This window comes from Micrococcus lacusdianchii, assembly GCF_023155805.1.
In the GTDB taxonomy this organism is placed as follows: domain Bacteria; phylum Actinomycetota; class Actinomycetes; order Actinomycetales; family Micrococcaceae; genus Micrococcus; species Micrococcus lacusdianchii.
Map to the genome: position 1 here is coordinate 112,854 of NZ_JAKNUW010000004.1, position 57,671 is coordinate 170,524.

Consider the following 57,671-nt stretch of genomic DNA (forward strand, 5'->3'; position numbering starts at 1 on the left):
AGGACAGGTACTCGGCCAGGTAGGACGGGGAGAGGGCCACGGCGTCACGGCGCCCGCCCGCCAGTGCCAGAGCGACGAGCAGCGGCCGGTTCGACAGGTAGACGTGTCCGCCGTCCTTACCCCAGTGGACGGCCTCGAAGGCCGGCACCGTGTTCCAGGCGGTGACCCGGCCGGTCCAGCGCTCCACCAGCACGGCGGCGTAGTGACCCCACACCGGCCGCTCGTAGACCAGGCGCCCCGCCCGCAGCCGCACCGCGTCCGCCAGGTCGGCCGCATCCTCGGCCCCGGCCATCACGGCCCACCGGTCGCCGCGCGCCGGGAGCACGGGCTCGGTGCCCCGCCGGGCGAACACCAGGGCCGACGTCGAGGCGGCCGGGTGCACGAGCGCCGGCTCGGCCTCGTAGTCCATGCCTACGAAGGGCGCGTAGCCCCGTGCCACGGACTCGAGCAGGCGGGCCGTGGCCGCCCTGTCCTGCTCCTCCACCCGGGACGTGCGCACGGCCACCAGGAAGTCGGTCACGGTCTGCTCCTCAATCTCGGACCACACCCGGCACTGGGGGCGGGGCGGCGTCAGTCTCGCCCGGGAGGGACCTCCACGCCGAGCCGTTCATAGAGGTCACGATACCGCCGTGCATTCGCCGCCCAGGTGCGGGTGCCCACGGCCCAGGCGCGTCCGGCGGATCCGAGCGCCTCCCGCCGTCCGGGCTCCGCGATGAGGTCCCCGAGGCGGCGCGCCCACGCCGCCGGGTCCTCCGCCGGCACGAGCGCTCCGGTGACGCCGTCCTGCACGAGCTCGGCGAGCGCGGGGAGGTCCGAGGCCACCACGGGCGTGCCCACGGCGGACGCCTCCACCGACTTCATGGGCGTCACCGCGCGGGTGACCGGGAGGTCGCGGCGGGGCACGGTGAATACGTCCAGGCTGACCTGCTCCCAGAGCGCCTCGGACTGGGCGACGCGGCCGGGGAAGCGCACGCGGTCCGCGATTCCGAGGTCGGAGGCGAGGCTGCGGAGGGCCGGAAGGCTGGCCCCGTCACCGGCGATGGACACCCGCAGGTCGGGATGGCCCGGCATCAGGAGGGCCGCGGCGCGCAGGAGGGTGTCGAGGCCCTCGTATCCCACCAGGGAGGACACGGTGCCGATGTACACGTGGTCCTCGGCCAGCCCCAGACGGCGGCGGGCCTCGGCACGGGTGGGCGGCTCGGCCAGGAACGCCTCGCCGATCGCGTTGGGGCACACCGTGATGTCCTCCGCGGCCACGCCCTGGGCGCGCAGGCGGGCGGCCATGGTCTCCCCCAGGGTCACGACGGCGTCCGCGGACCGTGCCGCCTCCTCCTCCCGCGCCACGAACTCGCGGTAGCGCTGGGAGGTGAGGGCGGCGTCGTCGCGCTGGGACGCCCACGTGTCCGCGAGCTGGCCCCGGACCTCGTAGACCCACGGGATGCCGTAGGCCTCGGCCACGGCCCGCACCGCCACGGCGTTCACGAAGTGGGTGGTGGTGTGCAGCGCCTGCGGCCGGAAGCGCTCGACCTCCGCCGCGAGGAGGCGCGCGTGCTGGTCGATCCGGGCCGCGGTGCCCTGGGCCAGGCGCCACGGGGTGAGGCGGCGGTAGCGGACACCGTCCACCACGTCCTCGCGTGCCGCCCACGGGACGCCCACCTGGGCCGGCCAGCCCGGCCTGGTGACGGCCTCCACATGGATCCCGGCGTCCGCGAGCGCGCGCAGCGTCGAGTGGCTGCGCTGCGCGTAGCCGGACCCGGTGTGGGGCAGCGAGTTGGTGAGCACGTGGAGGACGCGCCCCGGCAGGGGGGTGTAGGACGCGTGGCGGGGCACGCGCGGGCGGTGTCCCGCGAACGCGGTTGCCTCCCCCGCCATGCGCCGGTGCAGGTCGCCGAGTCCGCGCCGGTCCGAGGCGGTGACCGCGGCGTCGAGGTCTCCGCGGTGCAGCGCCAGACGGGCGGCGGCGGCGTGCCACGCGGTGCCGCGGCCATCCTCCGGGACGGCCTCCAGCATTCCGGCGGCGAGGGCGGCGTCGCCCAGCAGCAGGGCGGCGTCCGCGCGGGCGACGGCGGCGGGCCGGGCATCGCCGGCCGCTCCGGCGCGCTCATCATCGGCGACCCGGGCGCGGGCCTCGGCGGTGCGGCCCTGCATCTCCAGTCCCACGGCGGCGGCCACGGAGCCGAGCCCCGGACCTCGACCGGCGGTGGCGACGAGCGTGCCGAGGGGGCCCCGCCACGCGGCGGGCAGCCGACGGGAGCCCTGCAGGAGCAGCCGCAGCGGATCGTCCACCACGTGCTCGGCGACGATCTGGGCGGTCAGCGCGGCGTGGCGCGCCCACGGGACTTCCCGCACTCGTCCCAGGAGACCGGAGATGCTCCGCTGATCCACTGACCCTCCCGTGTGCCTGGTCTGGACGCCGGTGCACACGGAACGCGTCCGGTGCGCCGCCCACTCTAGCCACGTCGGGCGCGCCGGACGGGTTGCTAGGGTGAGCCCCGGTGCCGCCGCGTGACGCGCGGCACGTCCGGGCGCCGCAGCCGGCGCACCGGCCTGCCGTCCTCCGAAAGGCGAACCTCCCGTGCGACTGCTCCCCCTCAGCGGGCGCCTGGCCCTGGTCGGCCTGGGCCTGCTCCTCCTGGCCGGCGTGTGCGCCGCCCTCCGGTGGGGAGTGGCCGCCGGCGTCGCGGCCGGTCTCGGCGCGGCCCTCGTCGGCGGGTACCTCGTGCTCAGCGCCCGCGCCCTCACCCGCACGCTCGCCACCGCGTCCACCGCCCAGGCGCGCACGGCGCGTCGGCACCAGGACTCCGCCCGGGACCAGGCGAGCCGGCTGGAGTCGCTGGGCGACGACGTCGCCGCCCTGCGCGGCGACCTCTCGGCACTGAGGGACGAGGTCGCGACCTTGCGCACCGGGGTGCGCACCGTCGGCACGGAGGTCGCGGCCGTTGACGCACGGGGCGCGCGCCAGGCCGAGGCCCTCCTGTCCGAGGTCGCCGGCCTGCGGGCACGCGCCGAGACCGCCTCCGCCTCCCTGGACGCCGCGGCCACGGACCTCGCAGACCTCCGCCGGCGGGTCGGCGCCCCGGCGCCGGCGCGCCAGGGGTGGGACGAGCTCGCCCGACTGCGCCGCCCCGGTCCCTGCCTCGTGCTGCTGCGCAGAGAGGAGCTCGCCGCGGCCCTCGCGGGGGCGGACGAGACGACGCCGGTCCTCGTCGGCGCCGAGGCGGAGGCCGTGCTCGCCCACGGCACCCCCCACACCGTCGGCGGGGTCCTGTTCTCCCTGGAGGACGCGGCGGGCCTGCCCGACGCGCGGCTCGCGGCCCTGACCGCGGCTCTGGCCTGGCTGCGGCCCGGGGTGCCGGTCCTGGGCGTGGGCCGGCACGCGGTGCTGCTGGACGGCCAGGCGGGCGCCCTCGCCGAGCGGGTCGGCCACGACGTGGCGCCGCAGCGTCTCGGGCCCCACGTCGTGCGGCTGGCGCCGGTCGGGCCGCCGACGTTCACCTCCGCCCCCGGCGGGAAGGGCTGACATGCGGGTCGTCCTCTTCGACGCGATCCTCGAGTCGCACGTCACGGAGTCGCTGGCGCGCGCGTTCCGCGCGGCCGGCCACGAGGTCCTCTCCACGGGCCGACTCCACCACGGACACCGCTTCCGCACGGACGACGCCCTGGCCCGCACCCTGGAGCCCCACCTGGCCGCCGTCCGGGACTTCCGGCCCGACTGGGTGATCGTCTTCCGACCCGCCACCGCGCCCTGGCCGGTGCTGCGCCTGCTGCGCGGGACCGGGGCCCAGCTGGCCGTGTGGCTGTCCGACGATCCGGTGCTGTTCGAGCACTCCTACGGCCCGGTCATCGACCTCTACGACCTGGTGATGCACTGCGGCGACGCCCGCGTACTGCGCTTCCACGAGGAGCGTGCGGGCCGCCCCACGGGCGTCAACATCCCGTTCTGGACGGACCACACGGCGTTCCCGCGCGTCCACGGCGCGCTCCCGGCCGAGGCGGACGTCCTGTTCCTCGGCAACGTCACCGGCCCGGTCCGCCGCCGTCGCTACGAGCAGCTCGCCGCCATGGAGAGCCGGGTGCGCATCCACGGCGCCGTCGGCGACGATCCCGCGGGGCTGGGCGGAGGCTACCTCGACACCGACGCCGAGGTGGCGGCCGCCGCCGCCCGGGTGCGCACGGCGCTGAACATCCCCCAGGTCTTCGCCGACCACCGAGGCACGGACACCTGGTTCCCCGGCCTTGACCGGCTCGGCTCCTTCGAGGTGCCCAGCCGCGTGGTCCAGTACGCGGCGCTGGGCCTGCCCACGGTGACCGTGGACCCCACTCGCACCGCGTGCGCCTCCCTCCCCGAGCAGCACGTGGTGCCGGACGTGGCCGCCGCCGACGCCTGGGTGCAGTCCCTCATCCGAGACGACGGCCTCGCCGAGGCCGGGGAGCGCATGGCCGCCCGGTTCGACCGCTCCTTCTGCGCGGCCGCCCGCGTGCTCGCCTTCGAGTCGCTCGTGGCGGACGACTCCTGGCGCCGGCTCGACGCCCAGGAGCGGGCCACCTGGTTCCTGCAGTTCGACGGACGCACGCGCCCCTCGTCGGCCGACGGCGAGGGGTCGACATCGGTTCCAGCGCCGACGTCGACCCCGGCACCGACCCCCGTGCCGCCCACGGTCGGAGGCGGGGTCGTGGGCCGCCCGACCTCCCTCGTCCTCGTCGCCGCGCAGGCCCCGCCGCGCTTCAGCGCCCTCGACGTACTGGCACGCGAGCTGCGGGATCGGCGGCCCGAGGCCTCCGTCCGCGTCGGGGCGGAGGCCGCGGACCTGCTCACCGCCCTCCCTCCTCGCCCCGGACGGGCCGACACACACGGGATCGACGTGGACGCCCTCCTGGCCGGGATCGACGGCGGGACCGCTCCCGTACTGGTCTGCGGCGAGGGCGCCTGGCCCGATCCGGACGGGGCCGCCCGACTGCGCGCCGCCGGCGGGGCGAGCATCCTGGTGCTGCGGAGCGAGGCGGTGAACCTGGCGGACCTGGAGCGCTTCGACCTGGTCGTGGGCGTCGGCCCGGCCGCCATCGCCCAGGAGGTGCTGGTGCGGGCCCTCCCCCGCGGGGTCATGGGCCAGGGGCTCGTCGAGTCCGCCTTCCTGGACGCCCTCCGCACGATGCCGGTGCGGCCCGGGGCGGTCGTGGTCGGATCCGCCGGCGACCCCCTCGCCCTCGCACCGGACGGGGTCGGCGCCCCCGACGTCCTCACGCCCCGGGACGCGGCCGAGGCCGACGTCGCCGCGCTCGCCGAGCTGCTCTCGCGCGACACGGTGCTCCTCGAGCCCACCGTGGCGGGAGCACGCCACATCCCGTCGGCGCTGACCCCCTACGCCCTGTGCGCCGGCGCACACGTAGTCGCCCGGCGCCACCGCTCACCCACCCTGCCGCGCTGGTACCGGGACGAGGTGCGCCGGGCCGCCGACGCCGGGGAGGCCCGTGCGCGACGCGACGCCGACGCCGCGGATCCCGCCCAGGACCCGGGGCTCCGCCTGCCCCGCCAGCGCCGGGCGTTCGCGGCGGCCGCCCAGCTGGACGCCTGGTGCGCCGCCGCGCTCGGCCATGCCGCGGCGCGCCACGACGACGACGTGCCGGCCTCCGCTGCGGTCCTGCGGCCGGAGGGTGCGGTCACCGTGGCTCCCGGCGCAGAAGTGCGCCTCGACGACGGATGGGGCGAGGCCGTCGACCCGGCCCGCGGGACCGTGCGGATCGCCCTGCGGCTCGGCCCTGACGAAGCTGTTCGTGCAGTCACCCTGACCTCCGGCGGCGCGACCGTCCGCGCCGTGCTCCCCGGGGACTGCTCCCGCGCCGACCTCGTGCTCCGGCGCGCCGACCTGACCGCCCCCGGAGGAGCCGTGCTCACGCTGGCCGCCGACCCCACCGAGCCGCTGCCGCGGCAGGTCCGGCTCACCGTGGCAGCCGAGGCCTCGACGGATCCGGCCCCGCCCGCCGCGGCCCTCGACTCCCCCCTGATCGTGGTGCGTCCCGGCGCGCCGGAGAGGCGCCACCCATGACCGCTCACCCCACCGACCCCCGCCGCATCCTGATGGTGCGGGGCGGGGACCACCGCTGGGTGCGGCACGACCGCGCCCTGCTCCGCGCGCTGCAGCTGGGCGGGCACACCGTGGTGGACCTGGACCTCGGGCGTCACCCCACCGCCGTGCCCACCCCGTTCACGGAGCCGGCGCCCACCCGGCCCGTGGACCTGCGCGCGCTGGACCGACTCGTGGACCGTGCGCGTCCGGACCTCGTGCTCTTCGCGGGCGAGGCACTGCGGCCCGACCCCGCCACCGCCGCCGACCTCCGCGCCCGCGGCGCACGCCTGCTGGGCGTCGCACGCCTGCCCGAGGACGCGACGGACGAGCGAGCCGCCGAGGTGGACGGGCTGCTGGACCTCGCGGGCTCCTCCACCGCCGCGACGCGCCCCCCCGGCGGTCCGGTGACGTACGGGGACCGGATCGCCGAGACCCTCGACGCCCTCCCCGCCCCCCGGAGCCCGCGGACGCCGCCGCGCGTCGTGCTGGTCTCCGGGTACTACGGTGCCGGCAACCGCGGGGACGAGCTGTTGCTGGCCACGCTGGCCCGCACCCTGGAGGAGGGCCTGGAGGACGTCCAGGTGGTGGTGGCCGCCAACGACCCCGCCGCCGTCGAGCGGGTGCACGGCCTCCCGGCGTTCGCCCGCGCGGACCTCACCGCGGCGGAGGAGCACGCCGCCCGCGCGACCGCCGTGGTCCTGGGCCCGGGCGGGCACTGGCACGACTACTCGATCGCCGCCGCCGGGGGCCTCGCCGGCGCCTTCCGGGGCACCCGGGTCTCCCCCGCGCACATGGCCCAGCTGCCGCTGCTCGTGGCGGGGTACGGAGGCCGGGTGATCGTGCACGGGATGGGCGTCGGACCGCTGGAGGATCCCGCAGCCCGGGCGGCCGTCCGGCTCACCGGCCGGGTGAGCCACGCCGTGTCCGTGCGGGACGAGGCCTCCCGCGCGCTGCTGGAGCCGCTGGCCGCGGACTGGCCCGCGCCCGTGACCGTGGCCCCGGACGTCGTCTACGGTCTCGACCTGCCGGAGTGCGCTCCGGCAGGGGCGGAGGACGAGGGCTGGATCGCCGTGAGCCTGCGCCCCTGGGGGGACGACGCCGACCGCCGGCGCGAGCTGTTGCGGGAGGTAGTGGCCGCCGCGGCGGGGCGCGGTCTGCGGATCGTGGGCATCCCGATGCAGCCCACGGACACCGCTCCGCTCGACGAGCTGGGCGCCGTGGCGGAGGCGGAGGGCGTGCCCGTCACGATCCTCGCCGCAGACGCCCCCGACGACGACGACGTCCTGCGCGCCCTCGGGGGCGCCCAGGCGGCCGTGACGATGCGCCTGCACGCCGCACTGTTGCGCCACCGGACACGGGGGACGGCGGTCGGCCTCGCCTACGATCCCAAGGTGCTCGCGCACTTCGCCGAGCTGGGCCGCGCGGAGGACGCCCTCCCCCTCGAGGTGGATCCGGCGCTCTTCCGCGTGCGGCTGGAGGCCGCCCTCGACAGCGTGCGCCTGCCTGCCACGGCGGCCCTGGCCGTGGCGGAGCGGGAGGCGGCGGCGCGCCGGGACACGCAGCGGCTCGTGGAGATGCTCCGCCAGGCGCCCGTGACGCTGCCGGACCCGGCGTGGGTCCGGTACACGCCGCGACGCTGACGCACCCCGACGCTGGCCCCCGACGCGGACCCGCCGGGGGTCAGCGTCGGGTCAGCGGTAGGTCACCCGCGGCGCCACTGGCCGCGGGTGTCGATCACGCGCTTGCCGGCCGCGGACGGCGCGAGATCGGCGAACGCGTCATGGTCCACCAGGAGCAGGATGACGTCCGCACGGGCGATCGCGTCCGCGGCGGAGACGAGCTCCACGTTCGCCTTGCCCTGCAGCTTCGCGGGCAGCGCCTCCACGTGGGGCTCGGTCACCAGCACGGCGGAGGCGGAGAACTGGTCCGCCAGCTCCACGGCGATGTTCAGCGCCGGGGACTCGCGCAGGTCGTCGATGTTGGGCTTGAACGCCAGCCCGAGGGCCGCCACCACGGGGGTGCGGCCCGTGGCCTGCTGCACGTCGAACGCGGCGGCCTTCGCCTGGTCGATGACCCACTGGGGCTTCGCGTCGTTGATCTCGCGCGCGGACCGGATGAGGCGGGCGGTCTGCGGGGCGGCGTCCACGATGAACCAGGGATCCACCGCGATGCAGTGCCCGCCCACACCGGGGCCCGGCTGGAGGATGTTCACGCGGGGGTGGTGGTTGGCCAGCTCGATGAGCTCCCACACGTCGATGCCCTGCTCGGCGCAGATCACGGACAGCTCGTTGGCGAAGGCGATGTTGACGTCGCGGAAGGAGTTCTCCACGAGCTTGGCCATCTCCGCGGTGCGGGTGTCCGTCAGCAGGATCTCGCCCTCGCAGAACGTGCGGTAGAGGTCGCGGGCCCGCTCGGCCGCGCGCCGGGTCGAGCCGCCGACGATCCGGTCGTTGGTCACGAGCTCGACCATCACGCGGCCCGGGAGCACCCGCTCGGGGCAGTGGGCGAAGTCCAGCTCGGACTCGCGCAGCTCAGGACGCTCGGCGAAGATCACCTCGGCCATGTGCTCGGTGGCGCCGGGGGGCGAGGTGGACTCGAGGATGACGAGCTCGTCGCCGGTCAGCTGCGGGGCCAGGCCGCGGGCGGCGGCCTCGATGTAGCCCAGGTCCGGGGAGTGTCCGTCCTTGAACGGGGTCGGCACGGCGACGATGTAGGCGTCCGCCGCCGGCGTCGTCGTCGAGGCGCGGAGCAGGCCATTCTCGACGCCGCGCGCGACGAACCCGGCCAGGTCCGGCTCCACGAAGGGCACCGTGCCCGCGTTCACAGCGTCCACCGTGTGGTCCGAGACGTCCACGCCGAGCACCTTCACGCCGTTCTCGGCGAGGATGGCGGCGGTGGGCAGGCCGATGTAGCCCAGGCCGATGACGGCCACTGTGCTGATGCTGGTCACGGGGGTCCCTTCTAGGTGCGGCGGCACGCCGGGCATGGCGGAGCGCCTTGGATTCAAGTATATGAGGGCCGCTCAGAGCGCGGCCGGGGCCTCGGGGGGCCGGGGCGGCAGGACGGCGTCCCTCCACAGGTCCGCCACGACGCGCTCGTCGTAGCGCCCCACCTCGGTCCTGGCCAGGTCGGACAGGGCGGCCCAGTCCCCCTCCGCGTCGAGGATGCGCTGAGCCGCCGCCTGCGCGTCCGCGACGATCCAGCGGTCGTCGAAGACGTCGCGTGCGCCCTCGCGGTCCCAGACCACGGGCACGGCACCGGAGACCATCCCCTCGACGGGCGCGAGGTGGAAGCTCTCCGTCGCGCTCGGCGAGAGCATCCAGCCCACCTTGGTGTACCAGGTGCCCATGTCCGCCCCGAAGGGCTCGAAGGCCACGGCGTCCCGCAGCGGGCCGGCACCGAGCCGCGCGAAGAGGTCCAGGTACCCCTCGCGCTCCAGCGGCTTTCGCCACACATGGGGGTACTCCCACGGCATGCGGCCGCGGATGTGGAGGGTGAAGCGGTCGTCCTCCGCGCGCAGCCGGCCCAGGAGGTCCAGGGCTCGGTCCGGGCGTTTGAGCAGGGGGACGATCCCCACCATGCCGAGCCGGAACCGGCGGCCCTCCCGGCCGGGGCGCGCCAGGTCCGCGAAGGAGACGGCGTTCGGGATGACCCGGACGCGGGAGGGGTCGATGTCGAGAGCGTCGAGCACGTGGCCGCGGTTCATCTCCGAGACCACCACGAGGACGTCGACACGGGAGGTGTCGATGTCCTTCAGCCAGCCTCCGCGCAGCTCGAACATATGTAGCCGCACGACGAGCCGCTGGCCCGGGCGGACTCGCTGGGAGAACCACACCGCGTTCGGCCCGGCCCACTCGCACACCACGACGTCGGCCCAGTCCAGCAGCTGCTGGGAGGCGGACTCGTCGTGCTCGTGGAGGGTCTCCCATTGGTCGATGCGCAGCTCCACGTCGGGATCGGCCTGCAGCATGTCCACGAGCTCGCCGGCGAACTTGAGGTCGTGGGCGGCCAGCAGGACCTTGGTCCGGTGGCCGGACGGCCGAGCGGACGCGCGGGGTCGCTCCGCGGCGCCCACCCGCTCGAGGATCCGGCGCAGCGCCTCGGCCCGCCGGGTCATGCGGTAAGGCTCCGCCGCCGCCAGCACGTGGGCGGACAGCTCGGCCAGGTGCGGCTGGGCGGCGGCCAGCCGCTCGGCGATCTCCTCGGGGCCGTCCGCCAGGGCGTCCACGAAGAGGGGGTAGTCCCTGCCCAGGAGGTCCTCGTGGATGGTGGTGCGGTTGACCAGCGGGGGCACGCCCAGGGCGCAGCTCTCCAGCACCTTCGTGGAGATCTCGAGGGAGAGGTCGAGCGCCGGTGAGCGCCACCCCAGGGAGACGTGGGAACGGGCCATCGCGGTCATGCTGTCGGCGCGGCTCAGCGCGCCCGTCCAGGTGAGGCCCGGCGCCGGGGAGTCCAGCAGCCCCAGCATCCTGGCGGACCATCCCGGGTGCTTCGGCTCCCGGTGCACCTTGTCCCCCACCATGGTCAGGCGTGCGTCGAGGCCGCGTCCGCGGAGCCCCTCGAGGATCTGGGGCATGCGGTCGGTGCGCCAGTCATGGGCGAACTTGCCCGCGTACACGAGGTGCATCTCGCCCTCGGCGCGCTCCTCGGCCGGGAGGGGCCGCACGTCGTCGGGCACCATCGGGGAGAGCAGCTCGGTGCGCCCCGCCGCAGCGGGCACCAGGGCCTCGAGGACGGCGCGGGCGTGCTCGGTCTGGGCCAGCATGAGCCGGCTGCCCTCGGCCACGCGGCTGACCCGGCGGATCAGGGCGTCCGGGAATCCGCCGCCGATGTAGCCGTACTCGGTGATGTAGGACCACAGCTTCCCCTTGAGGCGGCCCCGCTCGACGAGCTCGAGGCACATCTCGCTGCCGCGGACGAGCACGACGTCGAAGTCCAGCTCGGCGTCGAGCGCCTCCAGGGCCTCGGCCGCGCGGGTGTGGGACATGCCGTCCTCCCCGTGACGCACGCGCGCCTCGTGGACCGTCACGCCCCGCAGCCGGCGCAGGGGTCCGCTCAGCAGGTCCCTCGTCTCCGGGGCCTTGAGCTGCACGTGCACCTGGGCACCCGTGAGCGCGAAGGCCTCGGCCAGGGAGGGCAGCCAGATGGCCGAGCCATCCATCACGTTGAGGTTGACGTCCCCGTAGAGCAGGACACGCACGGCGGACACGTTCGAGGCGGGGATCTCAGGCATGGGCGGTCTCCTCGGCGGCGGTGAGCAGGTCGGCGATCCCGTAGGGCGCGTCGCCCGGATCCTCGGAGAAGTGGACCGGCGCGCGGCGCGATCCCGGGTGGAGGGGCATCAGGGTGGACTGGCGCTGGAGCAGCAGGGCGCCGATCTCGAAGCGCTGGTCGCCGCGGACCACCAGCCAGCAGGTGGCCCCGCGTCGGGAGGCGGCGCGCACGGCGGTCATGAGCTCGAGCAGGAGGGCGACGCCGGATGTGGTGAGGGCGCCCGCCCACAGGCCGGTGAACGCCTCGAGGTCCACCACGACGGTCTCCGCCCGCGTGGCCACGGCCACGCTGGTGCCCGGCTGGAGGGCCACCACGCGGTAGCCGTCGGCCTCGAGGGAGGCGCGCAGGTCGGAGGCGAGGAGACCGACGACGGTCCGGTGCCCGGCCTCGGACCGCCCCGTGTCCACGATCCCGAGGGCCCGTTCGAGCCGGTCGCTCGCGTCCGGGTCCGTGCCGATCGCGGCCGCCCCGCGGCCGGGCACGCCCTTGGCCGCGGTGCTGGCCGCGGCTCCTCCGGCAAGGCCGAGGGCGTCGCGGGCGGTCTCGGCGTCCCTCTTGCCCGCCGCGCCCCACCGCACCCCGAAGACCCCGCGGATCTCCTGGGCGACGGGCTTGGGGAGCTGACGCAGCAGGAGGCCGCCGGTGCGGCGCAGTCGGACGCGTGCGTCCGGCGGGAGCGCGCGGGCGGCGCGCCGGAGGCCGCGCTGGATCTTGGGACCTGGCATGGAGGTGACCTGTTCTCCGAAGGGACGAGGGGACGGACGCGGAGGACCGGGGGGCACCTCGAGGGTAACAGCGCCGGTGGTCTCGCCCCGTGGACGCCGGCAGAACCCCGGGCGGCGCGCGGAGGACTCAGCGCGCGTCGGCGAGCGCCCGCAGCAGGCGCTCGTACCGCGCGGACACGGCCCGCAGGTCCGCGTGCGCGGCCACCCATGCCCGGGCCCCGGTGCCCACGTCCGTGCGGGCGGGGTCGGCGGCGAGGGCGGCGAGGTGGGCCACGAGGTCCTCGGTCCGCGGGCCCACGACGTCGGCGCCGCCGGCCGCCTCGAGGGTGCGGGCGGCCTCCCCCGTCACCAGGCCCGTGACGTGCCGGCCGACGGCGAGCACCTCGTAGGTCTTGGAGGGCACAGTGTGACGGAAGCTCGCCCAGTCCGGGCGCAGGCAGACCACGAGGGTGTCCGCCCACGCGTAGTGCTCGGGCACGCGCGTGCCCGGCACGGCGTCGAGGAACTCCACGCCGGCGTCCAGCCGCGCGTCGAGGGCCTGCAGGGCGGTCCGTCGGGTGCCCCCGCCCACGATCCGCACGCGGACCCCCGGATGGGTGCGGCGCAGCCGGGCCGCGGCCGCCACGAGACGCTCGAGGCCCTGGCTCTCCCCCAGGTTGCCCAGGTACAGCACGTGCAGCTCGCCGGGCTCCCGCCGCCGCGGCGGGGCCACGGGCACCCGGTCCACATCCACGCCGTTGCCGATCGCCACGACCCGGCGCATGCCCCGGCCGCGGAGGGTCTCGGCGAAGCCCTCCGTCACCGTCACCACGACGTCGGCCGCCCGCTGCCCGCCCGTCACCACGGCCTCCATCGCGCGGCCGAGCAACCCCGGGTGGACCCCGGCCTCGGGGGCCAGGTCCGGCCACGCGTCCCGCATCTCCACCACGAGCGGACGGCGGAGCAGCAGCGCCAGGGCGCGGCCGGCCACGATGGTGGGCAGTGCGGGCAGGGTGGCCACCACCACGTCCGGACGAGGCGCCGCCAGGCCGCGCGGGACGGCCAGGACGGCGTGGACCGCCGCGGCGGCGAACCGGCCGTTGCGGCCGCCCTCGCCGGGCAGCAGAGCCGGGGTCCGGCGCAGCCGCTCCCCGTCCTCGCCGAGCACGGTGCGCACCCCGCCCGGGGTCACCACGTCCACCTCCCAGCCGTCCGCGCGCAGGGCGGCCACCACGGCGGCCCAGCGCCGCGCCGGCGGGGTCCGGTCCGGGCGGTACGAGTGCGTGACCAGGAGCACGCGCGGGGCGCGGCCGGTCCGTCGGGCCCCTCGGTCAGCCGTCACAGACGTCCTCCCCCAGCGCCGGCGCCGGTCCGTCGGACGCCCGCCCGACGGGGGCCTGCCGCCCGGTCGCGGCGAGCACGCCGGACACGGCGCGGGCGGACAGCGCCGCGGCGGGGACCACGGCCGTGCCGGGCGCCCCGGCGGCGGCCGGCTCCTCCTCGAGGCCCAGCGCCTCGGGGTCGTGCTCCCGCAGGTAGGAGGCGACGTCGTCGCGGGCCAGGGCGTCCGCGAGGTCGCTCAGCTTCGCCTCGTCCAGGAGCACCACGTCCTCCCCGTTGGGGCCGGTGCCGAAGCCCTCCCGGGCGACCGTGGTCATGTGCAGGTCCTCGGAGTCCACACCGCGCAGCTGCCAGGCCAGGGACACGACCTCGCCCGAGGTGAGCGAGTCGTCCGCGCTCACGTGCTCGGACAGCGCCGTGACCACCTCGCCGGTGCGGGCGGGGTTGCCCAGGATGCCCGGGCTGAGGAACCGGTCCATCGCCGCGGCCACGAACCGCTGCTGGTTCTGCACCCGGACGATGTCTCCGGCGGCGAAGGCGTAGCGCTCGCGGACGTACCGCAGCGCCGCGGTGTCCGTGAGCAGGATCGGACCCCGGGGATAGTAGGAGGGGTTCACTTGACCGGAGGAGAAGGCCTGCGGATTGCACACCCGCACGCCCCCGAGCGCCTCGGTGAGGCCACGGAACCCCTGGAAGTCGATCTCCACCAGGTGGTTCACCTCGGCGCCCAGGAGCTGCTCCACGGTGTCCACCGCGAGCGGGTAGCCGCCGATGTCGAACGCGGCGTTGACCTTGGTCCGGCCGTGGCCGGGGATGTCCACGAGCGAGTCCCGCAGGATGGAGATGACGAACACCTCCTCGCGGTCAGCGGGGATGTGCACCAGCATCATCGTGTCCGAGCGCTGGCCCATGTCCGCTTCGCCCTCGCCCTCCCGCGAGTCCGACCCCAGCAGCAGGACGTCGATCGGACCGCCGTCGACCTCCGGGAGCGCGCCGGCGTCCACGGTCTGCCGGTTCTCGTCGTACGTCTGGCCGAGGAACACCGCGTACATGGCGCCCAGCCCCAGCGCGACCACCAGGAGTGAGGCGGGGACCGCGGCCACGATCGGCCACCACCGGCGCCGAGGACGGGCCGCCCGGCGTTCGCGGGGGGCACCGGGGGCGGGCTGCGGCCCCCCGACGGGACCGGGCGCCGCAGGGCGCTCCGGAGGGATCCACGACGGGGGCGGGGGCTGGGTCAATCGGAACTCCTGGTCGGTCGGTTCCTGCCAGTGTAGGGACCGGCGCGGGCGCGCGCGGCTCGGCCGGGGGTGCCGATCGGTGGGACGCGCCGGTCAGTCCTCCGCGACGCGCGGCGAGCGGCGCGGGCGGGGCTGGCACCGCGGGCACAGGTGGGAGGCCCGGTTCATGAACGGCTCCCGGACGATCACGCCGTCCCGGCCCTGATCCGCGCACCGCCGGCACGCTCGGCCGGTCCGGCCGTAGGCCTCGAGCGAGCGGGCGAAGTACCCGGAGCGCCCGTCCACGTTGACGTAGAGCGCGTCGAAGCTGGTCCCGCCCACCGCCAGCGCGCGGCGCATCACGTCCTGGACGGCGCCGAGCACGGCGCGGGTCTGGGGGCGGGCCATGCGCTCGGTGGGCCGCTCCGGGTGCAGGCGCGCGGCCCACAGCGCCTCGTCGGCGTAGATGTTGCCGATCCCGGAGACCAGGGTCTGGTCGAGCAGCGCCCGCTTGAGGGTGGAGCGGCGCCGCACCAGGCGGCGGTGGACCTCGTCGGCGTCGAAGAGCGGGTGCAGCGGGTCCAGGGCGATGTGCGCCGCCGAGGCGGGGACCGCGTCCCCCGACGCCGGGTCCTGGACCACGGGGTCCAGCCACCAGCCGCCGAAGATCCGCTGGTCCACGAACCGCAGCTCGTGGTCCGAGCCGTCCACGGAGCGCACGGGCAGCCGCAGGCGCAGGTGACGCTGGTCGGGCGCGCCGGGCTCGTCCACCCGCACCTGCCCGGACATGCCCAGGTGCACCACCACGGCGTCCTCGCCCCCGGCCAGCGGCAGCCACAGGAACTTGCCACGCCGCGCGGGTTCGGCGAGCTCCGCGCCGGCCAGCCGCTCGCGCAGGGCCTCGGCGCCGCCGGGGCTGCGGCGCACCGAGCGCGGATCCAGGACCTCGAGCTCGCCGGCGGTCGCCCCGGCGGCCCAGCGGGCCATGCCGCGGCGGACCACCTCGGCCTCGGGCAGCTCGGGCACGGCGGCTCAGCCCCGCCGCACGGGCAGCGTGGCCTCGAGGGCGGGCCAGCCCTCGGCGGCGGCGTCCCGCTCGGCCTGCTTCTTCGAGCTGGACACGGCGGAGCCGTACGTGCGGCCCCCCACCGTGAGGGTCGCCTGGAAGCGGGGGTCGTGGGCGGGGCCGCGGCCCTCGATCACGTACCGCACCTCACCCAGGCCGTGCCGCGCGGCGGCCTCGGCCACCACGGTCTTCCAGTCGGTGCTCTCCCGCATCAGGTCCGGCTCGTCCAGCAGCGGCACGACGTGCCGGTGGATCAGCGCGGCCGCGGCGACGGACCCGTGGTCGCGGTACACCGCGCCGATCAGGGCCTCGAGGGTGTCCGCCAGGATCGAGTCCTTGTCCGCGCCGCCGCTGCGGGTCTCACCGGCGCCCAGGCGCACGAAGCGGCCGACGCCGATGCGGCGGGCGACCTTCGCCAGGGCACGGGTGGACACGACGGCGGCGCGCCGACGGGCGAGGTCGCCCTCGCTGAGGTCCGGGTGCACGGAGAAGAGGTGGTCGGTCACCACGAAGCCCAGGACCGAGTCCCCGAGGAACTCGAGGCGCTCGTTGGTGGGCAGGCCCCCGTGCTCGTAGGCGTAGGAGCGGTGCGTCAGAGCGCGCTCGAGCGTCTCGGGGGCGATGTGCACCCCGAGACGCTCGAACAGCTCGGCGGGCTCCGGCGAGGCCGGAGCCCGCCGGCTCTGGGAGGACGCCATCTCAGGCGTCGGCGACCTTGCGGCCCTTGTACTCGAAGAACAGGGGGGTGCCGGCGGCGTCGGTCTTCAGCTCCGCCTGGTGCGGCATGCGGTAGGACACGCGGCCGTTCTCCACGGTCTTGACGAGGGCGGGAGCCTCCGCCTTCCACTGGGAGCGGCGGGAACGGGTGTTGGAACGGGACATCTTCCGCTTCGGGACTGCCACGGTTATCTCTCTTCTGTCTCGGTGTTGGAGGTCTCTGGGGTGCCCGCGAGGGCGGCCAGGGCGGCCCAGCGCGGATCCACCCGCTCGTGGCCGTGCCCGGGGGGCGCGTCCTCGAGCCGGATGCCGCAGTCGGCGCACAGCCCCTCGCAGTCCGGCCGGCACAGCGGCCGGAACGGCAGGGCGGTCACCACGGCGTCCCGGAACACGGGTTCCAGGTCCACGGTCTCGTGCTCCACGAGCGGCTGCTCGTCGGCGCCCTCGGCGGGCGGCGCGGCGAGGTACAGCTCCTGCAGGTCCACGGTGATCCCCTCGTGCAGCGGCAGCAGGCACCGGCTGCACTCGCCCGTCAGGTCCGCGTGCGCGGTGCCCGTGACGAGCACGCCCTCGTGGACGGCCTCGAGGCGCAGCTCGAGGTCCACGGGGTCGCCCTCGGGGATGCCCAGCATGGGCAGGGACACGGCCGCCGGTGAGGGCAGCCGCAGGGTCAGCTCGCGCTGGAGCCCCGCGCCGCGCGCGAGGTCGCGCACGGAGAGCACCCATCCGGAGGTCCGGTCACGGGGCACGGTCGTGTCCATCACGGCTCCTCGTCGTCGGGCGGGCGGGGGTGGTCGTCCCGAGCGGGACGGTCGGTCGGCGGCGGGCACGCGTGTCCGCACGGCGGGACCGACGGCCCATCCTACCGGGTCGCGGCGCGCTGTCCAATGCGGGCGGCGGGACCGCGCGTCGCCTCAGAGCCTGGCCGCGAAGTCCTTGACCCAGGCGCGCAGGTCCGAGCCGAGCTCGGGGTGCTCCACCCCGAGCTCCATGACGGCCTGCAGGTAGCCGAGCTTGTCGCCCGTGTCGTACCGGCGGCCGTCGAAGACCACGGCGTGCACGCCGTACCCCTCGCTCTCGCCGGCGGCGAGGGTCTGCAGGGCGTCCGTCAGCTGGATCTCGCCGCCGCGGCCCGGGGCGGTCCGGTCGAGGACGTCGAAGACCTGCGGCGCCAGGACGTACCGGCCGATCACGGCCAGCCGGGACGGGGCGTCCTCGCGGGCCGGCTTCTCCACGAGGCCCGTCACCCGGACCACGGACGCGTCCTCGCCCTCGACGGGCTCCACGGCGGCCACGCCGTACGCGGACACCGACTCCTCCGGCACCTCCATGAGGGCCACCACGGAGCCGCCCAGGCGCTGCTGGACGTCGATCATGTCGGACAGCAGGCTCTCCTGGGCGCCGATCAGGTCGTCGCCCAGCAGGACCGCGAAGGGCTCGTCGCCCACGTGGCGGCGGCCGCAGCCCACGGCGTGGCCCAGGCCCAGGGCCTCGCCCTGACGGACGTAGTGCAGGTGGCCCACCAGGTCGGACGCCCGGATGGCCTCGATGCGCCGCGTGTCCCCCTTGGCCTCGAGCGTCCGCTCCAGACCGGGGTGCCGGTCGAAGTGGTCCTCGAGGGCCCGCTTGTTGCGGCCGGTGATCATGAGGACGTCGGAGAGGCCGGCGTCGATCGCCTCGGAGACGACGTACTCGATGGCCGGCCGATCCACCACCGGCAGCATCTCCTTGGGCATGGCCTTGGTGGCCGGCAGGAAACGGGTGCCGAGGCCGGCGGCGGGGATGACCGCCTTGCGGGTGCGGGGGCGCGGGGTCTGCTCGCTCATCGGGTGGTGCTCCTGGGGATGGGGATGGGGTGGTCGTAGAGGCGGGTCGAGGGGACGGCGGGGCGGGCCGCGGTCACGGTCTGTGGTGGCCGGAGCCGGTCTCACTCAAGGCGGAGAGCACGGCGGTGGGCACCAGAGCGGAGACGTCGCCGCCGAGGCCGTTGACCTCCTTGATCAGGGAGGAGGACAGGTGGACGTAGCGGGCGTCCGCCGGCAGGAACACGGTCTCCACGCCGGTGAGGTGGCGGTTCATCGCCGCCATCGGCGTCTCGAACTCGAGGTCCGGGCCGTTCCGCAGCCCCTTGACGATGGCGCCGGCGCCCACCTCGCGGCAGAACTCGGCGAGCAGGCCCGGGCCCATGGCCTGCGCGCGCACGCCCGCCAGGCCGGAGACGGTGGCGCGGATCAGCTCCAGGCGCCGCTCGGTGCTGAACCGGTACCGCTTGGCGGGGTTGTCGGAGACCGCCACGATCACCTCGTCGAACAGGTTCGCGGCACGGACGATCACCTCCACGTGACCCTTGTGGAGGGGGTCGAAGGAACCGGGACACACGGCACGGCGCATGGGACAGACACTATCCCACCCCCAGCCCCCGCCACCGTCCGAGCACGCCCCGTCGGAGGCGACGGGACCGTGGGGCGGCGGGCCCGCAGTGGCTACAGTGCGCCCATGGACGCCGCCACCCCCGCACCCGCCCTCCGCGCCCCCGACACCCGCCTCGCAGGCCCGTGGCGGGCGGCCTCGGCCGCCGCCGGCCTGCTGCGGGACGGCGAGCCGACGCCCACGGTCTTCGAGGAGACGACGGCGCGGGCGCTCCGTCACGACGCCGTGAACCTGGGCCAGGGGTTCCCCGACGCCGACGGGCCCGCCGCGCTCCTGTCCCTCGCCGCGGACGCCGTCCTGGCCGGGCCCAACCAGTACGCCCCCGGCTCCGGGCGGGCCGACCTGCGCGAGGCCGTGGCGTCCGACCGCGCACGCCGCCACGGGGTGCGCGAGGACCCGGCCACCCAGGTGCTCGCCACCACGGGCGCCACCGAGGCGATCGCCGCCGTCGTGCTGGCGCTGGTCTCCCCCGGGGACGAGGTGGTGACCGTGGAGCCGTTCTACGACTCCCACGCCGCCGCGATCGCGCTGGCCGGCGCGCGGCACGTCACGGTGCCCGTGCACGCCCCCGACTTCCTGCCGGACCCCGCGGAGGTGGCCGCGGCCCTGACGGACCGCACCCGCCTGCTGATCCTGAACACGCCCCACAATCCCTCCGGCGCGGTCTACCCCCGGGCCCTGCTCGAGGAGATCGTGGCCGCATGTGCCGCCCGGGGCGTCCTGATGCTCTCGGACGAGGTCTACGAGCATCTGGTCTACGACGGAGAGCACGTCACCCTGCGCTCCGTGGCCGGGGCCGAGGACATCGCCCTGACGGCCTCGAGCGCGGGCAAGTCCTTCGCGGTGACCGGCTGGAAGGTGGGCTGGCTGACGGGCCCGGCGGACCTGGTGGCCGCGGTCCGCGGGGTCAAGCAGTTCCTGACCTACTCCTCCGGCCCCGCCTACCAGCAGGCCGTGGCCGCCTTCCTGCCCGACGCCGAGCCGCACCTGGCGGACCAGCGGGAGCGGTACCGGGCCGCCCGGGACTCTCTCGTGGCGGGGCTGCGCGAGGTGGGCCTGGCCCCCGTGGTCCCGGCCGCGGGCTACTTCACGGTGGTGGACCTGGCCCCCTGGGGCGTGGCGGACGCCGCGCAGGCCGCGCGGGACTGGCCGCGTGAGGCGGGCGTGGCGGGCATCCCCGTCTCGGCGCTGTGCCGCCCCGACGGCGGGCACCTGCGCTCGTGGCTGCGGCTGGCCTTCTGCAAGTCCCCCGCCGAGATCGACCGCGCCGTGGAGCGCCTGGCCGCCCACGCCGGCCGGCTGAGCGGCCGCTGAGCGCCGCCCCGCCCATCGGCGCCCCGCCCGGCACCGGACGGCGGGGGCCTCAGCGCTCGTCCTGCCACAGGTGCAGGGCGGTCTCCCCGTAGACGCGCACGTCCACCTCCTCCAGCCCGGCCGGGCGCCGGGGGGCCGCGTCCCGCGCGGAGCGCTCGAGCACCATCAGGCCCCCCGGGGCCAGCTGCGCCGCGGCGGCCGCCAGCACCGCCTCGAAGGCCGGCCCGGACTCCGGATACGGCGGGTCCGCGAGGATCAGGTCCACCGGCTCGCCGCCGGCCGCGAGCGCCTGCTCCACGGTCGATGCGCGGACCTCCACCACGCGCGCCCCGAGCACGCGGTTGAGCGCGTCGGCGTTGGCCCGGCACGCCTCCACGGCGCGCCGGGCCCGCTCCACGAGGACGACGTGGGCGGCGCCGCGGCTGGCGGCCTCGCAGCCGAGCGCCCCGGACCCGGCGTAGAGGTCCAGCACGCAGGTGCCGTCGAGCCAGTCGCGCGCCTCGAGCCAGGAGAACAGCGCCTCCTTGGTGCGGTCCGTGGTCGGCCGGGTGCCCGTGCCGGGCACCGAGCGCAGGGGGCGGCCGGCGGCGGCGCCGGCGATGATCCGGGACATGGCTCAGCCCTTCTCGAGGTAGTCGGCGGCGGTCAGGTGCTCGGCCTCCCAGCGGGTCACCTCAGCGGCGAGGGCCGGGTGGGCCGAGAGCCCGTCGCCGGCGGCCATGACGTCCGCGACGACGTCGGCCGCCAGGGCGATCAGGGGCGCGTCGGCGAGCACGTCCACGTGCGTCAGGCCCGAGGCCAGCCCCGACTGGGCGGCGCCGAGGACGTCGCCCACCCCACGCTGGGCGAGGTCGGCCTGGGCGATCCGCATCCCGTCCTGCGTGGCCTCGAGGACCTCGAGCCGCCGCAGGGAGGGGTGCTCGTCCGGCAGGCGGGTGGCCAGCAGGCAGATCGCCGCGCCGGGGCCGCGGCCCACGCGCCCGCGCAGCTGGTGCAGCGTGGACAGGCCGAAGTCGTCCGCATCCAGCACGGCCATGACCGTGGCGTTGGGCACGTCCACGCCGACCTCCACCACGGTGGTGGCCACGAGGACGTCCAGTTCCCCGGCGGCGAAGGCGCGCATCGCGGCGTCCTGCTCGGCCTGGTCCATGCGCCCGTGGACCGTGCCGATCCGCAGGCCCGCCAGGCCGGGCAGCGCGCGCAGGCGGGGCGCCATCTCCTCGACGTTGGCGTGGCCGGGGTCGGCGTCGTCGGGGTCGATGCGCGGGCACACCACGAACGCCTGGTGCCCGGCGGCCACGTGCTCGGCGATCACCTCCCACACGCGGGCGATCACGCGCGGCCCGTGGGCCATGCGGGCCACGTGCGTGGCCACGGGCTGGCGGCCGGAGGGCAGGCCCTCGAGGACGGAGAGGTCCAGGTCCCCGAACACGGTCATCGCCACCGACCGTGGGATGGGGGTGGCGGACATGACCAGCAGGTGCGTGCCGGGGTTGGCCCGGCGCAGCGCCTCGCGCTGGTCCACGCCGAACCGGTGCTGCTCGTCCACCACGGCCAGGGCCAGGTCGGCGAAGGCGACCTTCTCCGAGAGCAATGCGTGGGTCCCGACGGCGATCCCAGCCTGCCCGGAGGCCAGCTTCAGCAGCGCCTCCCGACGCGCGGGCGTGCGCTGGGAGCCGGTCACCAGGACCACGTCCACCGCCGGCCCCTCCCCGGCCGCGGAGGACAGGATCCCGGCGTCCCGCGCGAGCGGGCCCAGCAGCGCCAGCAGCGCCCGGTGGTGCTGGGCGGCGAGCACCTCGGTGGGCGCCACGAGCGCCGCCTGGCCGCCGGCGTCCACGGCCTGGAGCATGGCCCGCAGCGCCACGAGGGTCTTGCCCGCGCCCACGTCCCCCTGCAGCAGCCGGCTCATGGGTGCGGTGCCGGCGAGCTCCGCGGCGAGCTCCTCGCCCACCGCCACCTGACCGGGGGTGAGCGCGAACGGCAGACGGGCGTCCAGCGCGTCCAGCAGCCCGCCGGCCAGGCGCGGGCGGGCGACGGCGGCCCGCTCCCGCTCCCGGGCGCGGCGCCAGGCCAGGGCCGCCTGGGCCACGAGGGCCTCGCGCAGGGCGAGGGCGGTGCGTGCCGGTCCGGTCTGCGCGAGGTCCTCCGGGGCGTGCAGGGACCGGTAGGCGTCCGCGGTGGAGGGCAGCGGCGCCGGCAGGTCTAGGACGTCCGCGGCGCGCTCCCGGATCGACGGGGTCAGCAGCTCCGGCACCGCGTCGAGGTCCACGTCCTCGAGGACGCGCGCGGCGGCGGAGCGCACCGTCCAGCTGGGCAGCTTCCCCGTGGCCCGGTAGAGCGGCACGGGACGCACGTCGACCTCGCCGGGGGCGACGTCGTCGTCCAGCAGGGCGAAGTCCGGGTTGTTCAGGGTGACCGCACCGCGGTAGAGCGTGGTGCGCCCCTGGAACATCGCGGTGACCCCGGGGGCCAGGCGGCGCTTCGCGTCGTGGCCGTTGAAGAACGCCATGGACAGGCTCGCCCCCGCCACCCCCTCGACCGAGGGGTCCGCCACGGTGACGTCCACGATGAACCCGGCGCGACTGCGCATGCGGCGCGTGCCCACCGACTCCACGCGGGCCACCACCGTGACCTCGGCGTCCACCGGCAGCGCGGCGATCGGGGTGAGCTCGCCGCGCTCCACCCACCGGCGCGGGGTGTGGTCCAGCAGCTCCCCCACCGTGGTCAGGGACAGCTCCGCGGCCAGCCGCGCCGGCAGCCGCCCGGAGAGCACCTCCTCCAGCGGGGTGTCCAGGACCGACTCAGCCGGCATGGCGCTCCGGGGAGCCGGGCCCCTCGCCGCAGGAGGGCTCCGCGGCGGACCGCTCCGGGTGGGCGTGGCCCGCGCGGAGGTCGGCCACGGTGACCCCGCGCGGCTCCGCGTCGGCGTGCAGCACGTCGAGGGCGTCCTCGGCCCGGCGCACGTGCACGTGCACGCGCCACGGCAGCCGCCCGGCGTCGTCCGCCGTGCGCGTCACCGGCGCGAGGATCACGGAGTCGCCCACCTCCTCGAGCCGCTGGCGGAGCAGTGCCGCCTGCAGCGGCGCGAGCTCCAGGGTGCACATCACCTCCACGGCGGCGCCCCCGGGCTCCGACGCCGGCGCCGGGGCCGCCGCGTCCGCATCGCCCGGCCCGTCCGCGTAGCCGTGCAGGGCGGCGGCGACGTCCAGGTCCGCTCCCCCGCCCACGACCTCGGCGCGCAGCGCCTCCAGGACCCACAGGGCGCCCACGGCGCCGGCGTCCACCACGCGCGCCCGCGTCAGCGGCGCCAGGCGGCTCTCCGTCTCCTCGACGGCACGACGGGCGTCGCCCACCATGGCGGTGACGGCCGCGGACAGCCGCTCGGCCGGGTCCGGCTCCCGCGCCGGGGCGGCCGCGCTCGCCTCGAGCGAGTCGGCTGCGGCGGAGAGCACGGAGAGGATGGTGCCCTCGCGCGGATCGGACAGGGCGGCCCGGGCGGCCCGATCGGCGCCACGCATCGCCCGCGCGAGGGCCGCCGGGTGGGCCTGCGTGACTCCGCGCAGCGGCTCGGCGGCGCCCGTGAGCGCCACCGCGAGCAGGGTCCCCGAGTTGCCGCGGGCGGCGTCGAGGGCCGCGGTGCCCGCGCGGGCCACGGTCTCCGCCAGGTCGGCCCCGGGAGCCTCCGCCTCCACGGCCCGCAGGGCCGCCAGCAGGGTGGCGTGCATGTTGGTGCCCGTGTCCGCGTCGGGGACGGGGAACAGGTTGAGGGCGTCCAGACGCGGCGCCGCGGCCCCCAGGAGGGCCTCGGCGCGGGCCAGCCAGCGCACGACGGCGCCCCCGGCGGGGCTCACCGTCCCCCGCCCCCCTGACCGGTGCGGATCTGGCGGCCGACCTCGGCGATGCCGGCCCAGTCGGGCCACACGACGTCCTGCCCGTCCGGGGTGTCGCCGACGCCGGCCGTCGGGGCCGTGGACGTGCGGATGTCCCCGCCGCGCACGTCCCGCAGGGACCAGGCCAGGGCGGCCAGGTCAGCGGAGCCGAGGGAGTCGTCGAAGGTCAGGTACGGGGAGAAGCGCTCCACCGACTCCTGGACCCGGGCCGGGCTGGAGAGGGTGTCGAGGGAGAGCGCCTTGGCCACGATCGCCTTCACGAGGCGCTGCTGGTTCTCCACGCGGTCGAAGTCGCTGCGGGGCAGGTTGTAGCGCTCGCGGGCGTAGACGAGCGCGTCGGCGCCGTCCATCTCCACGGCCCCCTGCGGGAACTCCTGGCCGTTGCTCGCGGTGAACGCCACCGGGTTGTCCACGGTGACCCCGCCGAGTGCGTCCACGAGGCCCTGGAAGCCGGCCATGTCCACCGCCACCACGTGGTCCACGCGCGCCTGGAACATGTTCTCCACGGTGGCCACGGTCAGCGGGATGCCCCCGTACTGGTAGGCGGCGTTGACCTTCGCGTCCCCGTGGCCGGGGATCGGCACCCAGGTGTCGCGCATGATGGACATGACCTGCACGTCCTGCCGGTCCCCCGGCACGTGCACCCACATGAGGGCGTCCGAGCGGCCCGAGGGGTCACGGCCCTCGGTGCCGGAGTCCTCACCGACGAGGAGGAAGTCCACCGCCTCGCCGTCCACGACCTCGTCCGCGGCGGGCGCCTGCGGTCCGGCGAGGGCGGCCTGCGGGTCCACGCCCGCCGGCACCGGGCCGGGCGGCGGGGCGGTGGGCGAGAAGACGGACCCGCGGCCGGCTCCGGCTGCGCCGGCGCCCTCCGAGCCGGCATCGCCGCCCGCTCCGTCGCCGGTGCCCTCGGAGGCCGTGCCGTCCGAGCCGGCGGCACCGGTCCCGGAGGAGGCGCCGCCGGTCCCGGAGGAGGCGCCGCCGGCGGCCGCGCCCGGCTCGGCCGGACGGAGGCTCTCCTCGGGGAACGCGTTCTGGTCGAACCGCTGCACGCCCTGGTCCACGGAGCGGCCCAGGCCCATGATCCACACGGCCGCGGCCACGGCCAGGGCCAGCAGGAGGGCCAGCAGCACGGCGAGCACCACCAGGACGGGGCGTCGACGACGGCGGGGGCGGTGCGCGCGGGCGGCGGCACGGGACATGGGCATGACTCCTGGGACGGGGACGCGGCGCACGGGCCGACGGGGTCCCGCCCATGCTAGCCGCCGCGGGGCCCGCCTATCCTGGGACGATGCACTCCCCCGCCTCCCCTCCCCCGGCCCGGCGCGGCCCGGTCGCCACGCTCTTGGGCGCCGCCGCCGTCCTCCTGACCGCCTGCGGTGCGGGCACCGTGACGGTGGAGGCCGCCCCGCACGCCGCGGACCCGGCCTGTGCGCCCGCCATGGTGGCGATGCCGGACGCGATCGGCGACCACGCCCTGCGCGCCACGGACAGCCAGGCCACGGCCGCGTGGGGCGAGCCGGCCGCCGTCGTGCTCCGGTGCGGCGTGCCGGTGCCGGGGCCCACCACGGACCGGTGCGTGTCCGTGGAGGGGGTGGACTGGGTGGTGCGGGACGAGGCGGAGAACTGGCGCCTGACCACCTACGGCCGCGACCCCGCCGTCGAGGTGCTGTTCACCAAGACCGGGACGAGCTCCGACACCGTGATGACGGCGCTCGGCTCGGCCGTGGAGCAGATCCCCGCTGAGCGCGGCTGCGTCAGCCTCGCCGACGCGACGCCCGTGGGCTGAGGCCCGCGGGCCGGGGCGCCGGCTCAGTGCAGGCCGACGCCCCGCTCGAGGGCGAGCTCGAGCAGCTCGGTGATCAGCTCGGGGTAGGCGATCCCGGTCCGCTCCCACATGGCCGGGTACATGCTGATGGGGGTGAACCCCGGCATGGTGTTGATCTCGTTGACCACCCAGCGCCCGTCCGGCGTGAAGAAGAAGTCGCAGCGGCCCAGGCCCGCGCCGTCCACCGCCTCGAACGCGCGCACCGCGAGGGAGCGCAGGCGCTCGATCTCCTCCTCCGGCAGCTCCGCCGGGCAGGAGAGCTGGGCGGCCTCCCGGTCCTGGTACTTGGCCTCGAAGTCGTAGAACTGGTGGCCGGCGTCGGCCCCCTTCACCACGATCTCCCCGGGCAGGGACGCCCGCGGGGCGTCCCCGGCGCGGCCGTCCAGCACGGCGCACTCGATCTCCCGGCCGAGGATGCCGGCCTCCACCACGACCTTCGGGTCGAAGCGGCGGGCCTCCTCGACCGCGGCGCGCAGGTCCTCGGGGGACTCCACCTTGGTGATGCCGAAGGAGGAGCCGCCGCGGGCGGGCTTGACGAACAGCGGGTACGCGAGGGCGCCCGCGCGGGCGAGGGCCGCCTCGGGGTCGCGCCGCCACTGGCGGTCGGTGACGGTCTCCCACGGGCCCACCTCGAGGCCGGCGGCCTCGAACGCGACCTTCATGAAGTGCTTGTCCATGCCGACGGCGGAGGAGAGCACCCCGCACCCCACGTACGGCAGGCCGAGGGTCTCGAACATGCCCTGCAGCGTGCCGTCCTCGCCCCACGGGCCGTGCAGGAGCGGGAACACGACGTCCACCGCGCCCAGGTCCTCCCCGTCCCCGCCCACGAGCTCGACCGCGCCGTCCGGACGGGCGCGCAGCGACACCGGGCGCTCCGGCTCGGGCACGGCGGGGAGCTCGCCGCCGTCGAGGGCGAACGCGGCCGCGTCCACCTCGCCGTGGGACCACAGCCCGGAGGGGGCGACGCCGACGGGCACCACGTCCCAGCGCTCGGGGTCGGCGGCGTGCAGCACGCCCGCGGCCGTGATGCAGCTGATGGGGTGCTCGCTCGAGCGCCCGCCGAACAGCAGCAGCACGCGGGGCCGGCGGCCCGCGGCGGTGGGGATGGTCCGGGTCATGCGTGTCGTCCTTCCGACTTCAGGTCACGGGCCAGGAGCAGGCCGGCCAGACGGTGCACGTCCAGCTCTCCGGCCACGAGGCGGTCCATGGCCTCGCTGATGGGCATCTCGACGCCGTGGGCCCGGGCGACGTGCACGACGGCGGACACGGACTTGATGCCCTCGGCGGTCTGGCTCATGGCGGCCACCGCCTCGTCCGCCGACAGGCCGGTGCCCATGAGGCGTCCGGCGGAGCGGTTGCGGGACAGCGGCGAGGCGCACGTGGCCACGAGGTCGCCGAGGCCCGCCAGTCCCGCGAGCGTGGCCGGCTCCGCGCCCAGGGCCACGGCCAGGCGGGTGGTCTCGGCGAGCCCGCGCGTGATGACGGAGGCCTTCGAGTTGTCCCCGAGGCCCTGCCCGTCGCAGATGCCCACGGCCAGGGCGATCACGTTCTTCACGATGCCGCCGATCTCCACGCCCACCACGTCCGTGTTGGTGTAGGGGCGGAACGTGCGGCCGGCCACGAGCGCGGCCACGCGCTCCGCGGTGGCCGCGGATGCCGAGGCCACCACCGTGGCGGTGGGCTCGCCGCGCGCGATCTCGAGGGCGAGGTTGGGCCCGGAGACCACGGCGAAGCGGTCCGGGCTGAGCCCGAGCTCCTCGGTGCACACCTGGGACGGGCGCGCGTCGGTGCCGCGCTCGAGGCCCTTCATCAGGGACACCACGATCGCGTCCGGGGCCACCGCGTCCGCGATCGAGCGCAGGGCGGCACGGGCGTGCTGGGCGGGCAGGGCCACCACGACGACGCCGGCGCCGGCCACGGCCTCACGGGCGTCGGTCACGGCCCGCAGGCTCTCCGGCAGCGAGATCCCCGGCAGGTACTGCGGGTTCGCGTGGTCGCCGTTGATCGCCTCCGCCACCTCCGGGCGGCGGGACCAGACGACGACCTCGCGGGCCCGGTCCTGCACGTTGCCGGTGGCCGTGGCCACCACGCGCGCGAAGGCGGTGCCCCAGCTGCCGGCCCCGAGGACCGCCACGGTGCGCGGGTCGCTCATGACGACGCGTCCTGCCGCCGCCCCGTGCGCGGATCCCAGCGGCCGTCCGGGGCGGGCTCGCCGCGCAGCTCGGCGACCAGCTGCGTGATGGCGTCCATCATGCGGTCGGTGCCGGTGCGCAGCACGGCGGCCGTCAGGGGTCGGTCGCGCAGGTCGGACAGGTCCACCGGGTGACCGACCCGCATCCGCGCGGTCCTGCGCGGGAACGGCCGGAGGGAGCGGCTCGGGTACGGCAGGAGCTCCTGGATGCCCCACTGACCCACCGGGACCAGCGGGGCGCCCGTCTGCAGCGCCAGGCGCGCCGCGCCGGTGCGGGCGGTCATGGGCCACCCCTCGGGGTCGCGCGTCACCGTGCCCTCGGGGTAGACGACGATCACCCGGCCCGAGGCGAGGGCCTGCCGGGCCGCCTCGAGCGAGCGGCCGCCGTCGCGGGTGCGCTCCACGGGGATCATGCGGGTGGCCTGCAGGGCCTGCCGGAGCACGGGCACCTTCCAGAGCTCGGTCTTGGCCATGATCGTGGGCAGCAGCCCCTGGTTGTAGACCATGTGGGCCACCGAGAGCGGGTCGATCTCGGAGATGTGGTTCACGGCCAGGATCGCGCCGTCGCGCGGCAGGCGCTCCGTGTGCTCCCACTGCTGCCGCACGAGCGCGCGCATCGCCGGACGGATCACCGCGGCAGGCGCCACGTAGCCGAGGCGCTCCGCCCGCGTCGGGCGGCCGGAGCCGGACCGGGGACCCACGAAGGTCACCGCGGGCGCTCGGTCAGCTCGACGTCGGCGCCGAGGCCCTGGAGCTTGTCCATGAACTTCTCGTAGCCGCGGTTGATGATCTCGAGCCCCGTGGCGTGCGAGGTGCCCTCGGCCGCGAGCGCGGCGATGAGGTGGGAGAAGCCGCCGCGCAGGTCCGGGACGTCGAAGTCCACGCCGGTCAGCGGCGTCGGGCCGGAGATGACGGCGGAGTGCAGGAAGTTCCGCTGGCCGAAGCGGCAGGGCACGGAGCCCAGGCACTCGCGGTGCAGCTGGATGGAGGCGCCCATGCGCACGAGCGCGTCGGTGAAGCCGAAGCGGTTCTCATACACGGTCTCGTGGACGATCGACACGCCCCTGGCCTGGGTGAGGGCCACCACGAGCGGCTGCTGCCAGTCGGTCATGAAGCCGGGGTGGACGTCCGTCTCGAGCACGAGCGGGTTCAGGTCCCCGCCGGCGTGCCAGAAGCGGATGCCCTCGTCGGTGACCTCGAACTCGCCGCCGATCTTGCGGTAGGTGTTCAGGAACGCGGTGAGGTCCCGCTGGGAGGCGCCGCGCACGAAGATGTCGCCGCGGGTGGCCAGGGCCGCCGAGGCCCACGACGCGGACTCGTTGCGGTCCGGCAGGGCCACGTGGTTGTAGCCGCGCATCTCGCCCACGCCCTCGATGCGGATGGTGCGGTCCGTCTGCACCGTGATGATGGCGCCCATCTTCTGGAGCACGTGGATGAGGTCGTGGATCTCCGGCTCCACGGCGGCGCCCTTGAGCTCGGTGATGCCCTCGGCCTTCACCGCGGTCAGGAGCACCTGCTCGGTGGCGCCCACGGACGGGTAGGGCAGCTCCAGCTTCGCGCCGTGCAGGCCCTTGGGGGCGGAGATCGAGATGCCGCCGGGGCGCTTGTCCACCACGGCGCCGAAGTTGCGCAGCACGGCCAGGTGGTAGTCGATCGGCCGGTCGCCGATCTTGCAGCCGCCGAGGTCGGGGATGAACGCCTCGCCGATGGCGTGCATGAGCGGGCCGCAGAACAGGATCGGGATGCGGGAGTCGCCGGCGTGGGCGTCGATCTCGGCGGTGAGTGCGGACTTCACGCCCGCCGGGTCCATGGTGATGGTCCCGGACTCCTTGTCCCAGTCCACGGTCACCCCGTGGATCTCGAGCAACGAGCTGACGACGTCCACGTCCTTGATCTCCGGGATGCTGCGCAGCACGGAGGGCGTGGAGCCGAGGAGGGCCGCGACCATGGCCTTGGGGACCAGGTTCTTGGCACCGCGGACGGTCACCTCGCCGTCGAGGGGCTTGCCTCCGTGGATCGTGAGCAGCTTCGCCATGTCTCGTGTCCTTCCTCGCGGGTCGCGTCGAGCGCCCGCCGCGTCCGTCCCGGCCGGGACGGGGAGTCTGTCGGTGCGGACCCGGCCCGCCGCCCCGGGGGCGGACGGGTCGTCCCGCGAATCGCCCCCAGCATAGGGCGTCGGCTCCGGCGACCCGCAACGCCCGCCGACCGCGGAGGCGGCCCTGACGAGGGGACGGGCTCAGTCCGCGGTGCGCGGCGGGAGCGTGGTGGGCCGCCACGACGGGCGGCGCGCCTCGTAGGCCGCGATCTCGTCCGCGTGCCCGAGGGTGATGGCGATGTCGTCGAGCCCGTTCAGGAGGCGGTGCCGCGCGTCCTCGTCGATCGTGAAGGACGCCGTGACGTCGCCGCAGACCACGGTGCGGGCCTCGAGGTCCACCGTCACCTCGGCCCCCGGGCGGTGCTCCAGCTCCTTCCAGAGGCGCTCGACGTCCTCCTGCTCCACCTGCGCGGCCACCAGGCCCTGCTTGGCGGAGTTGCCGCGGAAGATGTCCGCGAAGCGCGAGGACACCACGGCCCGGAAGCCGTAGTCCTTGAGCGCCCACACGGCGTGCTCCCGGGAGGAGCCGGTGCCGAAGTCCGCGCCGGCCACCAGGACCGAGCCGGCGCTGTAGGGCTCGGTGTTCAGCACGAAGTCCGGGTCCTGCCGCCACCCGGCGAAGAGGGCGTCCTCGAAGCCGGTGCGGGAGATCCGCTTGAGGTAGACGGCCGGGATGATCTGGTCCGTGTCCACGTTGGAGGCGCGCAGCGGCACGCCGATCCCGGTGTGGGTGGTGAACGACTCCATGGCTCAGGCCTCCTGGGGCTCGCGGGCGGGCAGGTCGGAAGGGCTCGCCAGGCGGCCGAGCACGGCGGTGGCCGCGGCGACGACGGGCGAGACCAGGTGCGTGCGCCCGCCCTTGCCCTGTCGCCCCTCGAAGTTGCGGTTGGACGTGGAGGCGCAGCGCTCCCCCGGGGAGAGCTGGTCCGGGTTCATGCCGAGGCACATGGAGCAGCCGGCGAAGCGCCACTCCGCGCCGAAGTCCTCGAGGACCCGGTCCAGGCCCTCCTCCATGGCCTGCAGGCGCACGCGCGCCGAGCCGGGGACGACCAGGACGCGCACGCCCTCGGCCTTGCGGCGGCCCCCGACCACGGAGGCGAACGCGCGCAGGTCCTCGATCCGGGAGTTGGTGCACGAGCCCATGAACACCGTGTCCACGGCCACGTCCTTCATCGGGGTGCCCGGGGTGAGGTCCATGTAGGACAGCGCCTTGCGGGCGGCCTCCTGCGCGGTGGGGTCCTCGAAGTCCTCCGGGTCGGGCACGGCGGCGTTCAGCGGCACACCCTGGCCCGGGTTGGTGCCCCAGGTGACGAACGGCTCGAGCTCGTCGGCGTCGATGACCACCTCGGCGTCGAACTCCGCCCCCTCGTCCGTGGCCAGCGTCCGCCAGTGCTCGACGGCGGCGTCCCAGTCCGCGCCCTGCGGCGCGTGGGGCCGGCCCCTCAGGTACGCGAACGTGGTCTCGTCCGGGGCGACCATGCCCGCGCGCGCGCCGGCCTCGATGGACATGTTGCAGATGGTCATGCGGCCCTCCATGGAGAGGGCGCGGATCGCCTCGCCGCGGTACTCCAGGACGTACCCCTGGCCGCCGCCGGTGCCGATCTTCGCGATGACCGCGAGGATGATGTCCTTGGCCGTCACGCCCGGGCGCAGCGTCCCGTCCACGGTCACGGCCATGGTCTTGAAGGGCTTGAGCCGGAGGGTCTGCGTGGCGAGCACGTGCTCGACCTCCGAGGTGCCGATGCCGAAGGCGAGCGCGCCGAAGGCGCCGTGCGTGGACGTGTGGGAGTCCCCGCACACCACCGTCATGCCGGGCTGGGTGAGGCCGAGCTGCGGACCCACGACGTGCACGATGCCCTGCTCGGCGTCGCCGAGCGGATGCAGGCGCACCCCGAACTCCGTGCAGTTCCCCCGGAGGGTCTCGATCTGCAGGCGGGAGGTGGGGTCGGCGATGGGCCGGTCGATGTCCTCCGTGGGGGTGTTGTGGTCCTCGGTGGCGATCGTCAGGTCCGGACGGGCCACGGGGCGCCCGGCCAGACGCAGCCCCTCGAAGGCCTGGGGGCTGGTGACCTCGTGCACGAGGTGCAGGTCGATGTACAGCAGGTCGGGCGTCCGGGTCTGTCCCTCGCCCGAGCCGCGGACCACCACGTGCTCGTCCCAGACCTTCTCGGCCAGCGTCCGGGGACGCGGGCCCGGCGTCTGCGTGCTCATGCGCCGTCCTCCCTCTCGGTTCCTCGCGCCGCGCCGCCGATGCGGCCCGCGCACTTCCTGCCACCACTGTGCCGCCGGGGCGGATGGCCCACGATCCGCACCCCGATTCGTCTCAGAAAGTGAGACATGTCCCGGGTAGTGCGTTCGGTCCGGGACCCCTGGCCGATCCCGTTCAGGCTCGCTGCGGCGCTGACGGCGGGACCGGCGAACGCTACGATCTGCGCATGTGCACCTCTCACAGTCCGGACACCGGGGAGCTCGCCCCCGCCCTGCACACCCACCCGAGCGGGGTGGGCGTGGTGGACAAGTCGGTGGCCATCCTCGACGCGCTCGAGTCCGGCCCGGCCACGCTCGCCCAGCTGGTCGCGTCCACCGGGATCGCCCGCCCCACGCTGCACCGGCTCGCCGCGGCGCTGACGCACCATCGGCTGGTGACCAAGGATCTGCAGGGGCGCTACGTGCTCGGCTCCCGCCTGGCGGAGCTGGCCTCCGCGGCCGGCGAGGACCGGCTGACGTCCGCGGCCGGCCCCGTGCTGCAGTGGCTGCGGGACGCGTGCGGCGAGTCCGCCCAGGTGTTCCGCCGCCAGGCGGACGTCCGGGTGTGCGTCGCGAGCGCCGAGCGCCCGTGGGGCCTGCGGGACACCATCCCGGTGGGCACGCGCATGTCCATGAAGGCCGGCTCCGCCGCGCAGGTGCTGCTCGCGTGGGAGGACCACGACCGGCTCGTCGAGGGCCTGGCGGGCGCCGTGTTCACCCCGACCGTGCTGGCCGCGGTGCGCCGCCGCGGCTGGGCCCAGTCCCTGGCAGAGCGCGAGTCCGGCGTCGCCTCCGTCTCCGCGCCGGTCCGCGGGCCGAACGGCCGGGTGATCGCCGCGGTGTCCATCTCCGGCCCCCTCGAGCGCCTCTCCCGCCAGCCCGGCCGGATGCACGCCGAGTCCGTGGTGGCCGCCGCGGGCCGCCTCACCGAGCTGATCCGCGCCGGCGAGGCCTGAGCGGCGGGCCGCCGCGCCGGCGCGGGGCCGACGGGCACGGGCCGTCCGCCGGGCGTTCGGCGGACGTTCACGCCCGTGCCCTAGCGTGGTGACCCGCACGTGCCCGTCCGCCGACCCCCGAGGAGCCCGAAGTGACCGAGACCGCCGTCTCCCCCGCCGCCGCGTCGGAGCAGGACGCCCCGTCCGCCGAAACCACCGTGGGCGGCCGGCCCCGCCTGTCGGTGATCGGCACGGGGTACCTGGGCGCCACGCACGCCGCGTGCATGGCGGAGCTCGGGTTCGAGGTCGTCGGCGTGGACGTGGACCCGGCCAAGATCGAGCAGCTCTCCCGCGGCGAGGTGCCCTTCCATGAGCCCGGGCTGCCGGAGCTGCTGCGGACCCACGTGGCCTCGGGCCGCCTGCGCTTCACCACCGACGTGTCCGAGGCCGCACGGTGGGCGGACGTGCACTTCATCGGCGTCGGCACGCCCCAGAAGGTGGGCGAGGCCGCGGCGGACCTGACCTACGTGGACGCCGCGGTGGAGTCCCTGGCGCGCGCGATCGACCGGGACGCACTGATCGTGGGCAAGTCCACCGTGCCGGTGGGCACCGCGCGCCGGCTGTCCGGGCGCGTCGCGGAGATCCGCGCCGAGCACGGCCTGCCCGGGCAGGTGGAGCTGGCCTGGAACCCCGAGTTCCTGCGGGAGGGCTTCGCCGTGAAGGACACCCTCACGCCGGACCGGCTCGTGGTGGGCGTGGCGGGGCCGCGGGCCGAGCCGTTGCTGCGCGAGGTCTACGCCGCCCAGCTGGCCGTCGACACGCCGTGGATCTGCACGGACCTGGAGACCGCCGAGCTGGTGAAGGTCGCCGCCAACGCGTTCCTGGCCACCAAGATCTCCTTCATCAACGCGTTCTCCGAGATCACCGAGACCGTGGGCGGGGACATCGGCACGCTCGCCGATGCGATCGGCCTCGACACCCGGATCGGCCGCCGTTTCCTCAACGCCGGCGTCGGCTTCGGCGGCGGCTGCCTGCCCAAGGACATCCGGGCGCTGCAGGCCCGGGTCTCCGAGCTGGGCCTGGACCGGACGATGCGCTTCCTGGCCGAGGTGGACGACATCAACCTCCGTCGTCGGGACCGCGTGGTGGACCTCGCCGTGCAGATGCTGTCCGCGGCGCACGCGACGGAGGCGGGGGCCTCGGCCCCCCGCGGCGGCAAGACGACGGGTCCGGCCCGTCCGGTGCTCCAGGGCAGGCGGATCGCCGTGCTCGGGGTGACGTTCAAGCCCGACTCGGACGACGTCCGCGACTCCCCCGCCCTGGACGTGGCGAACCGGCTGTTCACCGCGGGCGCGGACGTGCGCGTCTACGACCCCGAGGGCAACGCCAACGCGGCCGCCCGCTTCCCCCGCCTGGACTACGTGGGCTCGGCCGACGCGGCCCTCGAGGGCGCCGAGCTCGTGCTGCTGCTCACGGAGTGGGCCGAGTTCCGGGCCCTGGACCCGGATGAGGCCGGGCGCCGGGTCGCCTCGCGCCTGCTGATCGACGGGCGCAACGTCCTGGACGTCGGCGCCTGGGGCGAGGCCGGCTGGACCGTCGTGGGCCTGGGCCACCGCTTCGACCCCGAGACCCTGGGCTGACCGGGGCCCCTCAGCGGGCCGCGCCGAAGTGGTCCCAGCCCCGCTCCGGCAGGGGGCGGTGCCCGGCGGGACGGCGCCCCGCGGGCTCGAGCCGCCCGATGCGCTCGAACCCCGCGGGGACGGTCCCGCCGTTCGGCACGAGGCCGAGGAGCCCGTAGTCCTCGCCGCCGGCCAGCACGAACTCCTCGGGCGCGCGGCCGCTCAGCCCGGCCACGCGGGCCAACGGCGCGGCGGCCCCGGCCAGCCACGCCTCGTCCACCCACGGCGTGAGCGGGTCGTCCGGCGTGCCCGTGGCGCGGGCGAGCCGGTGCGCATCGCGCCCGACGCCGTCGGACACGTCCATCAGGGCGGCGATCCCCGCCGCCGCGGCCGCTGGCCCGAGGGCCAGGGGCGGCCGGGGCCGCAGCTGCGCACGCACGGCGCGGGCCAGCTCACGGGAGCCGGGACGGTCGGCGGGGTCCAAGGCCGCGGCCCGCTCGCGCAGGCGCGCCCGGTCGGTCAGCAGCAGCGCCAGCCCCGCCGCCGCCCAGCCGGGTCCGGGCCTGCCCCAGCCCGGCCCCGCCGGACCCGCGGCGTGGACGAGCACCGCGCCATCGGCGAGCATCCGCGCGCGCACCGCGGGAGCGGGTACGCGACGCACGGCCCCGGCGGCCGGCGGGTCTCCGAGCGCGGTCACCGCCACGTGGACGCGGCCGCCCTCCCCGAGATCTCCCCCCGCCACGCGGCAGTCGCCCGCACCGAGCGCGCGGATGGCCGCGGTGAACCCGCCGGCGAGGGCGGTCACCCAGGCCACGGGGGTGTCCCGCGGCAGGGTGAGCGCCGTGACCAGTCCGCGGGGGGCGGCCCCCATGGCGTTGATGTCGGAGAGGTTCTGGGCGGCGGCCTTCCAGCCGACGTCGTGCCCGCGGGTCCGCACGCCCGCCGGCCACGTCATCAGGAAGTCCGTGCCCTCCCCCATGGCGTCCGTGGACACGGCGACGGCGCCGCGCGGGGCGGGCAGCACCGCGGCGTCGTCGCCGGGCGGGACGGTGCCAGCAGGCCACGCCGCGTCCCGGGCCACGGGGGCCAGGCGCGCCTGGATGAGCTCGAGGAGCTCCTCCTCGGCCAGGTCCCCGACGACGGCGCCCGCCGACGTGCGCGCGGAGGTCACCGCCGTGAGCGCGCCCGCACCCCGGCGCCCGAGGCCTGGGCCAGGGCCGCGCGGAAGCGCGCATGGCGCTCGATCTCGGCCCGGACCGGCTCCACCACGAGCTCCCGGCCGGCGGCGGTCGTCGACTCCTCGAGGCGACGACGCGCCCGCTTCCCGCGGGAGGCGGCCGTGAGGCGGGTGAGCGGGATCGCGAGCAGGGCCAGCAGCAGCCCGAGGGCCAGGCCGCCCACGAGCAGCAGGGTGGGGATCGGGAAGCCCTCCACGGCCGGGGCCGGCGGCAGGGGGAACTGCAGGTATGCGGCCAGGGCGAGCACGCCGAGCCACCCGGCGCCGACCACGGCCGTGGCCAGAGCGAGCCACTGCAGCACGTCGAGGACGGGCCACCACCAGCTGCCCTTCGCGGCGCCCAGGTCCGTCCCGGCGATCGCGCGGTCGACGGCGGCGGGCAGCTCGTCCAGGTGCGCGCGGCCGGCCCGGCGCACCGAGGCCGCCCACGGCTCGGACGCGCCCGCCGAGGCGGAGGTGACGAGGGTCCGGACGGCACCCTCCACGACGGCGCGCTGGGTCTGCGAGCGCTCGGGCAGGGACGTGCGGTGCAGGTCCGGATCGCGCGGCAGGGGGTCCCGGTCCCGGCGGCCCACGGCGCGCTCGGGCAGCAGGTGCAGCCGCCGCAGCGGGTCGGCGCGGAACGAGTGCATCCACCGCAGCACGGGCCAGCTGGTCCGCTTGGCCGAGCGCAGGCGGTAGGAGCCCTCCACGGCCCGGACGACGGCGGGCACGCCGCCGGCCGTGGCGAGGTCCCGTCCGAGGCGGCGGGTGTCGTCGTCGCCCACCCCGGCGGGCTCGCCCGGGCCGGAGGCCTCCTCGAGGGCCCGGGCACGGGCGGTGACGTCCGCGCCGAGGCGCTCGGCGGCGGCCTCGCGGGAGGAGACGATCGCCGCGATCTGCCGACCGACCTCCTCCAGGCCCTCGCCCGTGCGGGCGGACACGGGCAGCACGCGCACGTCGCCGAGGCCGTGCCCGGAGAGCATGCGGCGCAGCGAGGCCAGGACGGAGTCGCGGTCCTGCACGGTGAGGCGGTCCACCTGGTTCAGCAGCACGAGGGTCACCGCGGCGTGGGAGGCCATGGTGGCCAGGAAGTCGCGGTGGATGACGGCGTCCGCGTACTTCTCCGGGTCCACCACCCACACGAGCACGTCCACGTGGCCGGCCAGCCGGGCGGTGACGTCCCGGTGGGAGCGCTGCACGGAGTCGATGTCCGGCAGGTCGAGCAGGATCAGGCCTGTGGCGTCCGCGCCGTCCTTGTGGCCGAAGCCCAGGAAGCCCTTGCGGCCGCCGTCGAGCACGGGGGCGTCGTCCAGCAGGTGCCGACGGGGCACGCCCAGCCAGTCCAGCAGGGCGGCGGCCCCGCCGCCCTCGCCGTCCCGACCCTCGCCCCGGCCCACGCCCCACACCGCGGCCAGCGGCTCGGACGTGGTGGGGCGGGTCGCGGCGACGCCGGCCAGCTCGCGGCCGGTGAGGGCGTTGAAGAGGGAGGACTTGCCGGAGCCGGTGGCGCCGAAGAAGCCCACCACGGTGTGCTCGGCCGAGAGGCTCTGGCGCTCCCCCGCGGCGCGGACGGCCGCGGCGGCGTCGGCCACCACGGGGTCCGGCAGGCGGTCCTGGGCCAGCTCGGCCGCCGCGCCGAGGGCGTCGAGGCGCTCGGCGAGGGAGGGGGCGGCGGTACGGCTCATCGGGTCTGCTCCTCATCCTCGATGCGGTCGGCGGGGCGGACGCCCTCGGTCGGGACGGTCGCGGTGCGCGCGTCGACGACGTCGGCGCCCCCGGGGCCGTCCAGGCCGGCGTCGACGCCGTGGCGCAGGACGGGCACGAGGCCGCGCAGGGCGGCGGTGTCCTCCGGGCCGCGCTCGAGGGCCAGCAGGGGCAGGAAGCGCCCGCCGAGGACCTCGTCCACGAGGACGCGCACACGGGCGTCGAGGATCTCGCCGGCGCGCTGGGCCATGCGGCGCACGGCGTCCTCCCCGAAGATCGACTCGAGCAGCTTCTGGCCCACCGCGGCGGCGCCGCCGGCGATGCCGATCTCGATGCCGCTCAGGCCCGCCGTGGAGGCGAAGGTGATGACCATGAGGGCCACGGCCGCCCCGTTCACGCCGAACGCGGCGAGGCGGGCCTGCGTGCGTCGGCCGGCGCCCTCCTCCTGGATCAGGGCGAGCACGTCCGACTGCCAGTCCCGCACCAGAGCGGCGGCGCGGTCCGAGGTGTCCTCGGGCAGCGAGCCCAGGTCACGCCCGGTCACGAGCACCCGGCCGGCGGGCTCGGCGCGCCAGCGGCGCTCGATGTTCTCCGCGGCGGAGGCGGCGGCCTCGACGAGCACGGCGTGCAGGCCGGTCTCGAGGGCGTCCTCGACCTCCTCGGGCGGGGCCGGACGGCCACGCACGAGCGCGCCGATGCGGTCCCGGACACGGCCGACCGCCGTCTCCAGGCCGCGGAAGAACTCCCCCGTGCCCACGAAGTCCTGCCAGCGGGCCAGGACCTCGCCGCGCAGCAGGGTGCCGTCCGAGGTGGACCGGTGCACCGTCTCCACGGCGTGCTCGGTGGCGTCGGAGACGATCGCGGCCAGGCGGGCGGCGGTCTCCTGCTGGGCGCGCTCGGCCCCGGCGATCTCCTCCACGCGCCCGGCCAGCTGGGCCAGCACGCCGTCCACGGTGCGGCGGGCGACGGCGCCGCGCGCCTGGGCGTCCTCGCCCAGGGCCGTGAGCCACGTGCGCAGGCCGGCCACGTGCTCGTCCGGCAGCAGGCCGCGCTCATCGAACCGGGTCTCCGGGATCACGTGGATGCGGGCGTCCGGCAGCCCGTGGGCGGTGAGCATGCGGCGCAGGTCCGGCTCGATGTCCTGCTCCGCGCCGTCCGGGACGCGCCCGAGGACGACGGCGACCGTGATGTCCCGCGCGGCGGCCTGGTCCAGCAGCTCCCACGGCACGGCGTCCGCGTAGCGGTGGGCGGTGGTGGTGAAGATCCACAGGTCCGCCGCCTCCAGGAGCTGGCGGGACAGCGCGCGGTTGGCGTCCGCCACGGAGTCGATGTCCGGGGCGTCCACGATCGCGATGCCGGCGGGCAGGGACGGCTCGGCCACGAGCGCCACGGTGTCCATGGCGCCGGAGTCGGGCTCCACGGGGCCGGCGGCCTCGCTCCGGTGCACCGTGACCCGGGCCAGGTCCGGGAGCACACGTGGGCCGGTGAACCAGTGGGCGTCCTCGGGGTGGTGGAGCAGCAGCGGCTGGCGCGTGGTGGGGCGCAGGGCGGAGGACCGGGACACCTCGTGCCCCACGAGGGCGTTCACGAGCGTGGACTTGCCCGCGCCGGTGGATCCGCCGACCACCGCGAGCAGCGGGGCGTCGAGCGAGTCCAGGCGGGGCAGGACGTAGTCGTCGATCTGGTGCCGGGTGCGCTCGCGCTCGGCCCGGTCCGCCTCGGCGGTGGGGGTGGCGAAGGGCAGCTCGACGGCGTCCAGGTGCGCGCGCACGCGGCGCACAGCGGTGTCGACGCCGATGCCGGTGACAGGCTCGGCCGGTGCGGTGTACGGATCGGTGGGTTCCACCGTGTCATCGTCTCACGGGCGGGCTGCGGGGAACGCGTGGACGCCCCGGACGCCTGACCCTCCGGGGAGGTGGTCGTACGGCAGTCCCCGGGGACGACGCAGGCCCGGTCCGTGGTGGACCGGGCCTGCGTTCTCACTGTGACCCCAGCGGGATTCGAACCCGCGTTACCGCCGTGAGAGGGCGGCGTACTAGGCCGCTATACGATGGGGCCGCTCTGCCCGAGGCAGCTGCCGCTCCCGGGATCCCCGGTGGGCGACTCGGAAAACCTACCAGGACTCCTGGCGCCGTGCAACTCGGCGGCCGTGTCGCGCTTTCCCGGAAACGACGCAGGCCCGGTCCGTGGTGGACCGGGCCTGCTTTCTCACTGTGACCCCAGCGGGATTCGAACCCGCGTTACCGCCGTGAGAGGGCGGCGTACTAGGCCGCTATACGATGGGGCCGTGCGCTGTCCGCGAGGAACAACCGAGGAATCATGGCTGATTCCCGGAATCGGGATCATGCGACCTGAGGTCACCGACCACCGACTCGCTGGGGTACCAGGACTCGAACCTAGAATGACGGTACCAGAAACCGTTGTGTTGCCAATTACACCATACCCCACTGATGTGTCAAGAGCAGATCTCGACGTCAATGCTGTTCAGTTGTCGGCATTCCCGGGTCTCCCCGGCAACGAGAAAGAACTCTACACGGTGTTCCCGGTGGATGCCAAATCCATCCCGGCAGCGGGGAACCAGGCCGCCAGCGCGCCCAGCCCGTCGATCCACCAGGTCCGCTCCGAGGCGTCCCATGCCGGCCCCTGCATCGCCGCGTCCCCGGCCGCGGGGGTCTGCCCGGGCACCGGCCGGCGCAGCCACACGGGCACGAGCCCGGCCCCCTGAGCCCCGCGCACGTCGTTCTCCAGGCTGTCCCCCACGCACGCCACCCGCTCCGGGGGGAGGCCGAGCCGACGGCACCCCTCCAGGAACGGCGCCGGGTCCGGCTTCGGGGCTCCGGCGGTGTCCGAGCCCACCAGCACGGCCACGTCGGCCAGGCCGATCGCGTCCGCCTTGCCGCGCTGGTACGCCTCCACGTTGTTGGTCACGATCCCGACGCCGACGCCGGCCGCCCGCAGCCCCGCCAGGGCCGCGACGACGTCGTCGAACACGCGCCAGTGGGAGCGCACCCGCTTCTCGTATCCGTCGGTCCAGAGGCCGGCGTCCGGCTCGGTGCGATCGGCCGGGGCACCGAGCCGGGCCAGGGCGTCCCGGGCACGGGCCAGGCGCTGGCCCAGGAAGTCCAGCTCCCCGGCCAGGTAGCGCGGATAGTGGCCGCCGAGGTCCGCAGCGAAGTGCTCGGCGGCCGCGGCGAACGCCGCAGACCCCTCGTCGGGCGCCTGCGGCCACTGGACCCGCACGGTTTCAGCGAACGCGGGCAGCTGCGCTGCGCGCAGGTCCAGGAGGGTGTCGTCGAGGTCGAACAGCACCCCCTCCACCGGGGCGTGGGAGGGGGCGCCGTCCACGGACTCGGTCACGGCTGGACGGCTCAGGCCGCGGTCTGCTCGGCTGCGAAGCGGTCCAGGCGCGCGAGAGCAGACTCCTTGCCGAGGATCTCGAGGGACTCGAACAGGGGCGGGGACACCTTCTTGCCGGTCGCGGCCACGCGCACGGGGCCGAACGCCTGGCGGGGCTTCAGGCCCAGGCCGTCGATGAGCGCGGCACGCAGGGCCGCCTCGATCCTCTCGGTGGTGAACTCGTCCTCGTCGAGGCCCACGAGCGCCTCCCGCGCGGCGGCCACGGCGCCCGGCAGGTCGGCGGGCATGCCCTTGAGCGCGCCCTCCGCCGTCGTGATCTGCTCGTCCGGGGTGAAGAGGAAGGCGAGCATGTCCACGGCCTCGCCGAGCAGGGCGACGCGCTCCTGCACCAGGGGCGCCGCGGCATCGAGGATCGCGGACTCGCGCTCGGTGAGCTCCTCCCCCACCAGGCCTGCCTCGCGCAGGTACGGGACCAGCCGGTCGCGGAAGTCGGCCGGCTCGAGCAGGCGGATGTGCGTGCCGTTGATGGCCACGGCCTTCTTCTCATCGAAGCGGGCCGGGTTGGCGAGCACCTTGTGGATGTCGAAGTGCTGCACGAACTGCTCGGGCGTGAAGATGTCCTCGTCTGCGGACAGGGACCAGCCGAGCAGGGCCAGGTAGTTCAGCAGCCCCTCCGGGATGAAGCCGTGGTCGCGGTGCAGGAACAGGTTGGACTGCGGGTCGCGCTTGGAGAGCTTCTTGTTGCCCTCGCCCATGACGTACGGCAGATGCCCGAAGACGGGCATGTACGCGGCCACCCCGATCGCGTGGAGCGCCCGGTACAGGGCGATCTGGCGCGGGGTGGAGGAGAGCAGGTCCTCGCCGCGCAGCACGTGGGTGATGCCCATGAGGGCGTCGTCCACCGGGTTGACCAGGGTGTACAGGGGCGAGCCGTCCGCGCGGACCACCACGAAGTCCGGCACGGAGCCGGCCTTGAACGTGATCTCGCCGCGCACCAGGTCCGTGAAGGTGATGTCCGTATCCGGCATCCGCAGGCGCCACACGGGCTGACGGCCCTCGGCCTCGTACGCGGCGATCTGCTCGGCGGTGAGGTCCCGGTCGGCGCCGTCGTAGCCCAGCTTGGGGTCCCGGCCGGCGGCCCGGTGGCGGGCCTCGGTCTCCTCCGGGGTGGAGTAGGACGGGTAGATGTGGCCGCCGGCCTTGAGCTGGGCAATCACGTCCGCGTAGATCTCCCCGCGCTGGGACTGGCGGTACGGCTCGTGCGGGCCGCCGACCTCGACGCCCTCGTCCCAGTCGATCCCGAGCCAGCGCATGGCCTCGAGCAGCTGCCGGTAGGACTCCTCCGAGTCCCGCTTGGCGTCGGTGTCCTCGATGCGGAAGACCAGCTTCCCGCCGGTGTGCCGCGCCCAGCCCCAGTTGAACAGGGCCGTGCGGATCAGGCCCACGTGGGGGGTGCCGGTGGGCGAGGGGCAGAACCTCACCCGCACGGGGGTGTCGGCGTCCACCTGGGGCACGTCGGCGAAGATGGCGGGCGCGTTCTCGGCGGCCGTGGTGTCAGAGGCGGGGGCGGTGGCGTCAGTCATGGTGCCCCCGAGTCTACGCGGGGAGTCTCCGCGCGGGCCCGGGCGCGACGACGGCGACGCCCCCGCACGTGGGGGCGTCGCCGCCGTCGGTGGGGGCGCGTCAGCGGCGCAGGTGCGTGAGGAGCGTGCCGATGCCCTCGACCTCGCACTCCACGCGCTGGCCGGCGTCGACGATGCCGACGCCCGAGGCGGTGCCGGTCAGTATCACGTCGCCGGGCAGGAGGGTGAAGGCCTCGGAGATCGCGGAGACGAGCTCCTTGACGCCGAAGACCATGTCCGCGGTCGTGCCGTCCTGGCGGGTCTCGCCGTCGAGCCGGGACGTGATGCGCAGGCCGCCGGCCGGCTCCACGTCCAGCTCGGTCTCGATCCATGGGCCCAGCGGGCAGGCGCCGTCGAAGCCCTTGGCGCGGGCCCATTGCAGGTCTGTGCGCTGGGCGTCGCGGGCGGTGAGGTCGTTGGCCACGGTGTAGCCGAAGACGACGTCGTCCACGCGGGAGACGGGCACGTCCTTGCAGATGGTGCCGATGACGACGGCGAGCTCGGCCTCGTAGGAGATCTCCTCCGACCAGCTGGGCAGGGTCACGGGCTCGTTCGGACCCACGACGGCGGTGTTCGGCTTGAGGAAGAACTGCGGCGAGGCGGGGACCTCGTTGCCGAGCTCCTTCGCGTGGTCGGCCCAGTTGCGGCCGACGCCCACGATCTTGGAGCGCGGGATGATCGGCGCGACCAGACGCACGTCCTCGAGACGGTGGGTGGCGCCGGTGGGCTGGATCCCGTGGAAGAACGGGTCGCCCTGCAGAGCGGTGATGCTCAGCTCGGCGGGATCGGCGTCGGCCGGACCCTCCACGATGCCGTAGGTCGGTTCGGCCTGGTCCACGAAACGGGCGATGCGCATGGCCGCCAGCCTAGTGGGTGAGCAGCGGGCGCCGTCGCCGGACACCCCACCCGATGCCGACCCCGCTGACGCCGCGAGCCAGACGATTCGGCCGCGCCCGACGGCCCAGGGCGACCGATTCGTCTGGCTCGCGGGCGGATTCGTCTGGCTCAGCACGGTGCGGCGCGGTACAGGGCGGGTCGAGACCGCTCAGCAGCAGCGGCTGCCCGGATTCGCCTCCTGGCGGGCGTACTCGGCCCGCCAGAACTCCCGCTCGGTCATCGGCGCGCGCTCCGGATGGTGGGCCCGGTGGTGGGCCACGTACGCGTCGTACTTCCCCTCGCCGGAGAGCTGGCGGACCCACCAGCGCGCCCGGGCCCACACCCCGGGCCGAGACGGGCCGGCCGGGCCCTCCGCGATGGAGGGCCCGGCCGGCGTCACGCGCGGATCGGCCACGTCAGTGACCCCGCACCGGCTGCTTCTCCGCCGGCAGCGCGTCCCACTGCCGCTGCAGCTCCTTCTCCTCGGCCGTGGCGAACAGGCCGGCCGGGGCGAAGCGCCGCGAGGGCACGTACGGGTCCTGGTGGTCGACGACCTCCGTGGACCGGAACGCGCGCACCGTGGCGAGCACCGACGTCGTGATGACGATCAGCGCCAGCGTCAGGAAGACCACGGACAGCGTGCCCTGGATGAAGGTGTTGCGGACCACGGCCTCCATGGCCGGCACGGACTTCGCCGCCCCGAAGCTCGTCTGCCCGGCGGCCAGGGCGTCCTGTAACGCGCGGTGCTGCGCCCAGTAGCCCACGGCCGGGATCGGGGAGAAGATCTTGTACAGGCTCGCCACCGTGGTCACGACCGTGATGAACGCCAGCGGCAGGGCGACGATCCACAGGCCGCGGAAGTGCCGCCGCTTGGCCACGATCGCCAGGACCACGGCGAGCGCGATCGAGGCCAGCAGCTGGTTGGCGATGCCGAACAGCGGGAACAGCGTGTTGATGCCCCCGAGCGGGTCGGTGACGCCCATCAGCAACACCGCGCCCCAGGCGGCGACCATGATGGCGGTGCACAGCCAGGCACCCGGCCGCCAGTTCACGTCCTTGAAGCGGGGGACCACGTTGCCCAGGGAGTCCTGGAGCATGAACCGGGCCACACGCGTGCCGGCGTCCACGGCGGTGAGGATGAACAGCGCCTCGAACATGATGGCGAAGTGGTACCAGAAGCCCATCAGGGACTCCCCGCCGATCAGCTGCCCCATGATCATGGACAGGCCCACCGCGAGCGTGGGGGCGCCGCCGGTGCGGGACACCACGGACTCCTCCCCCACCAGGGCCGCCAGGCCGGACAGGTCCTGGGCGGACACGTCCACGCCGGCCAGGCCCAGGGACATCACCCACGTGGCCGCGGACTCCGGGGTGCCGCCGGTGAGCGCCGCCGGGGAGTTCATGGCGAAGTAGATGCCGCGGTCCAGGGTGACGGCCGCCACGAGCGCCATGACGGCCACGAAGGCCTCCATGAGCATGCCGCCGTAGCCGATGAACCGGGTCTGCCGCTCCTTCTCCACCATCTTGGGGGTGGTGCCGGAGGAGATCAGCGCGTGGAAGCCGGAGAGGGCGCCGCACGCGATGGTCACGAACAGGAACGGGAACAGCGAGCCGGGCCACACCGGGCCGGTCTGGCCGCCGGCGAACTCGGAGAACGCCGGGGCGGCCACGCGCGGCTGCACGATCACGATGGCCACCGCGAGGCCGGCGATCACGCCGATCTTCATGAACGTGGAGAGGTAGTCGCGCGGGGCCAGCAGCAGCCACACCGGCAGGACGGCGGCCACGAAGCCGTACACGATGATCCCCCAGGCGATCGTGGTGCGGTCGAGGGTGAACATCGCCGCGCCCCAGTCGGTCTCGGCGATCCAGCCGCCGCCGATGATGGCGGCCATCAGCAGCACGAAGCCGATGAGGGACACCTCGGCGATCCGGCCCGGTCGCAGGTAGCGCAGGTAGACCCCCATGAACAGGGCGATCGGGATGGTCATGGCCACGGAGAACACGCCCCACGGGGACTCGCCCAGCGCGTTGACCACGACGAGGGCCAGGATGGCCGTGATGATCACCATGATCAACAGCGTGGCGATGATCGCCGCGGTGCCCCCGACGCGGCCCAGCTCGTCCCGGGCCATCTGGCCGAGCGAGCGGCCGCCGCGGCGCATCGAGAAGAACAGGACGAGGTAGTCCTGCACCGCGCCGGCCAGGATCACGCCCACGATGATCCAGACGGTGCCGGGCAGATAGCCCATCTGCGCGGTGAGCACGGGGCCCACGAGCGGACCGGCGCCGGCGATGGCCGCGAAGTGGTGGCCGTAGAGCACGCGGCGGTCGGTGGCCGCGTAGTCCCGGCCGTCGGCCCGGTACTCGGCCGGGTGGCGCGGGTCAGACGAGGCGGCGCAGCCAGCCGTGCCGGTCCTCGACCGCGCCGGTCTGGATCCCGAGCAGCTCCTGACGGATCCGCAGGGTGACCTCGGTGCCGCCGGCGGACTCGATGACGTCGTCGCCGTCGAGCAGCCGCCCGATCGGGGTCACCACCGCCGCCGTGCCGCAGGCGAAGACCTCGGTGATCTCGCCCGAGCGCACGCCCTCGGCCCACTCGGCGAGGGTGACGCGACGCTCCTCGACGGTCAGGCCCATGTCCCGGCCCAGCTGGAGGATCGAGGAGCGGGTGACGCCCTCGAGGATCGTGCCGGTGAGGGCCGGGGTGACGAGTCGGCCGTCGGCGTGCACGAAGAACACGTTCATGCCGCCGAGCTCCTCGATCGCGTCGTCGTGGTACTGGTCGAGGAACACGACCTGGTCGGCGCCCTTGGCCGCGGCCTGCAGCTGGGGCAGCAGCGAGGCGGCGTAGTTGCCGCCGGTCTTGGCCGCGCCCGTGCCGCCCTTGCCGGCGCGGGCGTAGTCGCGCGAGACCCAGATGGTCACCGGCTTGAGCTCGCCGCCGAAGTAGTTGCCGGCCGGGGAGGCGATCACCATGTACCGCACCTGCCGGGCCGGGCGGACGCCGAGGAACGCCTCGGAGGCGAACATGAAGGGGCGCAGGTAGAGGGACTGGCCCGGGCCGGTGGGCACCCAGGCCCGGTCCGCCTCGAGCTGGGCCCGCAGCGAGCCGAGGAACAGCTCCTCGGGCAGCTCCGGCAGGGCCAGGCGGCGGGCGGAGCGGTTCAGGCGGGCCGCGTTGGCCTCCGGGCGGAACGTCCACACCGAGCCGTCCTCGTGCCGGTAGGCCTTCAGGCCCTCGAAGATCTCCTGGCCGTAGTGCAGCACCGCGGCCGAGGGGTCCAGGGAGATCGGTCCGTAGGGCTCCACCCGCGCGTCGTGCCACGCGCCGCCGTCCTCGTCCCACGTCCAGTCGATGGAGACCATGTGGTCCGTGAAGACGTCACCGAAGCCCGGGTTCTCCAGAATCTCGGCGCGCTCGGTCTCCGAGAGCGGGGACAGGTGCGGCTGACGCGTGAACGCGGACTCGGTCACGGGACTCTCCTCGGACTGGGCGGACGGGGTCGGGTCCATGGTAGGCCCTGACGTGTGGTGTGGGTCTCAGAGGCGCGCAACGACGTCGGCGCCCACCTCGGCGGTGGACCCGCGCTCGGTGCCGCGCTCGGCCAGGTGCCCCCAGACGGCCCGGGTCAGGCGGTCCGCGGCCCCCTGCTCCCCCACGTGCTCGAGCAGCAGGCCCGCGGAGAGGATCGCCGCCACGGGGTCGGCGATCCCCTGGCCCGCGATGTCCGGGGCGGAGCCGTGGACGGGCTCGAACATCGATGGTGCAGTGCCCTCCACGTTGATGTTCGCCGAGGCGGCGAGCCCGATGCCGCCCGTGATCGCACCGGCGAGGTCCGTGAGGATGTCCCCGAACAGGTTGTCCGTGACGATCACGTCGAAGCGGGCGGGATCGGTGACCAGGACGATCGTGGCGGCGTCCACGTGCATGTAGTCCGTGGTCACCTCGGGGAACTCGGCCGCGACCTCCTCGAACGTGCGCCGCCACAGGTGGCCGGCGTGGACCAGGACGTTGTGCTTGTGCACCAGCGTGAGGCGTTTGCGCTCCGTGGCGGCAGCGCGGCGGAAGGCGTCCTGCACCACACGGCGCACGCCGTGGGCGGTGTTGACGGAGACCTCGGTGGCGATCTCATGCCCGGTGCCGGTGCGGAGGGCGCCGCCGTTGCCGACGTACGGGCCCTCGGTGCCTTCGCGGACCACCGTGAAGGCCACCTGGCCCGGCTCAGTGAGAGGGCTGGAGATCCCCGGGTAGAGCCGGGCCGGGCGCAGGTTCACGCCGTGGTCGAGCGCGAAGCGCAGCTTCAGCAGCATGCCCCGCTCGATCAGCCCGGACGGGATCCGGGTGTCCCCGGGGGCGGCGCCGACGGCCCCGAAGAGGATCGCGGCGTGGCCCCGCAGCGCCTCGAGCGTCTCGTCCGTGAGGGCCTCGCCGGTGGCGAGCCAGTGCTCCGCGCCGAGCGCGTACTCCGTCAGACGGGGTGCGGGGCGGCCCTCGGCGGCCAGGGCGGCCTCGAGCACGGCCACGGCCTGCTCGGTGACCTCCGGGCCGATGCCGTCACCGCCGATCACGGCGATGTCCAGGGGTGCGGACGGGGACGCGGCGGGGGGGCTCGGCTGTGCGGTCATGCGAGCCAGGATAGGAGTGGCCTCGCCACATGGCCAGGATCCGGACACCTGGTCTCGGATCCTGGACAGCGCACGGGGCCCGGACGGGGTCGGAGCGGGCAGTTCAGGCCTCGGTCGACTCCTCGTGCCGGGGGAACACGCCTTCCGGTCTCGGCAGGGCCGTCCCCGGCACCAGGTCCTCGGCGAAGGCCGCGAAGGACCGCGCGCCGGTGCCCGAGGCGCCGGTGCGGCCGGCGTCGCCGGCGGCGGGCACGCCCAGCAGGTCCAGCAGGCGCGTGGCCGAGCCCGGCATCACCGGCTGCACGAGCAGCGCGACGCGGCGCACGGCCTGCAGCGTCACATACAGCACGGTGCGCATGCGGGCCTCGTCGGTCTTGCGCAGCACCCACGGGGCCTGGTCCGCGAAGTACGCGTTGACCTCGCCCAGCACGCGCCAGGTCTCCTCGAGGGCGTCGTGGAAGTCCTGCACCGCGTAGGCGGAGCGGGTGCGCTCGAGCAGCGCGTCCACCTGGGCCAGCACCGCGCGGTCCGCGTCGGTCAGCTCGCCGGGCTCGGGGACGGCGGCGCCGCAGTTCTTGGCCACCATGGACAGCGAGCGCTGGGCGAGATTGCCGAGGTTGTTGGCCAGGTCCGCGTTCTTGCGGCTCACCACGGCGTCGTGGCTGTAGGAGCCGTCCGCGCCGAACGGGAACTCGCGCAGCAGGAAGAACCGCACGGCGTCCAGGCCGTACCGGGCCACCCATTCCCGCGGGTGCACCACGTTGCCCAGGGACTTGGACATCTTGGCCCCGTTGTTGTTCAGGAAGCCGTGGATCATGACGCGGCGCGGCAGCTCGAGGCCGGCCGACATGAGGAACGCGGGCCAGAAGATGCAGTGGAACCGGGAGATGTCCTTGCCGATCACGTGCAGGTCCGCCGGCCAGTAGCGCGCGAACGCCTCCGGGTCCTCCGCGGGCCAGCCCGCGCCGGTGAGGTAGTTCGTCAACGCGTCAACCCAGACGTAGGTGACGTGGTCCGCGCGCCGGTCGGCGTCGGCGGCGTCGGGGTCCGCGGGCGCCGGCAGGTCGATGCCCCACTGGAAGGAGGTCCGGGAGATGGACAGGTCCTCGAGCCCGGCCTCCACGAAGCGGATGACCTCGTTGAAGCGGTACCGGGGGGCGGCGAAGTCCGGGTGGTCGCGGTAGTGGTCCAGCAGCGGCTGCTGGTACTTGGACAGGCGGAAGAAGTACGACTCCTCCTCCGTCCACGTCACCTCGGTGCCGGTCTCGACGGCGCGACGCACGCCGTCCTGACCCACCTCGGTCTCGTCCTCGCCGAAGTAGCGTTCGTCCCGCACGGAGTACCAGCCGGCGTAGGAGCCGAGGTAGATGTCCCCGTTGGCCTCCATGCGCCGCCAGATCTCGCGGACGGCCTCGGCGTGGTCCGTGTCCGTGGTGCGGATGAAGCGGTCGTAGGAGATGTCCAGGACGTCGTCGTCCATCTCCTTGAAGACGGCGGCGTTGCGCGTCGCCAGCTCGACGGCGCTCACGCCCTGCTGCTGCGCCGTCTGCTCCATCTTCTGGCCGTGCTCGTCCGTGCCGGTCAGGAAGCGCACGTCCCGCCCGTCGAGCCGCTGGAAGCGGGCCATCGCGTCCGAGGCGATGTACTCGTAGGCGTGGCCGATGTGCGGCTCGCCGTTCGGGTAGGAGATGGCCGTGGTCAGGTAGTACGGGGCGCGGGCGTCAGTCACGGTCCCCGAGTCTACCGGCGCGGGGCCGGGACACTCCGGGCGGGTCCCGCCCGCCCGGAGCGGGACGCCGGTCCGGTCAGCCGGCCAGGTCCACCTCGGCGGCCCGCGCGGCGCCGATGGCCCCGCCCAGGGCCTCGACGGTGCCCGGACGCAGCCCGGCGTCGAGGGTGAGGACGGCCAGGGCGGTGCCGTCCTCGTCCCGGGAGACGTCCATGCCGGCGATGTTCACCTGCTGGGCCCCCAGGGCCTGGCCGAGGGAGCCGATCACGCCGGGGCGGTCCGCATAGGAGAAGATCAGCAGGTGGTCGGCCAGCGGGACCTCCACCTCGTGACGGTCCACGCCCACCAGCTTCTGCACCTGCTTCGGCCCGGTCAGGGTGCCGGTCACGGAGGCCTGCGCGCCCTGCGCGGTGGCCGCCCGGACCGTGACGGTGTTCCGGTAGGACTCGGCGTGCGACGTGGTGGTCAGGCGCGTCTCCACGCCGCGGGCCTCCGCCAGCACCGGGGCGTTCACGTAGGACACCTGCTCCGAGACGATGTCGGTGAAGACACCCTTGAGGGCGGCCAGGCGCAGCGCGGACACGTCGAGGGACGCGATCTCCCCGGCCACCTCGACCTCCACCGCGGACAGCGACTGCTCCCCCACGAGGGCGGCGAGGACCCGGCCGAGCTTCTCCGCCAGCGGCAGGCCCGGGCGGACGTCCTCGTGGATGACGCCGCCGGCCACGTTCACGGCGTCCGGCACGAGCTCGCCGGCCAGGGCCAGGCGCACGGACGCGGCCACGGACACGCCGGCCTTTTCCTGGGCCTCCGCGGTGGAGGCCCCCAGGTGGGGGGTCACCACCGCGGAGTCGTGGCGGAAGAAGGGCAGGTCCGTGGCCGGCTCGGAGGAGAACACGTCCACGCCGGCGCCGGCGATGGTGCCGGAGTCCAGCGCGCGGTCGAGGGCGTCCTCGTCGATCAGGCCGCCACGGGCCACGTTCACGATGAACGCGGTCTCCTTCATGCGGGCGAACTGCGCGTCCGAGATCATCCCGACCGTCTCGGGGGTCTTGGGCATGTGGATCGTCACGAAGTCCGCCCGCTCCAGCAGCGTGTCCAGGTCCACGAGCGTGGCGCCGAGCTGCTGGGCGCGGGCCGCGCTGATGTACGGGTCGTAGGCGAGGATCTCCATGCCGAAGGCCCGCATGCGCTCGGAGACGAGCGCGCCGATCCGACCGAGGCCGATCACGCCGAGACGCTTCTCGAACAGCTCCACACCGGCGTACTTGGAGCGCTTCCACTCCCCCGCCTTGAGGGCGCGGTTGGCCGGGGCGATGTTGCGCGCGGCCGAGAGGATGTGGCCGCAGGTCAGCTCGGCCGCCGAGATGATGTTGGACGTGGGCGCGTTGACCACCATGACGCCGGCCTCGGTGGCGGCGGGGACGTCCACGTTGTCCAGGCCGACGCCGGCGCGGGCGATCACCTTCAGGTCCGGGGCGGCGGCGATCGCCTCGGCGTCCATCTGCGTGGCGGAGCGGACGAGCACGGCGGAGGCGCCGGGCAGGTCGGCCAGCAGGCGGGCCCGGTCGGCGCCGTCGGTGTGGCGGATCTCGAAGTCGGGGCCCAGGGCCTCGACGGTGGCGGGCGAGAGCTCTTCGGCGATCAGGACGACGGGCTGGGCAGCGCTCACGGCACTTCCTTCGGTGAGGGGGCGGGGGCCAGGTCGGTGCTCCGAGCCTAGCCGCATGGATATGCAGGTGTATGAATACGACGACGGCGCCGGTCACCTCGCGGGGTGACCGGCGCCGCCGGGGTCCGGTGCGCCCCGCGCGGCGGCGGACGGCGGGACCGGGGTCCGGGTCAGCGGGCGGCGGTGCCCTCGGTGTAGTCGTCGTCGGAGTCCTTGAGCCAGGCGAACATCTGGCGCAGCTCGCGGCCGGTCTTCTCGATCGGGTGCTGCTCGCCCTTCGCGCGCAGCTCCGTGAACTCGGGGGCGCCGGCGGCCTGGTCGTCCATGAAGCGCTGCGCGAAGGCGCCGGACTGGATGTCCGCGAGCACGGCCTTCATGTTCTCCTTCACGTCGGGGGTGATGACGCGCGGGCCGGAGACGTAGTCGCCGTACTCGGCGGTGTCGGAGACGGACCAGCGCTGCTTGGCGATGCCGCCCTCCACCATGAGGTCCACGATCAGCTTCAGCTCGTGGAGCACCTCGAAGTAGGCGATCTCCGGCTGGTAGCCGGCCTCGGTGAGAGTCTCGAAGCCGTACTGGATCAGCTGGGAGGCGCCGCCGCACAGCACGGCCTGCTCGCCGAACAGGTCGGACTCGGTCTCCTCCGTGAAGGTGGTCTCGATCACGCCGGCGCGGGTGCCGCCCACGGCCTTGGCGTAGGACAGGGCGAGGGCGTGCGCCTGGCCGGAGGCGTCCTGCTCGACGGCGATCAGCGCGGGCACGCCGCGGCCGGCCTCGAACTCCCGGCGCACCACATGGCCCGGGCCCTTGGGGGCCACCAGGGCGACGTCCACGCCCTCAGGCGCCTCGATGTAGCCGAAGCGCACGTTGAAGCCGTGCGCGAAGAACAGGGCGTCACCCTCCTGCAGGTTCGGGGCGATGTGCTCCTTGTACACCTGCGCCTGCACCTGGTCCGGGGTCAGGATCATGATCAGGTCGGCCTCGGCGGCGGCGGTGGCGACGTCCACCACGCGCAGGCCCTCGGACTCGGCCTTGGCGCGGGACTTCGAGCCCTCGGCCAGGCCGATGCGCACGTCCACGCCGGAGTCGCGCAGCGAGAGGGAGTGGGCGTGGCCCTGGGAGCCGTAGCCGATCACGGCCACGGTGCGGCCCTGGATGATCGAGAGGTCGGCGTCGTCGTCGTAGAACTTGTTCACGGACATGGTGTTCTCCTTGGCGTGTCGGGGTCGGTGGTCGGACGGGCCCGCGGCTCAGCGCGCGAGGGCCCGGTCGGTCATGGAACGCGGGCCGCGGGCCAGTGCGAGGGTGCCGGAGCGGACGAGCTCGCGGATGCCGTAGGGCTCCATCATCTCCAGGAACGCGGCGAGCTTGTCCCGCGTGCCGGTGGCCTCGAGCGTGAGGGAGTCCGGGGAGACGTCCACCACGTGGGCGCGGAACAGGTCCGCGGCCTGGACCACCTGGCCGCGCGTCGCCGCGTCGGCGCGCACCTTCACCAGCAGGTGGTCGCGCTGGACGGAGGAGTCGGCGGCGAGCTCGACCACCTTGATGACGTTCACCAGCTTGTTCAGCTGCTTGGTGACCTGCTCGAGCAGGTGCGCGTCGGCGTCGACCACCACGGTCATCCGCGAGATGCCGGGCACCTCGGTGACACCCACGGCGAGGGAATGGATGTTGAACGCGCGCCGGGCGAACAGGCCGGCCACGCGGGTCAGGGTGCCGGGCACGTCCTCGACGAGCACGGACAGGGTGTGGCGTTCCATCGTGGCCCTCCTCAGTCTTCCTGGTCCCAGTCCGGGGTCATGTCCCGGGCGATCTGGATGGCGTCGTTGCTCACGCCGGCCGGCACCATGGGCCACACCATCGCATCGCGGGAGACCACGAAGTCGACGACGACGGGCCGGTCCCGGACGGCGAGGGCCTCCTGGATGGTGGCGTCCAGGTCCGCCTCCCGCTCGCAGCGCAGGCCCGCGGCGCCGTACGCGTCGGCGAGCTTGACGAAGTCGGGCACGCGGCGGGAGCCGTGGCCGGTGTCCAGGTCCGTGTTGGAGTACCGCTCCCCGTAGAACAGCGTCTGCCACTGGCGGACCATCCCGAGGGAGGAGTTGTTGATCACGGCCACCTTGATCGGGATGCCGTTGATCACGCAGGTGGCCAGCTCCTGGTTGGTCATCTGGAAGCAGCCGTCGCCGTCGATCGCCCACACGGTCCGCTGCGGCTCGGCCACCTGCGCGCCCATGGCGGCCGGCACGGCGAAGCCCATGGTGCCCAGGCCCGAGGAGTTCAGCCACTGGCGCGGGCGCTCGTACTCCACGAAGTGGCTGGCCCACATCTGATGCTGACCCACGCCGGACACGTAGGTGGCCTCAGGCCCGGACAGCGCCGAGATCCGCGAGATCACCTGCTGGGGGGCCATGAGCCCGTCCTCGGTGGGAGTGAACCCCAGCGGGTAGGTGCTCCGCAGCCGGTCGAGGGTGGACCACCACGCGGACAGGTCGGGCAGGGGGGCCTGCCGTGACTGGACGCGCAGCTCGGCCACGAGGTCCGGGATGATCTCCTTCACGGACCCGACGATCGGCACGTCGGCGATGCGGTTCTTGGAGATCTCGGCGGGATCGATGTCCGCGTGGATGACCTTGGCGCCCGGCGCGAAGGAGGCCAGGTGGCCGGTCACGCGGTCGTCGAAGCGGGCGCCGAGGGTGATGAGCAGATCGGCCTGCTGCAGCGCAGCCACGGCCGGCACCCCGCCGTGCATGCCGGGCATGCCCAGGTTCTGTGGGTGCGAGTCCGGGAAGACGCCGCGTGCGGTGAGCGTGGTCACCACGGGCGCGCCCGTCAGCTCGGCCAGCTCGGCGAGCTCCTCGTGGGCGTCGCCGCGGGCCACGCCGCCGCCGACGTACAGCACCGGGCGCCGGGCTTCGCGGACGAGCCGGGCGGCCTCGCGCACCTGGCGGGGGTGCCCGCGCAGCACCGGCCGGTAGCCGGGCAGGTCGATCCGCGGCGGCCAGGAGAACTCGAGCTCCGCCTGCTGCGCGTCCTTCGTGATGTCGACCAGCACCGGGCCCGGACGCCCGGTGCCGGCGATGTGGAACGCCTCCGCCAGGGCGGAGGGGATGTCCTCGGCACGGGTCACGAGGCGGGAGTGCTTCGTGATCGGCATCGTGATGCCCACGATGTCCGCCTCCTGGAAGGCGTCCGAGCCGATCGCGGCGGAGCTCACCTGGCCCGTGATGAACACCACGGCCTGGGAGTCCATGTGGGCATCCGCGATCGCGGTGACGAGGTTCGTGGCACCGGGGCCCGAGGTGGCGATCGCCACACCGATCCGGCCAGTGGCCAGGTGGTACCCCTGGGCGGCGTGGCCGGCGCCCTGCTCGTGGCGCACGAGGACGTGCCGGATCCGCTCGGAGTCCATCAGCGGGTCGTAGGTGGGCAGGATCGCGCCGCCCGGCAGCCCGAAGACGTCGGTGACGCCGAGCTCCTCGAGTGAGCGGATGACGGCCGCGGAGCCGGCCATGACGGTGGGCGGGACCTCGGCGCGCGGGCCGGGCACACAGGGCTCCACGGTCTCGGGGCGGGCGGGGCCGCGCTGGTCCCGTCCAGTGGTCGCCGCCGGGGCGGTGGCGCGGGGGGTCGTGCTCATCGTGCACCTCACTGCGTTCGCTGCTGGGCCGCCTGCCGCGGGGCGGTCGGCGTCGTGGCCGGGGATCCGTCCGGACCGGCAGGGTCGTCTGCCGCAGGGACGGATCGCCAGGCGTGGCCGGTCTGAGGTGGGAACGCGGACCGCCGGATCCTCGGGGGTGGCTCCAGTATGGTCGGCGCGGCGATGTGCACTCCAACCCGCCCCCACCCTGTCTCATGATGTGAGATCACTCACCAGATGGTGAGACTCCGCGCCGCCGGCCGGGGCGCGGAGTCCCGTCGGGCGCCTCAGCCGAGGTAGGCGCCCTCGGCGGCCGAGTGGACGAGCTTGGCGTACTTGCCGAGCACGCCGGTGGTGAACTTCGGCGCCACCGGCTCCCAGGCCGCGCGGCGGGAGGCAAGCTCGGCCTCGTCCACCAGCAGGTCCATCGTGCGGCCCGCGATGTCCACGCGGATGCGGTCGCCGTCCTGCACCAGGCCGATCGGGCCGCCCTCGGCGGCCTCCGGCGCGATGTGGCCGATGCACAGTCCCGTGGTGCCGCCGGAGAAGCGGCCGTCCGTGATCAGCAGGACGTCCTTGCCCAGGCCCGCCCCCTTGATGGCGCCGGTGATCGCCAGCATCTCACGCATGCCCGGACCGCCCTTGGGGCCCTCGTAGCGGATCACGACGACGTCGCCCGCCTGGATGGTGCCGTCCTCGAGGGCGTCCATCGCGGCCCGCTCCCGATCGAAGACGCGCGCGGTGCCCTCGAAGACGCCGGCGTCGAAGCCCGCGGACTTCACGACGGCGCCCTCGGGGGCCAGCGAGCCGTGCAGGATCGCGATGCCGCCGTTGGGGTGCAGAGGCCTCTCCATCGCTCGAATGACGGTGCCGTCCACCGGATCGGGGCGGAGATCCGCCAGGTTCTCCGCGAGGGTCCTGCCGGTGACCGTCAGCGCGTCCCCATGGAGCAGGCCCTCGTCCAGCAGGGCCTTCATGACCACCGGGACGCCGCCGACCCGGTCCACGTCCGTCATCACGTACTGACCGAAGGGCTTGAGGTCCGCGATGTGCGGGACCCGGTCCGCAATGCGGTTGAAGTCGGACAGCTGGAGGTCCACCCCGGCCTCGCGGGCGATCGCCAGCAGATGGAGGACGGCGTTGGTCGAGCCGCCGAACGCCATGGTCACCGCGATCGCGTTCTCGAACGCGGGCTTGGTCATGATGTCCCGCGCCGTGATGCCCTGGCGCAGCATGCCCACGACAGCCTCGCCGGAGCGTCGGGCGAAGGCGTCGCGACGGCGGTCGGCCGAGGGGGCGGCGGCCGAGCCGGGCAGGGACATGCCCAGGGCCTCACCGATCGAGGCCATCGTGTTGGCCGTGTACATGCCGCCGCACGCACCCTCGCCCGGCGCGATCGCCTTCTCGATGCGCAGCAGGTCCTCCTCGGACATCAGCCCGCGGGCGCATGCGCCGACCGCCTCGAAGGCGTCGATGATGGTGACCTGCTTCTCGGTGCCGTCCGTCAGGCGGACCACGCCGGGCATGATCGAGCCGGCGTAGACGAACACGGAGGCCAGGTCCAGGCGGGCGGCGGCCATGAGCATGCCGGGGAGGGACTTGTCGCAGCCGGCCAGCAGGACCGAGCCGTCGAGGCGCTCGGCCATCATCACGGTCTCCACGGAGTCCGCGATCACCTCGCGGGAGACGAGGGAGAAGTGCATCCCCTCATGCCCCATGGAGATGCCATCCGAGACGGACACCGTGCCGAACTCGAGGGGGAACCCGCCGGCCGCGTGCACGCCCTCCTTCGAGGCCTGGGCCAGCCGGTCCAGGGAGAGGTTGCACGGCGTGATCTCGTTCCACGACGACGCGATGCCGATCTGCGGCTTGGCGAAGTCCTCGTCCCCCATGCCCACGGCGCGCAGCATGCCGCGCGCGGCGGTGCGCTCCATCCCGTCGGTGACGTCGCGCGAGCGCGGCTTGATGTCGGGTCCTGTGGAGGCGTCCTGGGCGGTGCGGTCAGCGGGGGGAGTCTGCATGCGGCGCAGTCTAATGACCGGCCCTCGCGCCGGGACCGGGACGACGGAGCGTGACGAACCGCGGCCGCGCACCCCTGACAGCCGCCGGGGCCCGCCACTACGTTGGAGGCATGGCCATGGACTCGCCCACCCTCCAGCGGCGCCTGCGCGGCGTGTTCGACGCGCGGGTGTTCAACCACGGCGACTACAACCTGGTCTACGCCCAGCCCTCCGGCGGCTCGCTGCCCCACGTGATCGGCTACCGCCACTCCCCGCTGGAGATG

At 74.9% G+C, this 57,671-nt stretch carries 46 protein-coding genes, 3 tRNA genes and 1 pseudogene (2 of these 50 cut by a window edge); 8 read left to right on the forward strand and 42 right to left on the reverse strand.

Annotated elements, in window-relative coordinates; translation table 11 throughout:
* Together MA879_RS03890 and MA879_RS03895 are read right to left on the reverse strand one after the other, a co-directional pair.
* Positions 1-520: the 5' end (the start) of a hypothetical protein gene (locus MA879_RS03890; RefSeq protein WP_248123673.1), read on the reverse strand. Its footprint begins 1,286 nt before the window's first position; 520 of the gene's 1,806 nt are visible here — the first part of the coding sequence; it begins with the start codon at positions 518-520; its stop codon lies beyond the left edge, outside the window.
* Between the two features lie 50 nt (positions 521-570).
* Positions 571-2,349, reverse strand: a complete 1,779-nt coding sequence (locus MA879_RS03895) for a glycosyltransferase family 4 protein (RefSeq protein ID WP_248123674.1) — start codon at positions 2,347-2,349, stop codon at positions 571-573.
* Between the two features lie 226 nt (positions 2,350-2,575).
* On the opposite strand from MA879_RS03895, the gene MA879_RS03900 reads away from it, so the two are divergent.
* From MA879_RS03900 to MA879_RS03910, 3 genes are read left to right on the forward strand one after another with little or no spacing between them, the layout of a single operon-like run.
* Positions 2,576-3,520, forward strand: coding sequence for a hypothetical protein (locus MA879_RS03900; protein ID WP_248123675.1), 945 nt, complete (start codon positions 2,576-2,578; stop codon positions 3,518-3,520).
* A 1-nt stretch (position 3,521) separates the two neighbouring features.
* A complete protein-coding gene (locus MA879_RS03905) occupies positions 3,522-6,044 on the forward strand; it encodes a CgeB family protein (RefSeq protein WP_248123676.1) in 2,523 nt (840 codons plus the stop codon).
* Positions 6,041-7,705 carry a polysaccharide pyruvyl transferase family protein gene (locus MA879_RS03910; RefSeq protein WP_248123677.1) on the forward strand — a complete coding sequence of 555 codons (1,665 nt, stop codon included), beginning with the start codon at positions 6,041-6,043 and terminating at the stop codon, positions 7,703-7,705. The genes MA879_RS03905 and MA879_RS03910 overlap by 4 nt, the downstream gene beginning before the upstream one ends.
* A gap of 62 nt (positions 7,706-7,767) precedes the next feature.
* Here MA879_RS03910 and wecC read toward each other — a convergent pair whose 3' ends face one another.
* The 11 genes from wecC to coaD form a co-directional block, all read right to left on the reverse strand.
* Complete coding sequence (gene wecC, locus MA879_RS03915) at positions 7,768-9,015, reverse strand: UDP-N-acetyl-D-mannosamine dehydrogenase (protein WP_248123678.1); 1,248 nt, start codon at positions 9,013-9,015, stop codon at positions 7,768-7,770.
* A 72-nt stretch (positions 9,016-9,087) separates the two neighbouring features.
* Positions 9,088-11,298: a glycosyltransferase gene (locus MA879_RS03920; protein ID WP_248123680.1), complete on the reverse strand. Its 2,211-nt coding sequence runs from the start codon at positions 11,296-11,298 to the stop codon at positions 9,088-9,090.
* Positions 11,291-12,064 carry a hypothetical protein gene (locus tag MA879_RS03925; protein WP_206397937.1) on the reverse strand — a complete coding sequence of 258 codons (774 nt, stop codon included), beginning with the start codon at positions 12,062-12,064 and terminating at the stop codon, positions 11,291-11,293. Before MA879_RS03925 ends, MA879_RS03920 begins: the two co-directional genes overlap by 8 nt.
* Positions 12,065-12,191: 127 nt before the next feature.
* Complete coding sequence (locus tag MA879_RS03930; protein ID WP_248123682.1) at positions 12,192-13,385, reverse strand: glycosyltransferase family 4 protein; 1,194 nt, start codon at positions 13,383-13,385, stop codon at positions 12,192-12,194.
* Positions 13,375-14,487, reverse strand: a complete 1,113-nt coding sequence (locus MA879_RS03935) for an LCP family protein (protein ID WP_248123684.1) — start codon at positions 14,485-14,487, stop codon at positions 13,375-13,377. The genes MA879_RS03930 and MA879_RS03935 overlap by 11 nt, the downstream gene beginning before the upstream one ends.
* A 231-nt stretch (positions 14,488-14,718) precedes the next feature.
* Positions 14,719-15,630: a bifunctional DNA-formamidopyrimidine glycosylase/DNA-(apurinic or apyrimidinic site) lyase gene (gene mutM / locus MA879_RS03940; protein WP_248123686.1), complete on the reverse strand. Its 912-nt coding sequence runs from the start codon at positions 15,628-15,630 to the stop codon at positions 14,719-14,721.
* A 6-nt stretch (positions 15,631-15,636) separates the two neighbouring features.
* Positions 15,637-16,368, reverse strand: coding sequence for a ribonuclease III (gene rnc / locus MA879_RS03945; RefSeq protein WP_248123688.1), 732 nt, complete (start codon positions 16,366-16,368; stop codon positions 15,637-15,639).
* 1 nt (position 16,369) lies between these two features.
* Positions 16,370-16,573 carry a 50S ribosomal protein L32 gene (rpmF, locus tag MA879_RS03950; RefSeq protein ID WP_135028097.1) on the reverse strand — a complete coding sequence of 68 codons (204 nt, stop codon included), beginning with the start codon at positions 16,571-16,573 and terminating at the stop codon, positions 16,370-16,372.
* A gap of 2 nt (positions 16,574-16,575) precedes the next feature.
* The gene (locus MA879_RS03955) at positions 16,576-17,148 is read right to left on the reverse strand and encodes a YceD family protein (protein ID WP_248123690.1); all 573 of its coding nucleotides are present in this window, start codon (positions 17,146-17,148) and stop codon (positions 16,576-16,578) included.
* Between the two features lie 153 nt (positions 17,149-17,301).
* Positions 17,302-18,213: a UTP--glucose-1-phosphate uridylyltransferase GalU gene (gene galU / locus MA879_RS03960; RefSeq protein WP_248123692.1), complete on the reverse strand. Its 912-nt coding sequence runs from the start codon at positions 18,211-18,213 to the stop codon at positions 17,302-17,304.
* A 73-nt stretch (positions 18,214-18,286) separates the two neighbouring features.
* On the reverse strand, positions 18,287-18,778 hold the full coding sequence (gene coaD, locus MA879_RS03965) for a pantetheine-phosphate adenylyltransferase (RefSeq protein WP_248123694.1): 492 nt from the start codon (positions 18,776-18,778) through the stop codon (positions 18,287-18,289).
* A 105-nt stretch (positions 18,779-18,883) separates the two neighbouring features.
* Between coaD and MA879_RS03970 the strand changes: the two genes are divergently transcribed.
* Entirely contained in the window at positions 18,884-20,131 is a 1,248-nt protein-coding gene (locus tag MA879_RS03970; RefSeq protein WP_248123696.1) for an aminotransferase class I/II-fold pyridoxal phosphate-dependent enzyme, read from the forward strand.
* Positions 20,132-20,180: 49 nt separating this feature from the next.
* Here MA879_RS03970 and rsmD read toward each other — a convergent pair whose 3' ends face one another.
* The 4 genes from rsmD to MA879_RS03990 are packed head-to-tail and all read right to left on the reverse strand — an operon-like array spanning position 20,181 to position 25,226.
* Positions 20,181-20,744, reverse strand: a complete 564-nt coding sequence (gene rsmD, locus MA879_RS03975; RefSeq protein WP_248123698.1) for a 16S rRNA (guanine(966)-N(2))-methyltransferase RsmD — start codon at positions 20,742-20,744, stop codon at positions 20,181-20,183.
* 3 nt (positions 20,745-20,747) lie between these two features.
* A complete protein-coding gene (locus MA879_RS03980; RefSeq protein ID WP_248123700.1) occupies positions 20,748-22,946 on the reverse strand; it encodes an ATP-dependent DNA helicase RecG in 2,199 nt (732 codons plus the stop codon).
* On the reverse strand, positions 22,936-23,985 hold the full coding sequence (locus MA879_RS03985; protein ID WP_248123701.1) for a DAK2 domain-containing protein: 1,050 nt from the start codon (positions 23,983-23,985) through the stop codon (positions 22,936-22,938). Before MA879_RS03985 ends, MA879_RS03980 begins: the two co-directional genes overlap by 11 nt.
* Positions 23,982-25,226 carry an LCP family protein gene (locus MA879_RS03990; RefSeq protein WP_248123702.1) on the reverse strand — a complete coding sequence of 415 codons (1,245 nt, stop codon included), beginning with the start codon at positions 25,224-25,226 and terminating at the stop codon, positions 23,982-23,984. The genes MA879_RS03985 and MA879_RS03990 overlap by 4 nt, the downstream gene beginning before the upstream one ends.
* An 89-nt stretch (positions 25,227-25,315) precedes the next feature.
* Here MA879_RS03990 and MA879_RS03995 point away from each other — a divergent pair, with 89 nt between their 5' ends.
* Complete coding sequence (locus MA879_RS03995; protein WP_248123703.1) at positions 25,316-25,813, forward strand: DUF3515 family protein; 498 nt, start codon at positions 25,316-25,318, stop codon at positions 25,811-25,813.
* 23 nt (positions 25,814-25,836) lie between these two features.
* Here MA879_RS03995 and MA879_RS04000 read toward each other — a convergent pair whose 3' ends face one another.
* The 6 genes from MA879_RS04000 to leuC form a co-directional block, all read right to left on the reverse strand.
* The gene (locus MA879_RS04000; protein WP_135028117.1) at positions 25,837-26,970 is read right to left on the reverse strand and encodes a D-alanine--D-alanine ligase family protein; all 1,134 of its coding nucleotides are present in this window, start codon (positions 26,968-26,970) and stop codon (positions 25,837-25,839) included.
* Positions 26,967-28,004, reverse strand: coding sequence for an NAD(P)H-dependent glycerol-3-phosphate dehydrogenase (locus MA879_RS04005; RefSeq protein WP_248123704.1), 1,038 nt, complete (start codon positions 28,002-28,004; stop codon positions 26,967-26,969). Before MA879_RS04005 ends, MA879_RS04000 begins: the two co-directional genes overlap by 4 nt.
* The gene (locus MA879_RS04010; protein ID WP_248123705.1) at positions 28,001-28,744 is read right to left on the reverse strand and encodes a lysophospholipid acyltransferase family protein; all 744 of its coding nucleotides are present in this window, start codon (positions 28,742-28,744) and stop codon (positions 28,001-28,003) included. The genes MA879_RS04005 and MA879_RS04010 overlap by 4 nt, the downstream gene beginning before the upstream one ends.
* Positions 28,745-28,749: 5 nt before the next feature.
* A complete protein-coding gene (gene murA / locus MA879_RS04015) occupies positions 28,750-30,078 on the reverse strand; it encodes a UDP-N-acetylglucosamine 1-carboxyvinyltransferase (protein ID WP_248123706.1) in 1,329 nt (442 codons plus the stop codon).
* Positions 30,079-30,279: 201 nt separating this feature from the next.
* Complete coding sequence (gene leuD, locus MA879_RS04020; protein WP_248123707.1) at positions 30,280-30,885, reverse strand: 3-isopropylmalate dehydratase small subunit; 606 nt, start codon at positions 30,883-30,885, stop codon at positions 30,280-30,282.
* 3 nt (positions 30,886-30,888) lie between these two features.
* Positions 30,889-32,349: a 3-isopropylmalate dehydratase large subunit gene (gene leuC, locus MA879_RS04025; protein ID WP_248123709.1), complete on the reverse strand. Its 1,461-nt coding sequence runs from the start codon at positions 32,347-32,349 to the stop codon at positions 30,889-30,891.
* Positions 32,350-32,573: 224 nt separating this feature from the next.
* Between leuC and MA879_RS04030 the strand changes: the two genes are divergently transcribed.
* Positions 32,574-33,341 carry an IclR family transcriptional regulator gene (locus MA879_RS04030; protein ID WP_248123714.1) on the forward strand — a complete coding sequence of 256 codons (768 nt, stop codon included), beginning with the start codon at positions 32,574-32,576 and terminating at the stop codon, positions 33,339-33,341.
* A 131-nt stretch (positions 33,342-33,472) separates the two neighbouring features.
* Positions 33,473-34,960, forward strand: coding sequence for a UDP-glucose dehydrogenase family protein (locus tag MA879_RS04035; RefSeq protein WP_248123715.1), 1,488 nt, complete (start codon positions 33,473-33,475; stop codon positions 34,958-34,960).
* Positions 34,961-34,970: 10 nt separating this feature from the next.
* Here MA879_RS04035 and MA879_RS04040 read toward each other — a convergent pair whose 3' ends face one another.
* From MA879_RS04040 to ilvD, 19 genes and pseudogenes are all read right to left on the reverse strand, one after another.
* Positions 34,971-36,110 (reverse strand): thiamine-phosphate kinase, encoded by a 1,140-nt coding sequence (locus tag MA879_RS04040; protein ID WP_248123716.1) that lies wholly within the window; start codon positions 36,108-36,110, stop codon positions 34,971-34,973.
* On the reverse strand, positions 36,107-37,843 hold the full coding sequence (locus MA879_RS04045; RefSeq protein WP_248123722.1) for a GTPase: 1,737 nt from the start codon (positions 37,841-37,843) through the stop codon (positions 36,107-36,109). Before MA879_RS04045 ends, MA879_RS04040 begins: the two co-directional genes overlap by 4 nt.
* Positions 37,840-39,708 (reverse strand): dynamin family protein, encoded by a 1,869-nt coding sequence (locus MA879_RS04050; RefSeq protein WP_248123723.1) that lies wholly within the window; start codon positions 39,706-39,708, stop codon positions 37,840-37,842. The genes MA879_RS04045 and MA879_RS04050 overlap by 4 nt, the downstream gene beginning before the upstream one ends.
* 139 nt (positions 39,709-39,847) lie before the next feature.
* Positions 39,848-39,920, reverse strand: a tRNA-Glu gene (locus tag MA879_RS04055).
* 156 nt (positions 39,921-40,076) lie between these two features.
* A tRNA-Glu gene (locus tag MA879_RS04060) sits at positions 40,077-40,149 on the reverse strand.
* Positions 40,150-40,237: 88 nt separating this feature from the next.
* Positions 40,238-40,309: transfer RNA gene (locus tag MA879_RS04065), tRNA-Gln, on the reverse strand.
* 82 nt (positions 40,310-40,391) lie between these two features.
* Positions 40,392-41,219: an HAD family hydrolase gene (locus tag MA879_RS04070; RefSeq protein ID WP_248123724.1), complete on the reverse strand. Its 828-nt coding sequence runs from the start codon at positions 41,217-41,219 to the stop codon at positions 40,392-40,394.
* A gap of 11 nt (positions 41,220-41,230) precedes the next feature.
* On the reverse strand, positions 41,231-42,802 hold the full coding sequence (gene gltX, locus MA879_RS04075; protein ID WP_248123725.1) for a glutamate--tRNA ligase: 1,572 nt from the start codon (positions 42,800-42,802) through the stop codon (positions 41,231-41,233).
* A gap of 100 nt (positions 42,803-42,902) precedes the next feature.
* Positions 42,903-43,697 carry a fumarylacetoacetate hydrolase family protein gene (locus MA879_RS04080; RefSeq protein WP_248123726.1) on the reverse strand — a complete coding sequence of 265 codons (795 nt, stop codon included), beginning with the start codon at positions 43,695-43,697 and terminating at the stop codon, positions 42,903-42,905.
* Between the two features lie 189 nt (positions 43,698-43,886).
* Complete coding sequence (locus tag MA879_RS04085) at positions 43,887-44,132, reverse strand: YbdD/YjiX family protein (RefSeq protein WP_248123727.1); 246 nt, start codon at positions 44,130-44,132, stop codon at positions 43,887-43,889.
* Between the two features lies 1 nt (position 44,133).
* A pseudogene (locus MA879_RS04090) lies at positions 44,134-46,092 on the reverse strand (carbon starvation CstA family protein); the annotation flags it as partial.
* A 10-nt stretch (positions 46,093-46,102) separates the two neighbouring features.
* Positions 46,103-47,194 (reverse strand): branched-chain amino acid aminotransferase, encoded by a 1,092-nt coding sequence (locus MA879_RS04095; RefSeq protein ID WP_248123728.1) that lies wholly within the window; start codon positions 47,192-47,194, stop codon positions 46,103-46,105.
* 66 nt (positions 47,195-47,260) lie between these two features.
* Entirely contained in the window at positions 47,261-48,346 is a 1,086-nt protein-coding gene (locus tag MA879_RS04100; protein WP_248123729.1) for a 3-isopropylmalate dehydrogenase, read from the reverse strand.
* A 103-nt stretch (positions 48,347-48,449) separates the two neighbouring features.
* Complete coding sequence (metG, locus tag MA879_RS04105) at positions 48,450-50,075, reverse strand: methionine--tRNA ligase (RefSeq protein ID WP_248123730.1); 1,626 nt, start codon at positions 50,073-50,075, stop codon at positions 48,450-48,452.
* A 76-nt stretch (positions 50,076-50,151) separates the two neighbouring features.
* The gene (serA, locus tag MA879_RS04110; protein ID WP_248123731.1) at positions 50,152-51,747 is read right to left on the reverse strand and encodes a phosphoglycerate dehydrogenase; all 1,596 of its coding nucleotides are present in this window, start codon (positions 51,745-51,747) and stop codon (positions 50,152-50,154) included.
* A gap of 170 nt (positions 51,748-51,917) precedes the next feature.
* Positions 51,918-52,949: a ketol-acid reductoisomerase gene (gene ilvC / locus MA879_RS04115; RefSeq protein ID WP_248123732.1), complete on the reverse strand. Its 1,032-nt coding sequence runs from the start codon at positions 52,947-52,949 to the stop codon at positions 51,918-51,920.
* 48 nt (positions 52,950-52,997) lie between these two features.
* A complete protein-coding gene (ilvN, locus tag MA879_RS04120; RefSeq protein WP_248123733.1) occupies positions 52,998-53,507 on the reverse strand; it encodes an acetolactate synthase small subunit in 510 nt (169 codons plus the stop codon).
* An 11-nt stretch (positions 53,508-53,518) separates the two neighbouring features.
* On the reverse strand, positions 53,519-55,387 hold the full coding sequence (locus tag MA879_RS04125) for an acetolactate synthase large subunit (RefSeq protein WP_248123734.1): 1,869 nt from the start codon (positions 55,385-55,387) through the stop codon (positions 53,519-53,521).
* A 287-nt stretch (positions 55,388-55,674) separates the two neighbouring features.
* Positions 55,675-57,408, reverse strand: a complete 1,734-nt coding sequence (gene ilvD / locus MA879_RS04130; protein ID WP_248123735.1) for a dihydroxy-acid dehydratase — start codon at positions 57,406-57,408, stop codon at positions 55,675-55,677.
* Between the two features lie 116 nt (positions 57,409-57,524).
* Here ilvD and MA879_RS04135 point away from each other — a divergent pair, with 116 nt between their 5' ends.
* Positions 57,525-57,671, forward strand: the 5' portion of a protein-coding gene (locus tag MA879_RS04135) for a hypothetical protein (RefSeq protein ID WP_248123737.1). The gene runs 375 nt beyond the window's last position; only the first 147 of its 522 coding nucleotides appear in the window; its start codon is at positions 57,525-57,527; the stop codon falls past the right edge of the window.

Coding starts and splice junctions, on each gene's coding strand:
- murA (WP_248123706.1), bottom strand. CDS start 30,078: ATGGCGAAGCTGCTCACGATCCACGGAGGCAAGCCCCTCGACGGCGAG.
- leuD (WP_248123707.1), bottom strand. CDS start 30,885: ATGGAGTCGTTCACCACCCACACCGGGATCGGCGTGCCGCTGCGCGCC.
- rnc (WP_248123688.1), bottom strand. CDS start 16,368: ATGGCGTCCTCCCAGAGCCGGCGGGCTCCGGCCTCGCCGGAGCCCGCC.
- MA879_RS03980 (WP_248123700.1), bottom strand. CDS start 22,946: ATGCCGGCTGAGTCGGTCCTGGACACCCCGCTGGAGGAGGTGCTCTCC.
- coaD (WP_248123694.1), bottom strand. CDS start 18,778: ATGCGCCGTGCCGTGTGTCCCGGTTCCTTCGACCCCCTCCACAAGGGT.
- MA879_RS04045 (WP_248123722.1), bottom strand. CDS start 37,843: ATGAGCCGTACCGCCGCCCCCTCCCTCGCCGAGCGCCTCGACGCCCTC.
- MA879_RS04125 (WP_248123734.1), bottom strand. CDS start 55,387: ATGAGCACGACCCCCCGCGCCACCGCCCCGGCGGCGACCACTGGACGG.
- ilvC (WP_248123732.1), bottom strand. CDS start 52,949: ATGTCCGTGAACAAGTTCTACGACGACGACGCCGACCTCTCGATCATC.
- leuC (WP_248123709.1), bottom strand. CDS start 32,349: ATGAGCACGCAGACGCCGGGCCCGCGTCCCCGGACGCTGGCCGAGAAG.
- MA879_RS04000 (WP_135028117.1), bottom strand. CDS start 26,970: ATGACCCGGACCATCCCCACCGCCGCGGGCCGCCGGCCCCGCGTGCTG.
- MA879_RS03920 (WP_248123680.1), bottom strand. CDS start 11,298: ATGCCTGAGATCCCCGCCTCGAACGTGTCCGCCGTGCGTGTCCTGCTC.
- MA879_RS04100 (WP_248123729.1), bottom strand. CDS start 48,346: ATGACCGCACAGCCGAGCCCCCCCGCCGCGTCCCCGTCCGCACCCCTG.
- MA879_RS04030 (WP_248123714.1), top strand. CDS start 32,574: ATGTGCACCTCTCACAGTCCGGACACCGGGGAGCTCGCCCCCGCCCTG.
- gltX (WP_248123725.1), bottom strand. CDS start 42,802: ATGACTGACGCCACCGCCCCCGCCTCTGACACCACGGCCGCCGAGAAC.
- MA879_RS03905 (WP_248123676.1), top strand. CDS start 3,522: ATGCGGGTCGTCCTCTTCGACGCGATCCTCGAGTCGCACGTCACGGAG.
- MA879_RS03955 (WP_248123690.1), bottom strand. CDS start 17,148: ATGGACACGACCGTGCCCCGTGACCGGACCTCCGGATGGGTGCTCTCC.
- MA879_RS03970 (WP_248123696.1), top strand. CDS start 18,884: ATGGACGCCGCCACCCCCGCACCCGCCCTCCGCGCCCCCGACACCCGC.
- MA879_RS03990 (WP_248123702.1), bottom strand. CDS start 25,226: ATGTCCCGTGCCGCCGCCCGCGCGCACCGCCCCCGCCGTCGTCGACGC.
- ilvD (WP_248123735.1), bottom strand. CDS start 57,408: ATGCAGACTCCCCCCGCTGACCGCACCGCCCAGGACGCCTCCACAGGA.
- MA879_RS04080 (WP_248123726.1), bottom strand. CDS start 43,697: ATGCGCATCGCCCGTTTCGTGGACCAGGCCGAACCGACCTACGGCATC.
- MA879_RS04005 (WP_248123704.1), bottom strand. CDS start 28,004: ATGAGCGACCCGCGCACCGTGGCGGTCCTCGGGGCCGGCAGCTGGGGC.
- MA879_RS03925 (WP_206397937.1), bottom strand. CDS start 12,064: ATGCCAGGTCCCAAGATCCAGCGCGGCCTCCGGCGCGCCGCCCGCGCG.
- MA879_RS03910 (WP_248123677.1), top strand. CDS start 6,041: ATGACCGCTCACCCCACCGACCCCCGCCGCATCCTGATGGTGCGGGGC.
- rsmD (WP_248123698.1), bottom strand. CDS start 20,744: ATGTCCCGGATCATCGCCGGCGCCGCCGCCGGCCGCCCCCTGCGCTCG.
- ilvN (WP_248123733.1), bottom strand. CDS start 53,507: ATGGAACGCCACACCCTGTCCGTGCTCGTCGAGGACGTGCCCGGCACC.
- galU (WP_248123692.1), bottom strand. CDS start 18,213: ATGAGCGAGCAGACCCCGCGCCCCCGCACCCGCAAGGCGGTCATCCCC.
- MA879_RS03995 (WP_248123703.1), top strand. CDS start 25,316: ATGCACTCCCCCGCCTCCCCTCCCCCGGCCCGGCGCGGCCCGGTCGCC.